Genomic DNA, 57,671 nt, shown 5'->3' on the forward strand with positions numbered 1-57,671 from the left:
GACTTAAAAAGCCGCCTACGCACGCTTTACGCCCAGTAAATCCGATTAACGCTCGCACCCTCTGTATTACCGCGGCTGCTGGCACAGAGTTAGCCGGTGCTTATTCTGCGAGTAACGTCCACTATCTCTAGGTATTAACCAAAGTAGCCTCCTCCTCGCTTAAAGTGCTTTACAACCAAAAGGCCTTCTTCACACACGCGGCATGGCTGGATCAGGGTTCCCCCCATTGTCCAATATTCCCCACTGCTGCCTCCCGTAGGAGTCTGGGCCGTGTCTCAGTCCCAGTGTGGCGGATCATCCTCTCAGACCCGCTACAGATCGTCGCCTTGGTAGGCCTTTACCCCACCAACTAGCTAATCCGACTTAGGCTCATCTATTAGCGCAAGGTCCGAAGATCCCCTGCTTTCTCCCGTAGGACGTATGCGGTATTAGCATCCCTTTCGAAATGTTGTCCCCCACTAATAGGCAGATTCCTAAGCATTACTCACCCGTCCGCCGCTAGGTCCAGTAGCAAGCTACCTTCCCCCGCTCGACTTGCATGTGTTAAGCCTGCCGCCAGCGTTCAATCTGAGCCATGATCAAACTCTTCAGTTTAAAATCAATAGTACATATAGTGTACCAATCTTGGCTCATCAATTACTGACAAAAAATTTGCTCAAATAAACTTCGAGTAATTTCTACCATCAATCAATGAAAATAATTTCGATCAATCAATCAGTAAAAATCCACACAAGTTGTTCTTCATAATCTCTTAATGATCTTCTTGTTGGTTCGTCACCAGCAAGCTAGGTCGGCTATATTACTCTTTATTTCTAAAGAGTCAACCGGTAATTCAAATTATTTTTAAACTCTCTTTCTAAAACCCAACTTAATTAATTCAACCAAGCTACTGTTTTATCAGAAGTTTTAATCTTCATCACCGCCGATGGATGTGCATTCTACAGCATTTCTGATCCAACGCAACACCTTTTTTTAAATAATTATTTTGAGCGCACATTTTTCACTCAAATTACATTTTTTTATTCATATTTTGATCAAATTTGGTTTAATAGTAATAAATCAGGATTATTTGAACGTTTTTACTTATTATACGGCAAACATTTTGCCGCGCTAAAAGCGTCAGGACTATATATGCGCCAAACTTCTTTTTTATATGCAGGATTATTGTCACTTGTCGTAACAACACCTGTATTTGCAAATGACGAGGCTTCAGCACCTGTTGCTCAAGACTCAGAAGCTGCCAATAAATCAAAAACGCAACAACTTGCGCATGCTGCGATGGTCAAGTCATCTGAAGTTGCAAAAAAATTATCTGTAAATGCCAATGCAGCACAATCAGAAGAAGATAAAGACCCTTTCCAACCGATCAACCGGAAAGTTTACGCATTTAATGATTATTTAGATGTCCATATTGCTCGCCCTGCTGCTGTGCAATATGTAGCGAAAACTCCTAAGGATATACGTGAATCGTATCGTTTATTCCGTAAAAATTTGGGCGAACCGTGGAATGCGTTTAACCAACTCATCCAAGGACGACCGACACGTGCCGCAAAAAGTCTGGGGCGTTTTACTGTTAATACACTGACAACTTTAGGCTTTGCTGACCCTGCAAGCCGTCTAGGTCTAGAAACAGAAGATGAAAACTTTGGCACGACTTTAGGTTATTACGGTATTCCTTCTGGTCCTTATATTGTTCTACCAGTGCTTGGTCCAAGCACATTGCGCCAAACCGTCGGTCTAGCAGTAGATAGTCAAGGACGTCCACAGAAATATATACTTGATGGTCATGATGTAGCTTACTGGTCTGAGCAAACTTTACGTGGAATCGATACTCGCGCTCAATTACTGGATATCGAAGGTGTATTGCAAGGCGATAAATACGCTCAAATTCGTGATATCTATTTGCAACGCCTGAACTATTCTATTGCCGAGAAAAAAGGGATTGCTGAAGAAAACTTATTTATTGATGAAGAAGATGACGATATTGATGAATCTGAAGATAATTCAACTGATGTTTCATCTGATGATTCTAGCGATTTCATTGATGACACAAGTTCAGATGAAACTGACACAGCAACAACTGAATAAATAAAATTTTTCAATTGGCTGGTGTGGTTTTTCCCTCCAGCCATCATTAGCTTGCTATAGTACACTTATTATCTATTCGAAGGATTCATCTAATTCTTTATGTATTTCATTCAACCTACTCGTGATATTCCATATTTAGATCAGGTACTTGATGCGCTTCCTAGCGTACAAATGATTAACATTGAAGATCTAGACTTGTATGATCCAACGATCATTGCAATTGCTGATGTTGCCGACTTTTTAAATCACCAATGGACACTTCCTACTATTGTGCTCGCTTTTGAGCATGAAGGTGCTGCATTGGCTCAAGCTTGGCAACAAGGCGCTTTAGCAGGATGGGTTTGGGATCATATCCCAACTAATCTTCAGGTGGCACTTACTAAAATTGATGCGCAATACAAACGCAATCAAGACAGCCGTGATCTCCCTTCTGCTGCAGATTTGCAAAAACGTTTACTGCCCAACCCGATTGAACTCCACAACTATAAAGTTGAAACATTCTTCCAACCATCTGCTTATTTATCGGGTGATTGGTACGATTACTGGAAAATCAGCGATAAAGAAATCATGTTTTATCTCGCAGATGTGTCCGGTCATGGCGTAACGAGTAGTTTACTGACTTCGTGGATGGCAGCTTTCCACGGTCGTTCAAAAACCCCAAGAGAGTTGATCAAAAAACTCAATGGCATGTTGGTTCAAGAAAATATTGAAAAGCACATTACCATGATTGCGGGAATACTCAATCTCGATACGCATGTCTTGAAATGGTCTAGTGCAGGCCATTATCCGCCGGCCATTTTATTTGAACCCGGTCTTCCCGCACGAATTTTAAATACCAGCAGCTTCCCACTCGGCTTAACTGAAGATCTAGAAGTTGAAGAGTTTGAATTTACCTTAAATCGTTATTCTCGCTTTGTAATTTGCTCGGATGGCGCACTTGAACCTTTTGACGGTGGATTGAATGAACAGCTAGGTCAATTGGTTTATCACTTGCAAAATCAATCATTTCAAGCACCAGACCATGTTGCTGACGATATTGCCATCCTAAGTTTACGTCGAATCAATTAGTCACGAAATCAACCACTTAAACTGAATACGACTTTCTGATCATGCTCGGCTACTTGAGTAAGCTGTGCCCCTATGGGATAATTTACTATCCTTCTCTGCAAATGGCATTTATATGTCAACAGGTCATGTTGAATATGCAAGCTTGAACGGAACGCATATTTTTAAGCTTATTGGCGAAGTGCGTGCCCAATCTTGTATTAGTCTAGACAAGTTATTAAACAAAATTGAACAGCAACAAAATGTCGTCGGTGCAATCGTTGATTTAACCCAAACGACATTTATCGATAGTACTGTCCTTGGCATTTTGGCTAAACTGGGTTTGAAGCTCAAACAAGTTCACCATATCCAAGCGGTAATGTTGTCTACAAACTCTGATATCACAACGCTTGCCAATAGCATGGGTTTAGGTCAGGTGTTTGTTATTTTGAATTATTGTGGTGATCCAAGTGTATGCACTCGCGCACTTATGGAAGAACACATTACCCATAGCAATATGCTGAATACGGTTTTAGATGCACACAAAACGCTGATGAAACTAAATGATAGCAACCAAAATATGTTTGAGCCTTTGGTCAAACAACTGCAAAAAGAGCAGGACAATCTAGAGCAACCCAAGCAGCAAAATGTCTAATTTAGGTTAATCACAGCAGAGACCCTCTTCGCATGACTTTACTTTCCGTTGCACAAATGAATTCTCAAAATGACATTGAAGATAACTTCAAAGTGATCGAATCATTGATGCAACAAAGTCAGGCTCAAGGTGCGAGTCTCATTGTATTTCCTGAAAATTTTGTCTGCTTTGCCGCAGGTAAACAACGTGAAACCGCGGCGCAATTTGAAAGTATTCAGCAGCGACTAGAACAACTCGCACATCGTTATCAACTTTGGATTGTTGCGGGCACACTCCCATGCCCTTATCGTCCAGATGGTTCAATCATTCAAGATGGCCGTGTCCGTACTGTCAGCCTGTGTATCAGCCCTGAACGTACCGAAGCACGTTATGACAAAATTCATTTATTTGATGTGCAAGTTGGTGACGCTGTCGGTGGCTATCAAGAATCAAAATTCTTTGAACCTGGTACTGAAACCGTAGTTGCAACAACACCTTTTGGCAATATTGGCCTGATGGTGTGCTACGACTTGCGCTTTCCTGAACTGGCTTTGAAACTTCGTAGCCAAGGTGCAAACATTTTAACGGCGCCTGCAGCTTTTACTTATACCACGGGTGAAATGCACTGGCAGTTGTTACTGCAAGCTCGTGCCATGGATAGCCAATGTGCTGTACTGGGTGCCGCACAACAAGGTTGGCATGGTGAAAAGCGTCAAACTTGGGGGCATGCTGGAGCAAGCAACAGCCGCGGTCAAATTTTAGCAATCACCGCAGAAGAAGGCGCTCAACTACTCACAGTTCCTTTTGACTTAGACGAGCAGCAACAGATTCGCGCATCAATGCCACTGATGCAGCACCGTGTTTTGGTTCAATATTGATTTTCACTCTGTATAAAATTACAAAAAAACTGAATATTATTTAAACAAAATCCCCCACGATATGATTTTGAACCATCATCTGAGGGATTAGAAAAATGACTTTAGAAAAAGCAGTTTATACAGCCCATGCAAAAGCCACTGGTGGTCGTGATGGTCGTGCAACGACGTCCGATGGTCATTTAGATGTTCAATTGGCGGTGCCGAAAATTATGGGGGGTACAGGTAATGGTACGAATCCTGAACAACTCTTCGCCGCTGGTTATTCAGCCTGTTTTTTAGGTGCAATGAAATTTGTGTCTAACCGAGATAAAATTTCGATTGCCCCTGCTGCCTATGTTGAAGGTGATGTTGGTATCGGCCCTATTCCAACAGGATTTGGTATTGAAGTGACGCTTAATATTCATCTTGAGGGTATGGATGCAAGCGAGGCACAGAAACTGGTCGATGCTGCACATATTGTCTGCCCTTATTCCAATGCAACACGTGGCAATATCAATGTAACGTTAAATGCGATTACCTGATGAACTCCTACCCTAAAACAAAATGTTTTAGGGTAGCTTCCTAAATTATCAAAATAAATTTTATAAAAAATATAGCCTTATATTTCAAACATAAATAAGATAAGACGAATAATTAAAACCGAGTTTATAAGAAATGTCTGCGTTATTTTATGTATGGGATGCTGAACAGCATCATTTTCAAACAACAATTTCTACATTAGAACAGGCAGAATATTTTGCAACCAATCCTCAAGATTTAGGTTTTACAGAAAATCTGAAAAATTGGCTCATTGAAGTTGAAAGTATTGTGACTAATCCTGAACTTGCAGAAAATTTCGATGAAGAAATTATCCAGTTCTTTAGTAATGTAAAGGGCTTCTTTAACTTTTCTACGAATGTTTTTGTGATTGAATATTTGCAGGAAAAAAGTAAATACCTTTATAAAATATTGGTCGAAACATTGCGCAAGCATAATCTCGTTGCTTTTGATGCAAAGCATTATGTGTTTTTCAGTCGGGATGTTATTTTTCCTGACCAAAAAAGCATTGAGCAAATGTTGAATGCCGTTCAAGCAGTGACTAAAGAACAGTTATTACAATTTAAAGCAGTTCCATCAAATAGTGATAAATTGAGTAGATTCGCTTACCAATGGTTAGAGTCAAATTATAATAAATTAAAATTTACAAAAATAGAAAAAAAGCATCAATATCCTACTTCAGATAATCTCTATAGGGATATAAATTCAAATATATATGAAAGTATTTTTATTCTATGTTCAAGAAAAAAAAATGTTCTTGCTTATAGTGAATTAAGTTTGGCAAGTTACGTACAAGTTACACTAGATAAAGCAATCAAAATATTTAGAACACACCACATAAATGATAAAACCCTACAATATTTTCCAAATATTCATGGTATTGAGGGCGAGGCTAGCCATTTTAATAATCCCAAAGAACTACAACATATATTAAATCAGCTCTATGACTTTTTAATTTATGATGCAGAAAAACATAAAGATATAGAAACATTAAACCAATGGCTGAATCATGGAGATGAAAAAGAATATATTACAGGGCTAGGTGCTATCTCTCGTTTAGTCTTGGCGAAGCATGTTAATGATCCTTTATATAATCAATTGGTACAGGAAGCTTTACCCTATGTAAATAGAAATAAATTTTATAAGAATATGACTTTAGATCAATTCTATGAAAGATTAGAAATGGAAATAAAAGAGATTTTAGAAAAATAAGCTAATTTCATACCTACCAAAATATAAGATGCACTTTATAAGTACATCTTATATTTAAAAATTACAGAAAAACTCTCTACTCCGCCGCTTCATTGGTGACTCGAAGCACTTCTTCCAATGTGGTTTTACCGGCCAACACTTTGCGCAAACCATCATCCCGAATAGAACCCGACTGTTTACGCGCATAGGTTTCAATTTCATATTCCGCAGCATTGCCATGCACTAGACGGCGCATTTGATCATCGACCGGGACGATTTCATAAATTGCGGTACGCCCTGTAAATCCAGTATGCGAGCATTGTTCACATCCTTTGGGTTGCGGTAACTTCAGTTCAGTGCCGACATCTAAATGGCGGAAAATTTCTGTTTCAAAAGCATCCGCTTCATGCCATGTTGCACAACGTGGACATAAGGTACGAACCAAGCGCTGGGCAATCACACCGATCAATGAGCTTGAAAGTAGAAATGGTTCAATCCCCATGTCTTTAAGACGGGTCACCGCACCGATTGCTGTATTGGTATGCAGCGTTGAAAGTACCAAGTGGCCTGTTAATGACGCTTGTACTGCAATTTCAGCAGTTTCTAAATCACGAATCTCCCCGACCATCACCACATCTGGGTCTTGTCGAAGCATGGCTTTTAATGCACGAGCAAAGGTCATATCCACTTTGGTATTGACCTGCGTCTGCCCGATCCCTTCAAGTTGATACTCAATTGGATCTTCCGCAGTCAATATATTTTTTGAACCATCATTTAGATCAGACAATGCCGCATATAAGGTTGTGGTTTTACCCGAACCCGTTGGTCCCGTAACTAAAATAATGCCATGCGGACGATGTACCAGTTGTTTCAATCGATCATAGTCATGCTGCATCAAGCCCAAATGGGTCATGTTTAAACGCCCAGCTTGTTTATCGAGTAAACGCATCACCACACGTTCACCATAGGAAGATGGTAAGGTTGATACACGAACATCGACTTCTCGGCCCGCCAAACGTAGTGAAATACGACCATCTTGTGGAATTCGCTTTTCTGCAATATCGAGTTTGGCCATGACTTTGATACGTGACACCAACAGTGGTGCTAGTTCACGACGTGGCTGCACAATTTCACGTAACTGACCATCGACACGTAAGCGGACAGACAGCTTTTTTTCAAAAGATTCGATATGAATATCGGAGGCTCCAACACGAATTGCTTCCGACAATAAGGCATTGATTAACCGTACAATCGGTGCATCATCTTCCTGATCCATCAGATCTTCAGCTTCTGGCACAGAGTCTGCAAGGCTGAGTAAATCAGGATGATCTTCCAGACCCGCTGCAACTTGTTGAGACTCACCGGTGTCTCCGGCAAAGCTTGCACTGAGTAATTGATTAAACTCTTGCTCACTACATAATTGATATTGTGCAGGATGCCCTAAATAGCGACGTGCTTCCTGTAAAGCCAACAGTGGCGTGCTGTCACGACGTACAATAAAAGCTTGATCACCCTCATATCGAAGCAATACGCCATGACGTTTGGCAAAACTATATGGTATTTGTAATTGTTTAAGTACTTGCATCACGCATTATAATGATGAAAAAAGTTGTTTTGAGTGTACTCTAAGCATCTGACAGCGTGAAGTCTGTTTTTAGGATTTATCAGGACAAGGGATATACGCATTGCCATTAGAAAATGATTTGACTGAAAAGGAATCCCCAAAACGTAAATGGTGGGGGGAATATCAATTTGAACTGAATCACCCGCGCAGTTGGCAGTTTGGGTCTTTATTGTTTCGTGTAACGCGCGGCATGCAAGAGTGGCGTATGGAATATCATCGCCCGACCTTTCAGTTTGACTATGAGCAGCAATGGCATCCGATTCAAGACCCTGAATTTGGTTTTCCACAACCCATTAAAATGGAACGCTATATGTTCCGCCAAACACATGACAAAATTCAAATCATGCCACGTTTGGCAGATCGGTCTGTGGTGATTAAACCGGTCGATCCGATTTATATTCCAGCCGGACAGCGCGGAACGCTATATATCAGCACACCGCTGTGGATTGCTGGTTTTGTCGAAGGTCTTAGAGAACCCTTGTTTGATATACCAGTGATTTTACCTAAAGACACTTGGTTTGGTCCGAATCATCGAATGGGTGAAATATGCTATGCCACAGCAGTTGATGGTCGTACAGAACTTAAACAACTCAAACCTCGTGCATTTCGTGCAGTAACCCCTATTGAGTTTCATAACGTGAGTAATCAACAGATTCGTTTTGACCGTATGAATGTCCCTGTACCGGCTTTGCCATTATTTTATAGTGAAAGTACGGGACGTTTATGGACTTCACAAATTCGGGTCGTGCATGAAGGTCATGACAAACCGCCGCGGGTCAAAATTGAAAACCGTACACCGCCACAAGCAGGTGACGTGGTTTATCTACATCCGCCACGCGAGTCAGCCAATGTGCTGTTCAATATGTTTGATTCATTTTTCTAACGGTGAGCCATGGCAGATTTAAATATTTCGACAGAAATTACCAGCAGCCTAAAAGGAATGGTCGCCAATCTCAATACTGATCGGCTGACGGAATTATTGGTGGCTGTATTATTGGCAGTCATCGGCTTTCTGATTGCCCGTTTTATCTCGAATACCTTTATTCGTACTGTAGGTATGCGTTTCAATGCCCATCAGCAGTTGGTTTGGCGTCGCGGGATTTTCTATTTCATCTTTTTAATCTTTGTGATGGCCAGTTTAAAAGAAGCCGGCTTTAAACTCAGCGTGTTCTTGGGTGCAGCGGGTATTTTAACGGTCGCACTGGGTTTTGCCTCGCAAACGTCCGCATCCAACCTGATCAGCGGGATGTTCTTGATCGGTGAAGGTTCTTTTGAAGTCGGTGATACCATTCAATTAACACTGATTCGTGGGCATACCATTGAAGGTGAAGTGATCTCGATTGATTTACTGTCGGTCAAATTACTCACGCAGGACAATGTCTATGTCCGTTTGCCGAATGAACAACTGATTCGGGCACCTGTACATAACCTGTCTAAGTTTCCAATACGGCGAATTCCAATTACCCTTGCAATTAACTTTCATGAAGACATCATCAAAGTCCGTGAAGTTTTATTAGATGCCGTTAGTAAATATCCATTGGTCTTGGCCGATCCTAAACCTGCCGTGACCGTCACTGCCTTTCGAGAGTCATCCATTGAATTGCTTTTTGCCATTTGGTGTCAAAGAGAGAATTTCCTAAAAGTCCGTGATGAGATGCAAGAACGGATTCGAAATGCCTTTGTAGAAAATAAAATTGAAATCCCTGTCCCGAAAATGGGTTTTGTTGACCACCCACTTTCTACACAAGCAAGCGATGCTAACGTCGATCAATATGCCAATGCGCAAGAAATTCAACGAGAGCCTCAACTCAAATAATGGTCTATCGACTTGATATGAAAGGCCCTGCATATCTTCAAATGTGCAGGGTTTTTTTATCATGTACTTTTATAGCCATCGACCTGTACAGCTTAGTGATCTCGTACCTTTAAGAATTTCATCATGGTTCAACCTTGTCATTCGGCATGGGGGCAATATAGGCAATCAAAAGCATGGCAAAACCTGCCGCCATAAATGAAATCACTCGCATGAGTGTGCCGACATGAGATAAATCCAGCAAGACCAATTTCAAAGTGACCAAGACCAAAATACTGCCGCCGAGCAGCCAAACTGAACGTAATTGGCGCTGAGTGGCAAAGCGCATACTCACCAAAGCCAATAACACCCACAGCACAGTAAAACTCAGTTGAACGGTCGCATCGCTCCAAATGTCTAAACTGTTATAAGGCGTATCCAGATACCTATGTAAGGCACGAAGCACGACATAGCTACTTAACCAAAGTAGCCCAAGGACACTCAACACGGCAGCCAAGCTACGATCTAAACCAGCTTTTAACTGTTGATTCAACATCCATAAAAAAGCCGCTAACAACAGCAAACTCACTGCATCAAAAGGATTCAGTATCGGCAAGATATATCCCACAAAGGCCTGCTGACTAAATAATTGCGAACTAATGATCCAACTTAAAGCCAAAAACAAGCTGCTACGCGCTTGCCAAAACATTTTCCAGGCCGGTTGCTGCGCTTGCCAATAACACCATGCACAAAATAATAGCGGCAAAATCACCACACTGATATATGGCATACTAGGTATCAGCGTCAGACTGATCCACGCCAAGCTGCTCAAAATTCCGAGACTGACCCATTCTTTTTCTTCACGCACACCAAGTAATGGTCGTAGCCAAAGCAGCGTCAAGCTCAGCCCAGCGAATGCAAAATAAATCTGCTCCATCGTTGAATGCCAAATTAATTGACCGTTCTCACTCACTGAAATAACTTGGTACAGCCCCATCACATAAACAGGCACTAGACCCGTCCACTTAATGATGGACCAACTCCACGAAGCGTTTCGCTTTAACAAGCCTTCATTCACCACCAGATAGGCCACACTGACGATCAATAGACTCAAGGCCAATTGATGGCTAGTCTGCAGCCAATCTAAGAGCAACATGATGAACATGGTGGTTGCTGAGAGCATTTGCACACATTGAAAGGCAATACTCGAACTTGAAAGCTGTTTATGAAATGCAGGAACAGCATGCGTCACGATAATGGCCGCCAAATAGCTCAAACACACGCCCCAATACATCTGTGCAGGGAAATGTGGCAGTTGAACCAAATAATACAGACTTGAACAACCCGCCATCACCAAGAGCGCCATGCCTAAATAACGGCTGATATTGGACTGCTTGTATAGGGCATATATAAATATCAATGCACCTTCAACTGCCCAACCGACCACACTCCACTGCTCTTTCAATACTATCGGTGGAATCAATGCCAAGAAAATTAAGGTCAAACTCAAATAACTTTGTGCAATCAGTGGGATCACAGCACTACGTTTACTGATGCTATACAGTGCGGCAAAAAGCGCTGCAAATAGCAAGCTATACCCCGCCTGCCATACGGTTTCCTCAAAATACATCAAATACAATGCCAGATAAGCAAGCACTGGCGAAGCAAATATCAGTGCAATATCCAAGGCAGGTTTGAGCTGAAAATGCGCAAGATCCTGTTTTGCCAATAACTGACTAAAACGAAAACCCAGCCAGATAAAAATCGCGGCATGGGCTAAAACTAGCACGCTCATCATCTGCCGTTCGGTGGTGTATCCGTGGTAAAAAGTATATCCACCCCCCATGATCACCGTCATCAAAAATGCGATTTGATTCAGATATTTCCACGGTCTTAAAGTACTCATGACCGCAACAGCAATATTAATCACAAGATAATAGGCGATGAATTCCGTTGCAGTTGCATCACGAACAGGCAAGGTAAATGGCGCAAGATAGGCGATCAGCATTGCCATGATTGCCAGTTCTACCGACTGTTGTTTCAAACTGAGCCAAATCGTCAATGCCATAAGCACTGCATACAGTACACAGGCCATGCCAAAGCCCGCAATCACGGCATTGTAATAGGCAAAAAATAAGGTCAAAAACAGCGCTGCAAGCCCCAAACCTTCTAGCGCCAAGGCAAAACTTCGATTTTTGGCTTGCAGCCAATATCCTAGTCCGACAACACCAGCACTGATCAAACTCACAATCAACAGCTTCATGGCCAAGCTTAGTTGCCAATGCTCTGTGGCAAATCTAAGTAATAGCACCACGCCAATCACCAAGACCAGTACAGCCACTTTTAACACGGGATTGCCTTGGAAAAGCCATTGCTGAATTTGACTAGATAGATTTGGCGCAGACTTGGATGGTGTATTAGTAGACGATGAATTGACTACTGCCTGATGTCTAGCTGTACCAATTGCCGTCGCGGGATGTACAGATGGTGTATTGTCAGAATCAAAAATTTCAGGACGGTCTATTGTAGGCGCTGATATTGAAGTAGCTGCATGACTCGATTGCGACTGAAGCGCACGTCCTTGCAATAGATGCAGCTGACGTTCTAATCGTTTCAGCCAACGCAGAAAAAAATAGACCCACAGGCTTATCCCAATCGCAACTAAATATCCCAATTCTGTTAACAGTCCAACGACCGTTAATAACGATGCAATATATAACGGAACCTTTGATGTCACTTGAAATGGTTGTTTGGATGAGCTCAGTGCATCAGCGCCGTGCTGCAAATCATCGACATAATTCATCACACTGAGCATAAAACCGATGCCGCTGATATAACTCAGGATTCGGACATCTAAGTACCATGCCCCGATCCCCACCATGATCAGCATCATCAACCAAATCATCTTGATTTCATTATTCTGTTTCAGCATACCTGCTTCGTCATTTTCCTGAATGTTTTGATGATACATGAGCCTGACCGATGGATTAAAACTATTCATCAGTGATTCGGTAAGTTACATATACAATCTAGACTCTGCGTGCGGGCAAAAAATCACGTACAATAAAACCGTTTTCAGGATTAGGAAATTATCCATGCCACCATTTGTCTTGGTCGATGGCTCATACTTTTTATTTCGTGCCTACCATGCACTGCCACCATTAACCACTTCAACCGGTTTGCATACCAATGCAATCCGAGGTGCCATTTCTGCCATCCAAAAATTAATGCGTCGTATTCAACCGACGCATATGGCCGTTATTTTCGATACACCTGAACCAACCTTCCGTCATGAATTGTCCCCGATTTATAAGGGTGACCGTCCAAGCATGCCTGAAGAGTTATCACAACAAATTCCATATCTTCATGCATTAATTCGTGCTCTAGGGATTCCGCTGCATATGTTGCCGGGTGCTGAAGCCGATGACATTATCGGAACTTTAGCCAAACGCGCTGAAGCAGCCGGTCATCAAGTTTTGATCTCCACCGGTGACAAAGACATGGCGCAGCTCGTTACTGAGCGTGTCACTTTAGAAGACAGCTTCAAAGACAAACCGATGGATGTTCAAGGCGTTTTTGAAAAATTTGGGGTGTGGCCGAATCAAATCATTGACTACCTCACGCTGATGGGCGACGCCTCTGACGGCATTCGTGGTGTACCTGGTGTTGGCGCAAAAACGGCAGCGAAACTTTTAACCGAGTACGGCTCGATTGGCGGCATTTTAGAAAATGTTGACAGTATTAAAGGTAAAGTCGGTCAAAACATTAAAGACAATGTCGAAGGGATTACTCTTGACCACCAACTGGCGAGCATCGTTTGTGACCTCGACATGGGCCTTAAATACGAAGATTTGAAACTTGCCGACCCAAATATTCCAGCACTGCGTGATTTATATACGGAACTAGAATTCCGTAACCAACTGCAGTCTTTAGATCATCCGAACAACCCCAATGGCGCAACCTACAAACAAGCAGCCAAAGCCATCAACACCACGGCGACTGTAGCCAATGCACCTGAAGTAGAAGATCAAGCGGACAAAACCAGTGTTGATGATTTACTTGGCGAAGCTCGGTATCACACGGTATTGACCCAAGAAGATTGGGATGTGTTATTTAAACGTCTGAGCACTGAAAAGCGTTTTGCCTTTGATACCGAAACCACCAGCCTCGACTACCGCGTGGCGCAGATTGTAGGTTTCTCGGTGGCTTTAGATGCACATGATGCCTATTACGTGCCGCTTGCGCATAATTATGAAGGTGCACCGCAACAACTTGATCGCGACACGATCCTGAATCAACTCAAACCTTTACTTGAAGATAATGACGTAAAAAAAATTGGTCATCATCTCAAATATGATGCACATGTCTTAGAAAATCATGGCATTCATTTGGCAGGTTGGTATTTCGATACCATGTTGGCCTCTTATGTCCTTAACTCTGTGGCTACACGTCATGGGATGGATGACGTCGCGCGTTTGTATTTAAGTCATCTCACAACGACGTTCGAACAAGTGGCGGGCAAAGGTGCAAAACAAAAGACCTTTAACCAAATTGAGCTCGAAACGGCAGCCCATTATGCCGCAGAAGATGCCCATGTGACCTATCGTCTGTATGAAGTACTCGATAAAAAGTTACAAGCCCATCCGGAACTGATCAATATTTTGCACAATATTGAAATGCCTGTTGCCCGTGTTCTAACCTCTATGGAAGAAAACGGCATTGAGCTAGATATGGACTTCCTCGACCAACTCGGTGTGGAATTTGCCAATACCATTCAAAATTTAGAAACAGAAATTACCGATCTTGCGGGTCAAAGCTTCAATGTCAGCTCACCAAAACAAGTCGGCGAGATTCTGTTTGATAAATTAGGTTTAAAAGGCGGTAAGAAAACTTCTACAGGTCAGTACAGTACCAGTGAAAGTGTGTTAGAAAAAATCGATCATCCGATTACTGATTTAATTTTGGAATATCGTGGTCTCTCTAAACTGAAAAGCACTTATACCGATGGTCTGTTAAAACAAGTGAATAATGACACACATCGTGTGCATACCAGTTACCACCAAGCTTTAACGGCTACAGGTCGTCTGTCATCTACCGATCCAAACTTACAGAACATTCCTGTCCGTGAAGATATTGGACGTCAAATCCGTAAAGCCTTTATTGCACCTGAAGGTCGCATTTTACTGGCAGCCGATTACTCGCAAATCGAATTACGTTTAATGGCGCATTTCTCGCAAGATCATGCATTGGTCGATGCTTTTAATCATGGACAAGACGTACATAAACGTACTGCGGCAGAAGTTTTGGGCATTCCACTCGATGAAGTGACCAGCAACCAACGTCGTCAAGCCAAAGCGGTGAACTTCGGCCTGCTCTATGGTATGTCTGAATTTGGTTTGACCCGTCAGTTGGGTTTCACTCGAGAAGAGTCGCGTAACTATATTGGTAAATACTTCCAACGCTACCCTGGTGTTTTGGAATATATGGAACGTACTCGCCAAGTTGCACGTGAACAAGGTTTTGTGGAAACCATTTTAGGTCGTCGTCTGTATACACCAGACATTATGGCGAGCAACAAAATGGTGAAACAAGGCGCTGAACGTGCAGCGATCAATGCACCACTACAAGGTTCTGCAGCGGATATTATTAAATTGGCCATGATTGCAGTCGATAAAATCTTACCGAAAGATCAAGCCAAAATGTTACTGCAAGTACACGATGAATTGGTGTTTGAAGTTGATGCTGCAATTGCCGATGAACTGTCTGCCCAACTGACTGAAGTGATGCAATCTGTGTTGAAAATTTCCGTTCCACTGATTGTGGAAGTCGGTCAAGGCAATAACTGGGACGAAGCACACTAATTCATTCACGTTCATTCACACCTTTCTCCTTATAGGAGGAAGGTAAGGATGGAGGTGAAATATTCACGAATAGAAATATTTCGATTTACATCTCATTATGAAGCCATAAAAAAGGACGCCGAGGCGTCCTTTTTAATTTAACTCGTCTTAGCTCAGATTAAAGACCAGTCAATAATGCAATTGCGACTTGCTTCATAATGGTTTCCGCAACCAACAATGCCAAAATCGCAAAAATTGGTGATAAGTCAATCATCCCCATATTTGGAAGGATACGACGGAATGGTGCAAGTAGCGGTTCTGCCAATTCTTGAACCACTTCAATATAAGGCGAACGTGACTGACTAAACATCACGACCCAACTCAAAATAATCGATGCAAAAATTAAGTAACGACAGAAACGGATTAAATCCTGAATCATGGTCACAAAGGTCATAATGATCAGATGGAATGGACTATTCACTGCCACGCCAGACAAATACATCAAACCAAACATTTTTAACAAATACAGAATCACCACCAACACCAAAGCTGCGGTATTGACTCGACCTTTGGCCAAAGTTGGGAAGATTCGGCTAAAGATATCGACAATTTTTGTTGCTTTTGCTGTTGCCAAAACCACAGGGTTATATGGACTCACGGCAGCAAGCTGCATTAAAAAACGGAAAAATACGAGCAAAATTGCAACGTTAATAATGATTCCAAAAATTTGAGCAGAGCCCATACTTGAACTTTCCTAAATCAAATCGAATTATTTGGTGCTTTCGCTTAACTCTTGTGCCAACTCTTGGCTACGCTTTTGCGCTGCGGCTAAAGCGGCCTGAATATTTTGTGAAATTTGAGCACGATCAAATACTTCAATCGCAGCTTGTGTGGTACCGTTTGGAGAGGTTACATTTTTACGTAACTCCGCAGGACTGTTGGCACTGGTAATCGCCATTTGTGCAGCGCCCAATGCAGTTTGCAAGGTTAGTGCTGTAGCCACTTTTTCATCCAAACCCATGTTTTTACCTGCACGGATCATACTTTCCATCATATAGAAAAAGTATGCAGGACCTGAGCCAGAAACAGCTGTAACTGCATCAATCTGAGCTTCTGAGTTTACCCAAAGTGTTAAACCCGTTGAAGCCAAAACTTGACTTGCAAGATCACGATCTTCAGCCGAAACCGCTTCACCTGCATACAAACCATGCGCACCGGTTTGAACTAAAGCAGGTGTGTTTGGCATGACACGAACAATACGCTCTGTGCCTAATAGTTTTGAAATCGTTGCAATTTCTGCACCTGCAACAATTGAAATCACTAACTTCCCTTCTAGCAACCCTTGTAATGGTGCCAAAACTTTTGCCAACACCTGAGGTTTAACGGCAAAAAGAACAATGTCAGCTTCTCGAATTGCTGCAACATTATCATCGGTCACATGCAAATCTTTTTCAGCCAAAAGCTCACGTACTTTTTCTACGGGATCTGAAACTGTAATACGTGTAGTCGGGACACCACGTGCAATCAGGCCACCAATTAAAGCCTGTGCCATGTTGCCGCCACCAATGAAACTAATATTACAATTTAGAATTGCGCTCATGATTGAAGATCCGATATTGCAGATTTAGCGTTAAGAGATAATGTTGGTTGCCAGCCAGCTTGAGTACAAAATTCAGACTGCGCCAACCAAAAGCCCTGAGGCGTAAAGACGCCTAGCATAACATTATCTCGGCTTAATATTTGAATAGTATGACGCTGCCACGGAAAAATTTGCGCCTGTTGAATGGCTTTTTTCAACGGCCAACTTCCGACACGACCATATAAATGAATTTTTTCGCCGCCAAGACGTGGGCGAATCTGCAGTTGCTGCCCCAATAAATCAGGTGATAAACCAACCTTTGAGGGTTGAATCACAAAATGGCCGGCAGGCAACTTGAGGCACTGACCTGCAACACAAGTTACAACCTCAACCTCTTGAATAGATTCTGCTAGCAGATAATCCGCTTTGGCAATCCGATGAAGTTGCTGTTGAAAGCGCAGATAATAAAATCCATTCCAGTGCAATGCCGCTTGCGAGTCTTCGCGTGAGCCAATCACTTCTGAAAACAATCGCTGTACCATTTCAAAGCTTGGACGATATTGCCCCTCACCTTTCATCCAGTGCGATAACAACTGACGCTGACGTGCCAGACTGAGCTGTTGTAGAGCCACCAAAGATAACGCTTGCGATGAGCCGCAGACTGCTAAATCTTGTTGTAATACCTCGTTTAAAATTTCATCGGCATCTTGCATCAAGTAACTGGTTCGACTCAGAGCTTGCTGCATTTTAGGAAATCGCTCACTGAGTAGCGGCCACAAAATTTCACGACTCCACGCACGGTCATAGTCGGTATCAAAATTGGTGAGGTCTTGAATATTTTGCACATGCAGCTGTGCTGCCCATTGGCAAATTTGCTCACGTGAAAGATCTAATAGCGGACGCCATAATGTAAAATCTTCACGTACATCGAATTTTTTCATCGCAGCAAGGCCATGGACACCAGCACCTGAAAGTAGCCGCAACATCAATGTCTCCGCCTGATCTTGCTGATGATGCGCGAGTACCAATATTTCATCTGCTTGTAAATGTTGGGCAAAGGCTTGATAGCGGGCCGAGCGTGCTTGATTTTCAAGGTTACCTTGCGCAACCTGAACTTTTTGTATGATGAATGGAAGATTCAGCGCTGCACACTGAGCACGTACAAACTCCCCCCAAGCGTGACTACTCTCTTGTAGTTGGTGATCAATATAAATTACCCGTATTTTTTCAGGGCACAAAAACGGCATAAGATGCAGCAGCAACATGGAATCCATGCCACCACTACATCCTATTAAAAATCGGCTTTGTTCAGGCAGCGCCTGAATTTGACTTAAGCAGTCAGCCCTAAATTGTCGCTGCCAAACTTCATTAAACGCTGATAACGCGCTTCGCATCGTTCGTTTGCATCCATTGGTTGCAGTTCTTCTAGAGCTTGCTTCAAGACCACTTTCAAATCCTGCATGACTTTTTCAGGGTTTAAATGTGCGCCTTCCGCTTCGTCCACCACGTATTCCACAATGCCCATCTTCTGCAATTTATCTGCCGTCAATGCCAATGCTTCACTTGCTTGTTCTGCTTTCTCTGCAGTTTTCCACAAAATAGATGCACAGCCTTCAGGTGAAATCACTGAATAAATACTGTGAGATAGCATAATCACACGGTCAGCCACGCCAATACCGAGCGCACCACCCGAACCACCTTCACCCAATACCGTTGCCACTACAGGCACTTTAAGTGAAGAAAGCTGAGCCAAACTGGTTGCAATCGCTTCAGCCTGACCACGTTCTTCTGCACCTACGCCAGGGTAGGCACCCATGGTATCAATAAAAGTAAAGACAGGCAGATTAAAACGCTCCGCCATATCCAATAAACGCTGTGCTTTACGGTAACCTTCTGGGTTACTCATACCAAAATTATGCTGTAATTTTTCACGTGTACTACGACCACGGTGCTGACCTACGATCATCACAGGCTGACCATCTAAACGAGCCAAACCACCAATCATCGCGCCGTCATCACCAAATAGGCGGTCACCGTGCAAAGCATCGAACTCTGTAAAAATTTCGCCAACATAATCCAAAAACTGCGGACGTTCAGGATGACGTGCGATCTGAACCGTAGTCCAGGCTTTAGATTGAGCTGCTTTATTTTTCATAGGTCGATCATTATCCCTAACTTAACTGGTCTGTTAATTGATAAATTGTTCCGACTGGATATTTAGTTCAATATCCCAATGCTTAAATTGCACTTGCTCATCATGCAAGTCTGCAACCAACAAAGGCCACTGTTTGGCATCACCAGAAACACTAAGTTGCCATTGTTGCGCATTGTCCACGCTTAATTCAATGGCAGGAAGCATCTCATCGCTGCGACTATGATTTAATAAAACTGCTAAACGAAGCAATAGACATAAGTAAACAAGTTTGTTACCACCGACTTTCATCACATCGACACGTGCATCACTGCGCAACTTACGACGATGATGCGCCACTAAATGTGACAAATGGTTTTGATCAATTTGCGAGAAACCCGGAATATCCGAATGTTGCAACAAATAGGCACCATGACGATGGTAACCACTATGACTAATCGCTAAACCAATTTCATGCAAATACGCTGCACGACGCAGTAAATCACTGTCATCACTGGTCAAATTCAGTGCGGTCGCCACACCATTAAACAGTTGTTGCGCGGTATTGACTACACGCTCAGCTTGTTTCACATCTGCGTTGTAGCGACCCATCAACGCATGTACAGAACGATCTCGAACATCTTCATGTTGGAAACGACCCAAGAGGTCATACATCACGCCTTCACGTAATGCGCCATCCGAATAGACCAATTTATCGATATTCAGCACATCAAAGACGGCATATAAAATGGCAATACCGGCTGGCAAAACTGCTCGACGGTCTTCTTTTAGACCATCAAATTCCATTTCATTGACATGCTTATATTTAAGCAATTTATCTTTGAGTTTAAATAGACCGTCACGTGTCAGTTCTTCCTGATCGTTACTCCAGCCCATATTGACACAAATCTGACGACACGCTTTGATCGTACCGCTTGAACCGACAACAGTATCCCAGCCCGCAGCTTTATAAGTGTTAGCAATACCTGCAATTTCCTTACGAGCAGCATTTACAGCTTTATCAAAACTTTTCAGGTTAATTTCACCATCGGCAAAAAACGCTTTGGTAAAAGCGACACAGCCCATTTGCACGGATTCAGTATGAATCGGTTCAAACTCTTCACCAATAATCAGCTCTGTAGAACCCCCACCAATATCAATCACTAGACGACGACCACTGTTTGCCATGGTATGTGAAACTCCCAAATAAATGAGACGGGCTTCTTCACGACCAGCAATGATTTCAATCGGCTTAGGTAAAATTTCAGCGGCTTTTTGAATAAATTCATGACCATTTTTTGCTTGGCGCAAGGCATTGGTCGCCACAATACGTAAACGGTTGGCTTGGACAGGATTTAAACGCCCTACAAAACGTGCTAGGCAGGCTAAACCTCGTTGCTGTGCGGCTTCAGTCAAATTTTTATTTTCGTCTAGACCTGCGGCAAGCTGTACTTTTTCTGACATTGATGCAACTTTTTTCACTTCGCCATGGTCTACACGTGCGATAGCCAAGTGGAAGCTGTTCGATCCCATATCGATAGCAGCAAGTAATTCTTCATCAATCAAAAAATCAGACATTATTCAAAAAAACCTGTTCAGAATTGTGCTTAGATTAATTCACATACATGCAATTTAAAAGCCATTTATGAGCAGTTCGAACGGAACTTATCGTTTTTTTATCTGAAGCAATGATAGTCATACACGATCATCGGCATCGTGATCATCCATTAGACAAACTGACCATTCAGGTCGAAAATTTACATAACCCCCTACATTGTTATAGTTGGCTATGTAATACTTATAAGCATAGAGTCAACTTAAAAATTAAATCCGGAGCAAAATCCATGTCTGGCAATATCGTAAATACAACTGATGCAAACTTCCAAGCTGACGTACTAGAGTCTGATACTCCTGTACTTGTAGATTTCTGGGCAGGTTGGTGTGCTCCTTGTAAAGCCATTGCACCTGTACTTGAAGTACTTTCAACTGAGTTTGAAGGCAAAGTTAAAATCGTTAAAGTAGACGTAACTTCTTGCGAACAAACAGCTGTAAACTACAACATCCGTAACATTCCTGCATTATTAATGTTTAAAAACGGCGAAGTTGTAGCAACCCAAGTCGGTGCCGCACCAAAATCTAAATTGACAGCTTTCATCGAAGAAAACATCTAATATTTTTTCGATAAAAACACTCGAAAATACGCTGTTTTACACAGCGTATTTTTTTGGTTGATAAATTGACAAATGCTGTGTTCTCTCTTATATTGTTTACTCAAGAAATTAAGGATCTCAAATCCTCTCATTTTCTTACAACACAACACATAAAATGCCGCTCGGCAACAGAATTGTTTTTCACATCTCTCTTCATATAACGAATCAGATCTCTGAATTGTTTTGTGCAAACCAATTGCTATCGTTTCTTGCATGATCGCGGCACATTTGTTGCTCCCTTTTCCAACCTGTACCTCAGAATTTTAGATTCTATCTGACCACCTATGAACTTAACCGAACTCAAGAAAAAACCGATTGGCGAACTCATCAAGATTGCCGAGTTTATGGGCCTCGAAGGAATGGCTCGTAACCGTAAGCAAGATATTATTTTTGCCATCTTAAAGCGCCACGCAATGAACGGCGAAGAGATTTTTGGTGATGGCGTTCTAGAAATTCTGTCGGACGGCTTTGGTTTCTTACGCTCTGCAGCGGGTTCTTACCTAGCCGGCCCTGACGATATCTATGTGAGCCCATCACAAATCCGTCGCTTCAACCTTCGTACTGGTGACACTATTACAGGTACGATTCGTCCACCTAAAGAAGGCGAACGTTACTTTGCATTATTAAAAGTTAATCAAATTAACTACGACACACCCGAAAACTCACGTAATAAGATTCTTTTCGAAAACTTAACACCTTTATTTCCAACCGAACAATTGGTAATGGAATTAGGTAATGGTACAACAGAAGACTTAACTGCGCGTGTCGTTGACTTGGTTGCTCCGATTGGTAAAGGTCAACGTTCAATTATCGTTGCACCGCCAAAAGCGGGTAAAACCATGTTGTTACAAAACATCGCTCAGTCGATTGTTCGTAACAATCCTGAATGTTTCTTGATTGTCCTTCTGATTGACGAACGTCCTGAAGAAGTAACAGAAATGGAACGTACTGTTCGTGGTGAAGTGGTTGCTTCAACATTCGATGAATCACCAGCTCGTCACGTACAAGTTGCAGAGATGGTGATTGAAAAAGCGAAACGTCTTGTAGAACACAAAAAAGATGTAGTGATTTTGCTTGACTCAATTACTCGTTTAGCCCGTGCTTACAACACCGTGATTCCGTCATCTGGTAAAGTTCTTACTGGTGGTGTGGATGCCCATGCTTTAGAACGTCCAAAACGTTTCTTCGGTGCAGCACGTAATATCGAAGAAGGTGGTTCACTGACAATTATCTCAACTGCGTTGATTGAAACTGGCAGTAAGATGGATGAAGTGATCTACGAAGAATTCAAAGGTACAGGTAACCAAGAAATTACCCTAGACCGTCGTATTGCTGAAAAACGCGTGTTCCCTGCGATGAACATCAAAAAATCAGGTACACGTCGTGAAGAGCGTTTGATGTCTGAAGATAACCTACGTAAAGTTTGGATTTTACGTAAATTGCTTCATACACAAGACGAACTTGCAGCGATGGAATTCTTGCTTGATCGCATGAAAGAAACCAAAACCAATGATGATTTCTTCGATCAAATGAAACGTAAAGCATCCAACTAAGTTGAATGTTTGACTGAAAAGGCCATCTATAACGATGGCCTTTTTATTTGGTTGACTTTAGTTACACAAAGAAACATTTGATAGATCTCCATGTAAACTTATTTTCAAGTTTATGATTATAAAAAATATATGTTAAAAAACCCTATTCTTTTTAGTAGTTTATTTGCTATTTCGCCAATATAAAACTTTCTCTTAATTGTTATTTTCTGTTAAAAAATGGCCGTTTTTCACCTATTTTTAACGGTTTTTTCAAAGTCACTAGTAGCATTTCAAAATACTCAGTGATAGCATACACGCAGACCAGTTAGACTGCTCTATGCATTTTTAATACCTATTCAAATTAGGCATAATAAAAGCACACAACAGACTAACGCAGGTTATTTTTTAATCTCATATTTTAGAGAGTGATGCCATGTTATTCAAAAAAATCGCTATTGCTGCTGCAGTTGCTACTACTTTAGCTTTCGTTGGTTGTGCTAAAAAAACTGAAGAAGCTGCTCCTGCTGCTGCATCTGAAGCTGCTGCTTCTGAAGTAGTTGCTGCGTCTGACGCTGCTGCTGTTGAAGCTTCTGCTGCTGCTTCTGAAGCTACTGCTGCTGCTTCTGAAGCTACTGCTGCTGCATCTGAAGCTACTGCTGCTGCTTCTGAAGCTCAATAATCTAACCGATTATTCAGCACAAAAAGAGAGCCCTATGGCTCTCTTTTTTATTGCCTCAAACTTTAAACCCTAGTTCATAAAAAGAGCTAAAATTCAAAATACTAAGCCTATGCTTATTGAAAAATAAAAACTGACAATTTAGCTAAAGGAAAGCCACAATCAACCTCTACGACAACTCAACTCAACTCAACTCAACTCAACTCAACTCAACTCAACTCAACTCAACTCAACTCAAGTATATCGTCTCACTTTAAAACGAATATTCTTCAACATGAATTGTGCGATAGATGATGAGCACTGCGCCTCCTAAATCAAAGGAAAAAAAAGCAGATCAATCGATCTGCTCATTTCCAACACGTTGACGGAATTTTTGTCCCGCACGGAAGGTCACTACACGACGGGCAGAAATCGGAATTTCTTCACCCGTTTTCGGGTTACGGCCTGGGCGTTGACGTTTATCACGCAACTCGAAGTTACCGAAACCTGAGAGTTTAACTTGTTCCCCAGAGATTAGCGCTTGGCTAATCTCATCGAAGAATAACTCGACCATTTGTTTTGCTTCACGACGGTTTAAACTCGTGAGCTCACTTAAATGATCAGCCATTTCTGCTTTTGTTAATGCTGTCATGAAGCCCTCAATGTCGCCTGGTAAGTGTTTTCCAACACCTGAAGTATGTTATCCATACCGGTTTTGATTTCAGCATCTTCTAATGTACGTGTTGGATGTTGCCATTGAATTGCAAATGCCAATGAGCGCTTGCCTTCTTCGACACCTTGACCAGTGTACACATCGAATAACCAAACTGCGTCTAAAAGCTCACCGCCGGTTTTTTCGATAAGTTGCTGAATTTCACTAACATTAATCTTATCACTAATTAAAAGCGCAATATCACGTCGAACCGACGGAAAACGTGATAATTCTGTAAAATTAGATACATAAGTTTGCAAAACAGCCGATTGATCCAATTCAGCGACCCAAGTAGTCGCCAAATCCAACTCATCTTCTAAAGATGGGTGTAAACGACCGAAGTAACCAATTGATTGACCATTGACTAAGATTTCAGCAGATTGACCTGGATGCAACCAGGTACGCTCTGAACGTACATATTCAACATTTAAACGTGCAGAATTTAAAATCTCTTCTACATCGCCTTTAAAGTCAAAGAAATCCATTGGCTGTGCTTTACCATGCCAAGATTCAGTCGTACGTGAACCTGTTGCAACCAGTGCAAATGTTGGGATCTGTTTAAGATCATGAATGCTGTTCGCACCTTGATAATCAAAACGTAGACCAAGCTCATAGAAACGCACACGGTTTTGCTGACGGTTCACGTTGTATTGCACACATGGGATCAAACTTGATAATAAGGTTGAACGCATCACTGCAAGGTCGCTAGAAATCGGGTTTGCAAGCGCTAGTGGTTGAACCTGTGGATTCAATTGTTTCTCTAGTTTCGCATCTGCAAAGCTAAAGCTAATTGCTTCTTGATAACCCAAAGCCACTGCAGTTTGACGTAACTGAACCAATTCAAATTGGTCTTGGTATTTCGCCAGTTTGACATCAATCACCGGCAAGCTAATTTGAATATTGTCGTAACCGTGAATACGTGCCACTTCTTCGATGAGGTCTTGATAAATCGCCATGTCAAAACGGTGTGATGGCGGTACAACTGTCCACTCACCTTCTGCTTTCACAGTGACATTGCAACCCAAACGCGTTAAAGCATCGGTAATAAATGCAGATTCAACTTTATAACCGAGCAGTTGATCAACTTGCGCTTGGTTCAGTTCAATGGCTTCACGTTTTGGTAATAACTCTACTTTTTCAGCAACAGCAATTGGACCAAACTCACCACCAGCTAAATCAGCAATAAGCTGTGAAGCACGATGCATTGCCGTCATCGGCAATTCAAAGTCTACACCGCGCTCATAACGCTGAGAGGCATCAGTATGCAAACCAAAACTACGTGCACGACCTGCGATATAGAGTTGATCAAAGAACGCCGACTCAAGGAAAATTTCAGTGGTATCGTCAGAAACGGCTGAACTTAGACCGCCCATGATCCCTGCAATCGCCAAGGCTTTTTGATCATCCGCAATCACCATCACGTTTTCAGATAATTCAACTTCTTGTTCATTCAACAACGTTAATTTTTCTGCTGCTGTTGCTTGGCGTACACGAACTGACCCTTCAACTTTACCGCCATCGAATGCATGTAAAGGTTGACCCAATTCCATTAAAACGTAGTTGGTAATATCGACCAAAATACTGTGCTGACGAATGCCCGCACGAGCCAATGCACGTTCCATCCACTCAGGAGTTGGTGCTTTGGTATTGACGTTTTTGATTACACGGCCTAAATAGCGTGGGCAACCATCCGTAGCAATAACGACATTTTTTTCATCGCTAATGGTTGCAGCAACTTCTGTAATCACTGGTGCAGTCACAGGGAGTTGGTTAATCACACCAATTTCACGTGCAATACCACGAATACTGAAGCAGTCACCACGGTTTGGCGTGATGCTGATATCAATCACATTGTCATCAAGATCTAAATATTCACGCACATTTACACCAACAGGTGCATCGGCAGGAAGCTCTAATAGACCGTCGATTTTATCTTCAAGATCAATTTCAGACGCACCGCACAGCATGCCTTGTGATTCAACACCACGAAGCTTGCCTTTTTTAATTTTGAAATCGCCCGGAAGTACTGCACCAATGGTTGCTACAGGAGCTTTCATGCCTACACGTACGTTTGGAGCTCCACAAACGATTTGTAACGGCTCACCTGAACCGATGTTTACAGTAGTGACACGTAAACGGTCAGCATCGGGATGTTGAACCACTGTTAAAACTTCACCGATTACTACACCAGTAAATGGTTTTGCAGCAGGAGATAAATCATCAACTTCTAAACCTAACATGGTCAGTTGATCAGAAAGTGTATCGCTATCAATGGCTGGGTTAACCCATGTACGCAACCAATTTTCGCTAATTTTCATTGTATAAAAACCTATTAATTCTAAATTTCTAATCCCCTCTAGCGTCCCTTTAAAGAAAGAGGACGAACCCTAAGTCATGATGGACAACCCCTCTCCTTTTAGGAGAGGTTAGGGAGAGGTATAAAACTGTTTAAGCAAATTGGCGTAAGAAACGCACATCATTTTGGTAGAACATACGCAGGTCATTAATGCCATAACGCAACATTGCAAAACGTTCTACACCTAAACCGAAGGCAAAGCCTTTGTATTTTTCTGGGTCAATGCCAGCGGCTTGTAAAACGTTTGGATGCACCATACCGCAGCCCAAAACTTCCAACCATTTACCACGTTCATCCATGATATCCACTTCCGCACTTGGCTCTGTAAATGGGAAATAAGATGGACGGAAACGTACTTTCAAATCTTTTTCAAAGAATTCATTTAACAAGTTCACCAACAAACCTTTAAGTTCTGCAAAGCTAGTGTTTTCAGCCACATACAGACCTTCGATTTGATGGAACATTGGAGAATGCGTTTGGTCCGAGTCACAGCGATAAACACGACCAGGACACACAATACGGATTGGTGGCTGACTCGTTTCCATGGTACGAATTTGCACGCCTGAGGTATGCGTACGAAGTAAATGATTCGCATCAAAATAGAAAGTGTCGTGCATCGCACGTGCAGGGTGATGACCCGGAATGTTCAATGCTTCAAAGTTGTGATAATCATCTTCAACTTCTGGACCAGTCGCAACAGTAAAGCCAGCTTTGGTAAAAAATTGGCAAATACGTTCTTGAACTTGGGTCACAGGGTGAATACTACCCACCGTTTGACCACGGCCGGGTAAAGTAATATCAATCGTTTCGCTAGCAAGCTTTTGTTCTAATGCAGCTTTTTGTAATTCAGCTTGACGAGCAGTCAGTGCGCCAGTAATCGATTCACGAACGGCATGAATTTGAGCACCAAAAACTTTACGTTCTTCTGGGTCCATTTTACCGAGCGACTTCGATTGTTCCGCGAGCTGGCTTTTCTTCCCTGTAAATTGCACTCGCACTTGGTCGAGTGTAGCAAGGTCCTCTGCTGCTGCAATCGCAGCGAGCGCTTCAGTGGTCAGGGCTTCCAGTGACATAGTAACTCTCAAAGCAACAATTTAAAAAAAATAATATAAACCCCTTATTCTAACAGTTTTTAGCCGTTATGATGAAGCGCATTCACAAGTTAAAATTGCATTAGCATCAAGTTTTAAAAAAAGTATAAGATAAACACAATATCAATGGGATCCAATCTTTATGGCACTCGATCCAATCTGGAAACAACAGCTCACACTCGTCACTTATGGCAATGAATTTCTCAACCAAGGTTTAAGTTTTCAACGTTGGTTAAATCACCACATTTTTGATCAGCACAGTTTCCATTTTCGTGATTTGCTATCACAGCATTTATTGGCTCAACATTTCCAAATTTGGCTAGAAGGCTTAAAAAAACAAGGGGTACAACGCTTAAGTTTACATAGCTCCAGCTTACTGAATGATGAACAAAATCCGAATGCTAACGTTGAACTTCTTCCCTTTGCCCATTTTATTGTGAGCCACGAAAAAAATAAAAAGCAGGCATGGATTTTTGGTAAAGAACTTGCCGAGTGGTATAACGCAGAAAATGACTATGACGCACCTGCATCCCAACAACTGCAAATTCGTCGAGAAACCTTTTGGCGCTATGAGCTGAACCATAAACTCATTAAACGCATCGAAGCGGATATGCAGTTACCAAGATGGGATGATATTCATAACTTCACTGAAGCAGAATTATTTTTACAAAAACCTGCGGAAGGTTTTATTGAGCCGGAGGTGTTAGGCACACCTTATTATGGTACGCAGCCTGATCTAAGCAGCGAATCAAATGAATCCGCAAAACTTGCACTCTTGCCAACGGATGCACAAGCGGATTTCGCACATGACAGCTTACATCGCCTAGAAGCATTAAACCGCCATATTCAGTCTAAAATTCAGCATCCCTATCACGCAGATGGCAGCATCTATACACCTGAAGAACAGTTAAATTTGCGACATTTTGCTCAAAAAACTGAAGATTTAACGGCAAAATTTATTGTGAAAGTCGCCAATCACTATAAAACTGCACGCTTAACTCCTGTTGTTGAAAGCTCTCCTCTGGATGGTTTTAAAACTGAACAAAGAAAATCAAATCCTCAGCATGCACACCCGGCTAACTCGCCTCATAAACCCGGTGCAGGTGGAGTGATTACCTTAATTATTATTACGGTAGTGATTTGCTTATTGGCTTATTACTTCGGACTTTAACTGTATAAATGTGATCAACACTAAAAAGCCCTTCTCATGGAAGGGCTTTTTTATGAACATGCTTATGTATGAAAGACCTCAAAATTATGAGGTCGTTAAATAATTAAACGGACGAATTTCTAATCGAACGCGATGCTGATCGGCATGTTGATTAATATAATGACTGACAGAGACTACTTCCCCCTCAAGCTCTGCGTCTGCACCATACATGATTTTGACCGCCTCACCTTTGCGGGGAATCATTTCGAGCTCTACAGTAATGCTACCTTGACCCATTCCAACAATTTCAGCCAACATTTTATTTTCCTTTTGTTTTTTCTATCCATACATTAGGCATGGCGCAAAGCTTGGTATAAAGATTATTTCTGTAACTTGGCTGCACTTTTTATTGATAAACATCAAAACTTAAACATCAAAAACATAAGAGTCCAATTGTTCTAAAAACGCATCCACTGCAGTTGGTGACTCTAATCGAATCCATTGAATATGTTGATATTCAGGTGCATTCATCATCTGTAGATATTTTTCACGATTTTTTTTATGGGTCTTAATCATCCACCAAATAATTGAATCTCGACCAAACATTCGCCACAGACTTTCCTGATTATTTGAATCAGGCCAAAGATCTTGTTTGGACTTAGCCCGAGAAATCGCGCGCTTTACTGAGCGGTATAAATTGACTGGAAACGGTAGATCGAGCCAAATCACCGTATCTATTTCCGACCATTTCACCGGAATCGCCCGAGTATAGTTGCCATCAATAACATAACCATTTTTTGCTTTGGCAATTTCAGCTTCGATACGTGCAAAAAAGATTTCGTCAGGACACTCCTGCCAATCATCCAGCCAAAATAGGTTATCCAGTTCAATATAATGTAACCCTAATTTTTCCGCCAAAGCTCTGGAAAAGGTTGATTTTCCAGTGGCTGATGTACCGACTACGTTTATTCTTTTCATTGTCATGATGATCTACTTGAGTCTGGTGAATCTACTTCAAGATAACAGTATTAGATAAGATAGGTTAACTTTTATTCTTTACGATAATCCAAAAGATCTGCATCGATATTGATAAAGTCAATTTCAATTGCAGTATAAAAACACACTTTTCACAGACTATATTGATCCAATAATTTTTCAGTTGGTATTTATCCATTCATTTATGGCCGTCCCCCCCCCCTATCTGCACGCCTTATAAAAAAAACAGATTCTAGCTGTCCCCAGATGAATGAATTAATTCTGCCCACAATTATGATGAACATGCGCAATATAAATACCTTCCCGTTCTGAGCGAAAAGCGCCGTGTGCATGTGCGGGCCTTCAACTGAGCATTAAACAAACCGGCCAGGCAACAAGATCGATGCTAAACATTGAAATCCTGACATAATACGCACAAACCGTGGCTCGGGGCGCAGCACCTACCTAGCCTATTCATTTTCAGATATAATTTAGCGCTAAGCATCGATCAAATATTCAAAATTTAAATATAGTAACCAAACACTTAAATATAAAATTTCAACATAATTATTATGAGACTTTATGAAAACAGAATTTGACATTTATGCTAAAAAACCGCTGATTTCATGGCCAACAATTTTAATGCTTATTTTACTAGGCATTGCGATGGTCTTTATTATACCTTTTTTCAAATGGTTTAGAGATCAAGCTCAACCGCTTAACGTCAGCATAGTGATTGAATACCTGCAATTCACCCTAAAAAATTTCCCGATTTACAAGCTGCAAGCCGATCATGCCCAGCTGATCCTGCTCTACATCGTATCTATAATTGTCATTGATTACTTAAAAACGCAGATTAAACTGGTCATTACGCCTGATAAAATTTATTACCGCTTGTGGAAAATACCTCTCAGCACATTCATTCAGCGGCAGGAGGTAGAATACTGTCAATTTGCCATTCTTGGTATAAAACGCCCAAAACGGATCTCATGGCTGCAGCGTCCCATTTATCAGACTGCCAACAAAGAAAATCCACAGCTTTTATTCTTCCCCCTTAAAAATGTTCAATCTCAATTGCACCTTGCATGCTTAAGTGAACATGAAAAAGGGCAGCTGATTCAAATACTCAAACAATATTATAATTTTCAGGATGAGATTGCGGCGCTGACGCTTTCTCAAGAAGATCTGCAAAATTTAATTCTGCAAACCAAGATCAGCCCGCGGATCGCCTACCTGATTATCGGCAGCGTTCCTATTGGTATTTTGGGCTTATATTTAAACGCGCAAGCGCAGTTCTTTTACATTTCCAATTATCCGGTTTTGCTGTGTTTGGCCATTATTTTTCTGCTGATTTTCATTCCAAGCGTATTGTGGATACAAAAAGATATTCCCCAAATGGCGTTTACAGGAAGCGTGCTGTCCAGTACATTTTTAACGCTGAGCCTGAGCTTTTTTCTAATGCCGGTATTGCATAGTTATTATGCTTTGCATTTTGGCACTCATAAAATGACCGATGCGCAATTAATCTCAATGGATGCAGATGGTCAGAAATGGTTGTTATTAGACAACCAGCAAACTTTTCATATTTTACCCAAAACACCTTTCTACAACACGCACTTTAAAATAAATGCAATTTATGAATTTCCCATTTATTATCATTGGCATAACTATCATTTTCAGCACCGAGACCTTGCTTATGTCCAGCTTAAAACAAAAACCGATTAATATTGGTTAAGCTTACATAAGAATTTAAAGCCCAAAAAAAGACCGCTAAAAGCGGTCCCTTTTTAAGTCATAAAGACTTATGCAGCTAATGCATCTTTAGCTTTAGAAGCTAAAGCAGCAAACGCAACTGCGTCATGCATAGCGATGTCAGCAAGTACGCGACGGTCGATAATCACTTGAGCTTTTTTCAAGCCAGCGATCATACGGCTGTACGACAAACCATTTTGACGAGCACCGGCATTGATACGCGCAATCCATAGAGCACGGAATTGACGTTTCTTTTGACGACGGTCACGGTAAGCATATTGACCTGCTTTGATTACTGCTTGGAACGCTACGCGATATACGCGTGAACGAGCGCCGTAGTAACCTTTAGCACGAGCAAGAATTTTTTTATGACGGCGATGAGCCTGTACACCACGTTTAACACGAGCCATTTATAATCTCCTTAGATGTATGGGCACATACGGCGAACTGAAGCAACGTCACTTACGTGAACCATTACACAGCCGCGTAATTGACGGATACGCTTAGCAGATTTTTTGGTCAAAATGTGTCGTTTGAACGCTTGGTGACGTTTAAAACCGTTTGCAGTTGGCTTGAAGCGTTTAGCTGCACCACGGCGAGTTTTCATCTTAGGCATAAGAACCTCTTTTGAACACCTGTTCGGCACGTCTGCACCATTGCAAAGACGCCCTGCAGGTAAGGGAGCGAGTATTCTAAAGCATCTTTGCTCAAAACAAAAGCGAATCTTTCTACCGAATATCGAACTTAATTAATTTTCTGATATAGATTTTCCGATGATTTTAGAAGCGATGCCCAATAAGGCTTATATAATGTCGGCACGCCAACTATTAATGTCCATTATGAAACCTGCACAGGATGCTTTTGCAGCCCTACGTTATCGGGATTTCTCGATTGTTACGCTTAATCAATTTTGTTTGACCTTAGCCATTTTGATTCAAGAAATTATTGTTGCTTACTCACTGTATCAAATCACTAAAGACCCGCTAACACTGGGCTTAATTGGTTTAGCCGAAGCAATTCCTTTTATTGCTCTCTCTTTGTGGGGAGGATACTTTGCAGATCGTTTCAATAAACAGACCATTATGAAAATTTGTCTGTTTTTTTCTGTACCGATGCCACTGATTCTTTGGGGGTTATTTCACCAATATGGTCTCGGCCAAATTGATGTCACCCAACTGTCTTGGGGGATTTATGCGGTCATTTTTGGGCTTGGAACGATCCGTGGTTTCTATAATCCCTCGGCAACGTCGCTTAAACCTTTTTTAATCCCGCGGGAGCTCTATGCCAATGGTGCAACATGGACAACGATTGGTTGGCAAAGTGGGGTGATTATTGGGCCAATGCTTGGCGGTTTTATGTTGGCATTTTTAGGCCGTGAAACCAGCTTACTCAGTGTTGCGGCGCTACTAACGGTCTGCTTCGTTCTCATTAACCTACTCAATAAACGCAGTTTTCCTAAAATTGAATCTGACAATTTAAAAGATAGTTTAAGTGAAGGTTTTCGATTTATCTGGAAAACCAAAATTGTCCTTTGGGCGATTTCACTCGATTTAGTTTCTGTGCTTTTTGGTGGCGTGATTGCCCTCTTACCGATTTTTGCCGAAGATATTTTAAAAGTGGGGCCTGAAGGTTTAGGCTACTTACGGGCAGCACCGTCTATTGGCGCCCTGATCACTATGATTGCATTGACCAAATTCCCTCCAACTCATCATGCATGGCGTAATATGTTATTGGCTGTAGCGGGTTTTGGTGTATTTACCATTTTATTCGCATTTTCAAGCAATCTTTGGTTATCACTCTTTGCACTGGCAATGACTGGGGCATGTGACAGCGTGTCTGTGGTGGTTCGTCAGACCATTTTGCAACTTTATCCACCTGAAAATATGCGGGGTCGTGTTGCTGCGGTGAATGGCATGTTTGTTTCTAGCAGTAATGAACTTGGAGCTTTTGAATCGGGACTTGCAGCAAAATACATGGGCACGATTATGGCGACACTTTTTGGTGGCTGTATGACCATGGCTGTAGTTGCGATCAGTTGGGCAAAAACTCGTGATTTGTTTGGGATCGACATTACCCATCAGTCAAAAAAATAATGGCATATTTTCCATTTAAACCTTGCCAGTATTTCCAATACAGGAAATACTGCGCAGCAATATCGACGCATTCATCACTCACATTGTGATCTTAGAATAGACTTATGAAACAATATCTGTGCTTAACCCTTTTGGCCTGCGCTCCATTTTCTACAGCGTTTAGTGCTTCTACCAAAACCCACCAACTTCCGGCACAGAATATTGAAGTTGCTCCTGCGCATTTAACTACACGCTTAAATTGGTCGGTTTTTCCAAAACCGGTATATGCCAATGAAGACCTCAAGCAACGTGACCGCGCGGCCATTATTCGTGTTACAGCAAATGCAAAAGGCACCATTACCGATGCAAGTGTTGAAGAAAGTACAGGGGTCGATCAACTCGACCGAATCTTAATTGCTGCTGTCAAAAAAGCTAAAGTCAAGCCACATTTAGAAAATGGTGAAGCCAAAGCCATTATTGGCTATCAAGCGTTTAATTTGAGAGTTAAAGGCAATACGCCTGAATGTGATTTCAACTTTGATTCAAAAGTTTGGAATGCACAAAGTGCAAATAAGAAAACGCCATTCCAATATGTATCTCAACCAAAATTAGATCTCACTAGTCATGAGTTGAAACAGCACGATCGTAAAGTCAAATTTAACTTTAAAGTGGACAAACACGGACAAGTGAAAAAGGTGAAGATCAAGCAAGGCTCTGGCATTTATGCACTCGATCAGAAAGTCGTTGAAGCACTAAGAAATAGTCAGATCTCGGTTAAACGTACTGCGAGCACCCTTTGGATCTACAAAAAGTCGAACTTTAAAGATGAAATTCAGTTTCAAGTAAATGGCTGTAAATAAGTAATAGATTCAACATTTCAAACAGGGATTGAATGTTTCAATGCCCTGTTTTATCTCAGAAGAAACCTAAAAATATAAGATAAATACAGAGATAACGCCCGGTTTTCGCTACGGTCACCATGAACACAAAGCGCCAGAAGTTTTCTTTCATTAAACCCGCAATTAAAGTAATAGGGTCTCCAATCATCGGCAGCCAACTCAGTAGCAAAGACCAATAACCATATTTGTGATAAATACCCTGTGCCTGCTGCATTTTCAGCTCTGACACGGGAAACCATGTTTTATTTTTATAATGTTCTACTTTTAAACCGAGCCACCAATTCACACAAGAACCGAGAATATTACCAATACTGGCCACCACAATCAGCAGCCATGGATTATGTTGACCATAGCTCAACAAGCCGAGCAATACGGCTTCGGACTGTAAAGGAAGTAAGGTCGCAGCCCCAAATGCCGCGAAGAATAAAACTAAAAACGACCACATCGAAACGAATGCTTAGAGACCTAATTTTTTCTTCGACTTCAAATATTCAAAATTTGACCAAAGCACTGCTGCAACAATTACAACGATTCTCGACCATTTATATTGTGAAGAAATCGGTTCAATCGCAGCTCGCATCAAGTTTTGATCTTTGGTATGTAAATCTGCAAGAATATTTTGCACATGCACAATTTCAGCGACAAATAGCACTAAGCAGCCTGCAATACCAAAAATAATACTCCAATAGATTCTTGGGTTATTTTCAACAATACGGGTAAAATTTAAGAAAAAGTCTTTCATCGCAAAATCGTCCAACTAAGCCGTCAACAACGCGTTCTTTTCGGCAGCGCCGCATTCTAACACAGCGTTAGAATTTTCTTCCGTCCTATCTAAAATCTTAAGGTGAGTCTTTCCGCACTTTACTTTTATACATGAGACTTCTAATCTGCCACGCAAATATTGAATAATTTTAACTCACTTTATGAAAAAAATTCTTTGCTTAAGTTTTATCGTGTTATTACAAATTTTGACCGCTTTATATGCACAAAGTCCTTCTGAAGTTGCCAAACAACACCTGATTACACAAGATCAAATGATTTGGCAAAAGCGACCTATCTTTAACTTCAACAATGACGATCTGGGCAATCAAAATCGTGACCTTAGTTTTAAATTGTATGTTTTAGCCACCGGCGAAGTTCAAAAAGCTGAATTAATCAAAAGCTCTGGACTTACACACATTGATAAGCGGGTTGAGCAGTCACTTTTACGTGCCAAGTTCAAACCTTTTATCGAAAATGGTGTAGCTTACCCCTTTGTTGCCCTACAGCCCTTCTCACTCAAGACCCTGAAAGAAAACCAAAGACCTTGGTGGAAAAAGCTTCTATTCATTTCATAAAAAAAAGAGCATGTTTCCATGCTCTTTTTTTAAACGTGTATTGCTAAGGCTTTTTGTACCGCTGGACGGGCCGTCAGTCGATCGATATAGTCTTTCACGTATGGATAATCTTCCAGCTGAATTTGCTGCCATTCATGACGCAGTGCCCAAGGCAGAATAGCCATATCTGCAATCGAATACTCTCCAGCCACAAATTTTTGACCAATCAACTGATGGTTCAAAACTTTATATAAGCGTTTAGATTCATTTACATAACGTTCAGTTGCATACGGAATACGTTCAGGTGCAAAACGACTAAAATGATGATTTTGTCCTAACATGGGCCCAAAACCACCCATTTGCCACATCAACCATTGTTCAACTTCAACGCGCTCAAACTCATCTTCTGGATAAAACAAACCTGTTTTACGTCCAAGATATTGCAGAATCGCACCAGACTCAAAAACTGAAATTGACTCTCCTCGTGGGCCATTCTGATCCACGATTGCAGGGATTTTATTGTTCGGAGAAATTCTCAAAAAGTCTGGCTGAAATTGATCATTTTCCAAGATATTAATCGGAAAAATTTGGTATTCCAACCCCATTTCTTCTAAAGCGATGGTAATTTTATGTCCATTGGGTGTACCCCAATAGTAGAGATCAATCATCTATATTCCTTTTTAATTTTCAGTAAGGCAATCTTATTTTGCTTTATGTATAACATGTTTAATCCAGTGAAAGCTTGTCAATTTTTCTGCAAAGTAACGTTAAAATGTGAATTATCACTTTGCTTTTAAAATCACTTAAGGTACAAAAATTCAAAAAATATAATTTTTTTATAAATTCCCTTGAAAAAAATCAGCACAGACCGATATTGATACATGTACAAGGATCAAACGATCTTGTTAGTGAACAGTGGATGCCAAGCATCACTGAACATTTCTTATTGTTACAACTTTGCTTATTAAAGAGAGTTCTAATTATGAGTAGTTTAAATCTTAACCCACTTTTCCGTCGTAGCATTGGTTTTGATCGTTTCAACGATTTATTTGATTATGCCATGCAAAGCGACACACCAAATTACCCGCCATACAATATTGAAAAAACGGCTGAAAATAGCTATCGCATTGTGGTGGCAACCGCAGGTTTTACAGAAGATGAACTTTCGCTAAACTTAGAAAATCAAGTGCTAAGCATTTCAGGTAAACCAACTGAAGCGCAAGATACAACTGTGGAATTCCTGCATAAAGGCATTGCTCGTCGTACATTTAAACTGTCTTTACGCTTAGATGAACATATAGAAGTGCAACAAGCCCTATATGAAAATGGTTTATTGACAGTGGACTTACAGCGTATTATTCCTGAAGAAAAACTACCACGCCAAATTCCAATTGGCAAAAAGGCATTGATAGAAAGTCCTGTCCAAGAAAATATCGCTGAGTAAACTCTCATAAAAAAAAAGACCCTTCGGGGTCTTTTTTATATTAAGAAAATTAGTTAGATTCAAAACATGACAAACAAGAATAAAAAATCATGCCATCTCAAGAATATAGTGTCTCGATTCCAATTTATATGTTTCGTTTTTTATCTATTCTCAACTTAATCTTACCCATAGGTGTTTTTAATGAATCCTTGGTGGGTCTGGCTTACAAGCTGCTCATCTACTCTTTTTAAATTTTGGCGTATCTTGCAAAAAATAATCCTACTCTGTATTACTATCTATTTATATGAAATGTACTTTGTTCTGATTGCTTTTATGACATGGAATATACGACCTAATATTACCAAGATGAAAATCTATTGGAGGGTACTGAAAACCCCTATTTCACGGCCTGTTTTATGTAAATAGATCTCACATAGTTAGCTCAATAAAAAGCTTTGCTCACTTTATACCTACATTAAAACTAAATTAAAGCATTTCAAAACGTCTGAATCGAAACAACGATTGAATATCAATTAAAATATAATCAAATTTGTCTTTCTTAAAGAAACTTACTTAATACTCTCAGACATAAGTTCGCATTCATGAATTTTGCTCTATTTTCCAATCAATACGCAGCAAAAATTATTTGTGCCCTTGAACATCATTGAGATTAAAAAACCAAAATATAGGCAAAAAAAAGCACTGCAAATGCAGTGCTTTTTTAATGGATACTTACTTTTTCTTTTTAGGACCAAGTAGCATACCCATTTGACGGCCTTCCATTTTTGGTGTTTGTTCAACAACACCATAGTCAACCACGTCAGCTTCAATTTTTTGCAATTGAGCCAAACCTAACTGTTGGTGTGCCATTTCACGACCACGGAAACGAAGCGTGATTTTTACCTTATTGCCTTCTTCAAGGAACTTGATAATGGCACGTAGTTTAACGTTGTAGTCACCAACATCAGTACCAGGGCGTAGCTTGATTTCTTTCACCTGTACTTGATGTTGTTTTTTCTTCGCTTCTTTTTGCTTTTGTTTTAGATCAAACAAATGCTTGTTGAAATCCATGATTTTGCAGACTGGTGGCTCAGCATTGGCAACGATCTCAACAAGGTCAAGATCTACTGCTTCTGCAGCACGCAAAGCGTCAGCAAGAGATACAATCCCTTTTTGCTCGCCATTTTCGTCTACTAGACGGACTTCTTTTGCACGAATTTCATCATTCAAGGCAGGACGGTTTGACTTTCCGCCCTGTTGATTACGGTCAGGCTGTTTAATCGCTTTTACTCCACAATGTACCGGCCGCGTTCGGCTACGGCTGCTTTTACTAGGTCAACGAATGCATCAATTGACATAGTACCCAAATTTTTTCCAGAGCGAGTACGGACGTTTACAGTACCTTCCTCAACTTCACGGTCCCCAAGAACCAATAAGTAAGGAATACGCTCTAAAGTACGTTCACGAATCTTAAAGCCGATTTTCTCATTTCTCAAGTCTGAAATCGCGCGGATACCGCTTTCTTTAAGTTTAGCGACGACTGACTCACATGCTTCAGCTTGTGAATCGGTAATGTTCATCACACATGCTTGAATTGGAGACAACCAAGGTGGCATGAAACCAGCATAGTGTTCAATAAGTATACCAATAAAACGCTCGAAACTGCCAAGTATTGCGCGGTGCAACATTACAGGCTGATCACGGTCGTTATCTTCAGTCACATAAGATGCGTCAAGACGTTCTGGTAAGTTAAAGTCACATTGAATTGTACCGCACTGCCATACACGACCTAAGCAGTCTTTCAATGAGAATTCAATTTTCGGACCGTAGAATGCACCTTCACCCGGTTGAAGTTCCCACTCTAGGCCTGCAGCATCTAAAGCATCTGCTAAAGATTTTTCTGCCATGTCCCAAAGTTTGTCATCACCTACACGTTTTTCTGGACGTGTCGACAATTTCATTTGAACTTCTTCAAAACCAAAGTCTTTATAAACATCTAAAGTCAATTTAATGAAGTCTGCAACTTCAGTACCGATTTGTTCTTTCGTACAGAAGATATGCGCATCATCTTGTGTAAAGCCACGTACACGCATAATACCGTGTAATGAACCTGATGGTTCGTTACGGTGACATGAACCAAACTCAGCCAAACGAATTGGAAGATCACGGTAAGATTTCAAACCTTGGTTGAAGACTTGCACGTGACATGGGCAGTTCATTGGTTTTACTGCATAGTTACGGTTCTCTGAGTGAGTCGTAAACATGTTTTCAGCATAGTTTGCTGCGTGACCTGATTTTTCCCAAAGCGTGAAATCAACCACTTGCGGTGTACGGATTTCTTGGTAACCGTTGGCTTGTTGAACTTTACGCATGTATTGTTCAAGCACTTGGTAAATCGTCCAGCCGTTTGGATGCCAGAACACCATACCCGGCGCTTCTTCTTGCATATGGAACAAGTCTAACGCTTTACCAATTTTACGGTGATCGCGTTTTTCAGCTTCTTCAATACGTTTAATGTAGGCAGCTAACTGTTTTTTGTCAGCCCAAGCTGTACCGTAAATACGTTGCAGCTGTTCGTTTTTCGCATCACCGCGCCAGTAAGCACCAGAGATTTTAGTCAACTTGAACGATTTTAAGAATTTAGTATTTGGAACGTGCGGACCACGACACATATCCAAGTAGTCTTGATGGTAATACAAGCCCATTTCAGTTTCTTCAGGCATGTCTTCGATCAGACGCAGTTTGTATTCTTCGCCGCGTGCAGTGAACTCTTTGATCACTTCATCACGTGGAGTCATTTTTTTGATGACATCATAGTCTTGGTCGATGAGCTTTTTCATGCGCTCTTCGATTGCTGCCATGTCGTCTAAAGTAAACGGACGTGGCATCCAGATGTCATAGTAGAAACCTTCTTCAATGACAGGACCAATGACCATCTTTGCTTCTGGGAACAATTGCTTAACGGCATGACCCACCAAGTGCGCACAAGAGTGACGAATGATGTGAATACCATCTTCATCTTTAGGCGTGATGATTTGTAGGCTAGCATCTTCTGTAATTAAATCAGACGCATCAACTAAACGATCGTTTACACGACCCGCAACTGTATTTTTTGCTAGACCAGGACCGATGCTTTGAGCAACTTCCATCACAGACACGGCATGATCAAATTCTTTTTGATCGCCATTTGGCAAAGTGATAATTGGCATATAAAAATCCTTAAGGAGTGATGCCCCGTACAATGGAGCATGTCACCGCGAGATTATGATCGAGGGAGACCCCCCAAAAGATAAAAACGGTGGATAAATAAAATTCGACCTAAATTTTACACGCCCTGCCAACTTTAATAAACCTCTAATCCCATGGAAGTTGATTTTTCTGCCTCCTTTTACAAGACTCCTGATAATTCAAGCAGATTTCAACTGAAATGCGCTTTATGCTGTCAACATAATAATCACGTTCTCATTCATAACTGATGTTACGCACGTAAAAAAAAATTGCGAAACAATTGAACCAAAGAACGTAAGGACGCTTTTTTATTCTCTGAAGGTTTCAAAGGCCATGAATTGAGCGGCTTGGTACAACCAAAGCTGTGCAAATTGAGGGATGATCATTTCACTCTGGGTAGGGCGTAAAAAAATATAATCATCTACGTCTATGCTGCTTGTCTGTGGAATTTGCACAAGTTCCTGATTACTACTTCGACCATATAATGCATGGGGCTGACTGCCTTGAGGATAAACATAGTCCCCTCGCCAATAGCCTCCATAAATAAACACAGCCTGAGATTTTGCCCAACGACTGAGCCATTCTAACTGTGGTAATTCAGTCCGCGGCAACACTTTTAACACGGGTGTGGCGAGCCACAAGGCACTTTGGAAAGCTTGTAAATTTTTCAGTTCAAAATCTGCGGGTTTTAATAACATCGAGCCAAACGAGACTTCGTTACAGACGCTCTGCTGATAATGAAAACTAAAACTAGGACTACCACCACCATTCCAACAGGTGTATTCATCACATAAGGTTGGGTAGCGCTGTTGTACATAAGCTTTGAATTGTTGATAACTTTGCTGGGACTGTTGATAAGTCTGTTCAGCAGATTGGATCAGCCGTGGAATCTTCGCCACATGTGCGTCATAGCCCATTAATCCTGAAAATTTTAAATGTTGAGGATGTTGAACGATTACATCCAAAATAGCCTTTAGCTCATCGATCGTTTTCAGACCACCGCGGTGTAAACCCACATCGATTTCAATATTGATGCGTAGACACAGTTGATGCTGCTCAGCAAATTTGAGGTATTGGGCTAAACGCTGTTCACTATCAATCAGCCATTGCACTTGCGATTGCGTGGCCTGCAAAACTGCCTTGTCTGCATGCTTCAAGGCCTGAATTGGCATCGGTTTTCCAAACAACACATCGGCTTGTGGCATCGACTCGAAAAGTGTTTTCAGATGTGCAAAATGAAATAGCATGAAACGCTGTGTCTTGAGCTGTGTAGCACAGTGTTGAAGCAATGCCATGCACGCCAAGGATTTCACTACCAAGCGCGGATGCAGACTATGTGGTATTTGCTGCTGAGTGATCACCAAGTTGTGATTTAATGCATCAACATCCACGATTAACTGGGGCATCCCCGTCCCGTTTTGCTTTAACAGCGTATTCAACTGTTGAAAATATGCATCCATGCCATCCCCTTTTTCATATCGTTCAATTGGTCTTCAGTGTTTAACCTTCCACGACGCTTATTCAATTAGTAATTGCTGTAGCTCTGGACTGAGCCACTTTTGCTGAGGATCTAATTCTTGTCGAATATTCAAAAAATCTTGCCACTTGGGGTACACATTTTGAAGCTGCCGCGCATTTAGGCTATGCAATTTCCCCCAATGCGGACGCCCGCCATATTTTAAAAAAATCGGCTCCACGAGCTTAAAGATGACTTGATAATCTTGCTTATAGAACTGATGCACCGAAATTGAGGCCGAATCTTGCTGATAAAACGGACTGAGCCAAATATCATCCCCACGTACAAGTCGATATTCTAGCGGGAAAAACATCGGAACCTTATGTCGTCGAAGGGTATGCAAAATTTCTTCTAAACAATTCATCCCGTGTTGCAGCGGAATCTGGTATTCCATCTCATTAAATTTGGTACTTCGAGCAGAAGGAAAAATTCGACTTGACCAGTCTACGTTGATCGAAGGTTTGACAAAAACACCTAATAATTTTTGTAGCCATGGATTCAGTGGTGGAAAAATTCGCGTCAATTCTGCACAAAGTTTGAGTAATACGTCGTCATCTAACCACTGTTCTTTTCGAGGTTGAAGGTTATCTTCCGTCTCATCTAAGGTTTTTAAAATAACCTGATCGGCATGACTAAATGCCCAAAACTCAATATGTCGATGTTCATATTGCCATTGCTGCATATTCTGCATGACATCGTTCAGTGGACATAATCGCGTCTGTTCTTTGAGTTTATACATCGGTCGATTTTGCAGCTGTACATGCGTCAGCACGCCTAAACTCCCGAGTGAAACACGCCCTGCTTGGAAAATTTCGCTGTTCTGTTCAGCACTGCATTGTAGTAACTCGCCCTGCGCGGTTAATAACTCAAACCCCTTAACCAGTGCCGATAAACACGGCAATTCGAGTCCTGTGCCATGTGTCCCTGTTGCGATAGCTCCAGCCAAACTTTGACGATCAATATCTCCTTGATTGATCAGTGCCTGATCAAAAGACGCGAGCTTCTCGCCCAAATCAAATAATCGTGTGCCAGCTTGGACGGTACTTTGGCAGCGTTCAGCATCGATATCTAGAATACCTTTGAGATGATCTAAACTTACTAAGGTATCTGTGGTTTTTGCCAAAGGGCTAAATGAGTGCCCTGCGCCAACCATACGAATCTTAGGTTGGGATTGAACCACCTCCATTAACTGCTCAAGATTTTTCGGTTGTATAAATGACTTCGGGATCGACTTCTGAGCACCTGACCAATTTTCCCATGCAATGTCGTGTTGAATTGTCATATTCATCCTTGTCGCCATACTTTTTATTGTATTCAGCTGTATTGTTTTATTTTTGATTTCCGCTTTTGCAATGTTAATGCACAAGCCATCTTGATTTTTTACTTAGATTATACGAAGTTAAGCATCTTCTCAAATTTAAGTTTATTGTTATAAAACAGCAAATAAGCAACGATCAATTAAAAAAAATATCATTCGTTTATACTCCCACAAAGACTATTCAAGGCGCTCTACATTATTCGTTAAGCATCATTCAAACCTGATCAATAAAAAGGATCACGCACGAAAACATCGGTAAAATCAGCATAAAAAACCAACAACTATTGTATATTTTTCAGCTAAATTATTTATGCTAAAAAATCAATTTTGAGAACCATAGGGTTCATTTTTGTCACTTTACTGTTTTTATTTTATTAAATTTCAATAACTTAAAAATTTAGTGTAAATACTCGACTAAAGCATAAATGCAGAGAAGCTACGGACTGAATTATTGTTAAGTCAGATTTAAAACAAATATACATGGACTTGGAGTACCACGATGGTTAGCGCATACGATGAATTGCCACGGACCCCGGCAAATTTTGTGGCACTTTCGCCTCTACGTTATTTAGAGCGTGCAGCCTATATTTATCCTGATCAGGATGCCATTATCCACGGCAATCGTCATATTTCATGGCGCCAAACGTATAACCGCTGTCGTCAATTTGCGCATCAGTTGCAACAATTAGGCATTGGCAAAAACGACACCGTGTCTGTGTTATTACCAAACGTTCCTGCTATGGTTGAAGCACACTTTGCCGTACCAATGGCGGGTGCGGTACTGAATACGCTAAATACACGCCTTGATGCGAAAACTATTGCCTTCATGCTGGAACATGCAGAAACCAAAGTCCTGTTGGTTGATCCTGAATTCACTCAAGTAGCCACAGAAGCTTTAGCTTTGATCGATCAAGAGATTTATGTCATTGATGTTGCAGATGCAGAGTTTGAAGGCACAGCACAACCGATTGGACAAATCGAATTTGAAGACTGGTTGGCGCAAGGCGATGCGAACTTTGAATGGCACTTACCTCAAGATGAATGGGATGCGATTAGTTTAAGCTATACCTCGGGTACCACAGGGAATCCAAAAGGCGTGGTGTATCATCACCGCGGCGCATATATCAATGCAGCGAGTAACATCATTGCTTGCGGCATGACGCCACGTGCAACGTATCTGTGGACGCTTCCTCTATTCCACTGTAATGGCTGGTGCTTTGCTTGGACAATGGCAGCCAATGGCGGAACCAATATTTGTCTACGTAAAATTGACCCTGAACTGATTTTCAAACTGATCGCAGAACACAAAGTAGATTATTTCTGCGGTGCGCCAATCGTACTTTCAATGATGATCAATACGCCTGAAGAGAAAAAAGCGCAATTTGACCATCGCGTTGAAGTGATGGTTGCTGGTGCAGCGCCACCTGCTGCGATTATTGAAGGGATGCGTAATATTGGTATCAATGTCACACATGTTTACGGTTTGACTGAAACCTATGGTCCATCGGCACTCTGCGCATCGCAAGCAGGCTGGTCTGATCTTTCCATTCAAGAACAAGCACAGTTGCATTCTCGCCAAGGTGTGCCATACCCGCTTCAAGATGGCATGAAAGTCATTGATCCTGAAACCATGTTACCTGTTCCGCATGATGGCCAGACCATGGGTGAAATCATGTTCCGTGGCAACATCGTAATGAAAGGTTATTTGAAAAACCCAGAAGCAACGGCTGAAGCTTTTGCCGGTGGCTGGTTCCATACCGGCGACTTAGCCGTCTGCCAACCCGACGGTTATGCCAAAATTACTGACCGCTCTAAAGATGTGATCATTTCAGGTGGTGAAAACATTTCATCACTCGAAGTGGAAGAAATTCTGTATCAACACCCTGCTGTACTGACAGCTGCAGTGGTTGCAAAACCTGACCCTCGTTGGCAAGAAGTGCCTTGTGCCTTTATTGAATTAAAAGCAGGTAAAGAAGCAACGCCTGAAGAACTGATCGAATTCTGTAAGCAGCACCTTGCACGTTTCAAAGTGCCAAAAGATGTGGTGATTACCGAAATTCCAAAAACCTCGACAGGTAAACTTCAAAAGTTTGTTTTACGTGAATGGGCTAAAGAGCGCTCTGTTGGTGAATTTGGTTAATATTAAAACTCAAAGCCAAGCTTGAATTTTTCAACATTCAAGCAAAAAAGCGACCTGATCAGGTCGCTTTTTTGATGTGAAGTCTATAACTTCACGTTTTGCTTTAATGATCAGATCATGTTGAATTATCTGATCATTGAGCTATCTAAGCACTTGGCTATCTAATCATGCATTAGTTATCAGATAATAAAGCCACTTGTTGAATGTAGTTAAACAATTTCAGCTTCGATGCAGTCAATTCTTCTTCGCTTACATTTTTTGCCATATCACGTTGAATACGCAAAATATGCTGACGAATAGGATGATGTTCAGCAGCATTATGTGCTTTCATGAACTCTTTAATGACGGGATCACCTTGGGCAATCATACGTTCAGTCCAGCGTTGAAGCTGCGCTGTTTTTTTCGCACCTTGCTGCGGGGTTAAGTAAGATAAAATCATGGTTTCATCTTCATTACGCAGTAATTTACCTACACGTTGAAACTGACGGCGTCGCGCTTCATGTGAAGTAATTGTTTGTGCATCTAGTAGTGCTTCGATCAGACGCTCTTCAACAGGAAGATTTTTAATCTGTTTAGGATTCAGTTTTGCAAGTTCCTCGCCCAAAGCAGCCATACGTTGTACAGCTTTCTTTTGCTCAGTTTTACTTGCACGTCCTTCTAAGGATTCAAAGTCTTCTTCGGTATAGCGGTTCGGTCGACGTGCCACGTTTAATCTGCCTCGTAAAATTTTGCCGCAAACAGTGCTTGAATTTCAGATAAAGCTTTTTCTTCATCTGCACCTTCAATCACTAAGCGTAAAGTTGTGCCCTTGCCTGCGCCAAGCATCAGCAAAGACATAATATTTTTGGCATCTACTAATTTTCCACCCTTACCAATTTGAATCGACGAGCGAAATTTGGTCGTGACTTCGATTAGCTTGCCAGATGCACGCGCATGTAAACCCAGTTTATTAATTACGTCAACAGTTGTGTCGATCATGACCAGTGCTTCATTTCTCTATGTAGAACCTGAATAGACCATTTTGCCTCAAGTGCTTTTTTTAGTCTATCTACGATATATACCGAACGGTGTTGCCCACCTGTACAACCGATCGACACCGTCATGTAATGACGATGCCCTTCGGCAAATGCCGGCAGCCATTTATCCAAGAAATGATAAATATCTTGGAACATTTCATTGGTTTGTTCACTTTGCTGTAAAAATTGACGAACTGGCTCATCCAATCCTGAATACTTACGCAATTCCATATCCCAGTGTGGATTGGGCAAATGACGGACGTCAAAAACATAATCTGCATCGAGTGGAATACCATGCTTATAGCCAAAAGACTGTAAGATCAAAATTAAATTATCTGCCTGTCCAAGTTTAGACAGCAAGGTATGTTTTAAATCATGTACGCTCTTATCTGTAGTATCAATATGTACTGTCGAGCGTAATTGAATCGGCAACAGTAAAGATTTTTCTTCCTGTATGCACTCATTTAAACTTTTGAAACGACTTGCCAACGGATGGGGACGTCGAGATGAACTGAATCGCGCAATCAATTCCTGATCACGTGTGGTCAAATAAATAATATCGACTGAGCCATGGCGTTGTAGCTGTTGAAAAACCAAATCGAACTCTTGTAAATCTGCACGTGTACTGCGGACATCCACACCCAGTGCCAATTGTTCAAGATTATTTTCTGAATCAAGTTTTTCAACAATTTCGGGGAGTAAGGCCAATGGCAAATTATCGATACAGTAATAGCCTAAATCCTCAAGTATCTGTAATGCAGATGACTTTCCAGATCCAGATTGTCCTGTAACAATTAAAATGCGCTTCATCGCTTGCTACCCCATAGCCGTTTTAAACTGCAGTATATTTAACCTGCATATTATCAATAAGACGTGTTGCGCCTAATTTAGCCGCAATAAACAACACCACGTCTTGATCAAATTCTTCAATTTTCTGTAATTCAGGTGTACGTGCTTCAACATAGTCCACAACAAAACCCGCTGCTGTCAATGTTGCTTTAATATTCGCTAACACATCTGCAAGTTGAGTTCCAGCATGTAATTCTGCCTCAGCCGTTTTCAAGCTTTGGTAAATCGTTGGTGCAATCGCACGATTTTCCGCACTTAAATAACCATTACGTGAGCTCAATGCCAAACCATCTTCAGCACGAGTAATCGGCACACCAATCACTTCTAGTGGAATATTTAAGTCACGTACAAACTGACGAATCACTGCAAGTTGCTGGTAATCTTTTTGCCCAAAGAATGCAAAATTCGGTTGAACAATATTAAAGAGTTTTGTCACAACAACAGCAACACCGTCAAAATGACCCGGACGCTGTTCGCCACACAAATCATTGGTAATGCCGCCCACGCTAATATTGGTTAAGCGCGGTTTGTTGCCATACATTTGTTCAACAGTCGGTGCAAACACGATGTCACAACCCACTTCAGCCAATAAGTGCTGATCTTGTTCCAAAGTACGTGGATAGTTGTCAAAGTCTTCATTTGGACCAAACTGAATTGGGTTAACGAAAATACTCACCACCACGACATCACACAGTTTGCGTGCTTCACGAACTAAATTGAGGTGACCTTCATGCAAGTTCCCCATCGTTGGTACAAAACCAATGATTTTGCGCGCAGCACGTGCTGGATTTAGCGATGCACTTAAACCTTGAATCGTTGTTTCAGTTTTCATGTCTTACAGCTCAATTTGGAATGTATGTTCTTTGGCAGGGAAACTACCATCAAGTACGGCAGCATGATACGCCTTAAACGCATCCACAATTGCTGTTTCCCCTGCTTGCTCTTTCATAAAATTGCGAACAAATTTCGCCACGTGACTAAACGTCAGTCCCAACATATCTTGTTGAACCAAGACTTGAGCATCCGTTTCTGCACCGGCACCGATCCCAATCACAGGTGTATTTGGGAACAATTCACTAATTTCTTTACCCACTTGGGCAGGAACACATTCCAAAAGTAAAATTGCTGCACCTGCATCAACCACAGCTTTACAATCTGCAATGAGTTGATCCGCGGTTTCACGTGTACGTGCTTGCACTTTATAACCGCCAAACACATGAACCGATTGCGGAGTTAACCCTAAATGCACACACACCGGAATACCATTACGGGTCAATACTTCAACTGTTTCTGACAACCATGCGCCACCTTCCAATTTGACCATCTGCGCGCCTGCTTGCATCACGATCTTTGAATTTACTAAAGCGTCATTCAAAGTGGCATAGGTCATAAAGGGCAAATCAGTCAAAATAAACGCATGTTTATTGCCACGACGCACTGCTGCAGTGTGATATACCATATCTTCAACAGTGACAGGTAAAGTCGAGTCATTCCCTTGAATGGTCATCCCCAATGAATCACCAATCAGAATACTATCGACTTCAGCAACTTCCATTGCTTTTGCCATGCTCGCATCATAGCAAGTCAGGCAGGAGAATTTGCGGCCTTCCGCTTTAAATTTTTTCAAGTCACTTAGACTAATCATTTCAATATTCCTCAGATGACGGCTTTCTCAAGTGGTCATACAAAAATTAAAGATGGGCCCAGTTTCCTGCATCCAATACAGTTAAATTTGGATTATTCAAAATAGGTAAATCTTTTAATGGTTGTCCTTTAATCTGTAGATTCTCATCTAAATCCAACAAAGGTTTCAACACAAAATCACGTTCTAAAACACCAACATGAGGCACCGTCAAACGTTCATTTTGAATGTGCTGTTCACCATAAATCAGTAAATCTAAATCCAGTGTACGCTCCCCCCAATGACGTAGGCGTACACGCCCCGACTCTTGTTCAAAGCGTTGCAATTCATCTAACAAAGCCAAAGGTGCTAGATCCGTTTCTAATGCAACCGCTGCATTTAAATAATTCGGCTGATCTTGTGGACCCATTGGCGGACTTTGGTACAGTTGTGAGACTTTCACTGTACCGAGTGTCGCAAGTTTATGCACCGCTTCACTGAGGATCTGTAGAGAATCACCTAAATTACTGCCTAAACCAATATATGTCAGCGTCATTGTGTTGGCCCAAAAATAACCTGAGTCAGATCTCGTTTCACACGTTTACGTTTTAAAATCGGATGATCTGCACCAATTTCACCACTGGCTGACGCTGCAACAATTGATACTGTCGCTGGACTGTTGGCATGTGATTTAGGCTTACGTTGACGGCGACTTCTGCTTTCTAGTTCATTCACAAGTGGTTCAATTTCAACTTGCTGATGTGCAGAAGTTTTCGTTTCCACATCTTCATGCGCCGCTTTACGACGACTCTTGGCACGTTGACGATTGTATTGGCTAATTGCCCGTTCTTTTTCGTCAGTGCTCATCTGCTGATAAGCATCCCACCACTGGCCCATACCTTGCGTGCTTGTATCACCCGATTTTTCACGCAGCAGCAAGAAGTCAAAGCCTGCACGGAAACGTGCATGACCTGAAAGTGCTTCAATTTGCTGTGGTTTTGGATTCAGCAAACGGGTTTGCATTTCCCAAACCTCACGAATAAACGTTTCGGCAAAGCGTGGAATAATGGTTCGTGTAGCTTGACGTTTCAATACATCTAAGCCCGCTTGAGCACGTGCTTCAGCTGGAACAACACCTTTATTCAGATAGAACGTACAACGTTCTTGGAACGGAATCCACAATAATACGGCATAGAAAAATGCAGGGTTAATGGTTTTCCCAATCGAAATACGTTGATCGGTATTTTTTGCTGCCAACTCAATAAATGGCGTTACGACCGGTTTGATATCTGCAAATAATTGATACCAGATACCAAAATCGATTAGCATCGGTAAGACGCGATTGAGATGCCCCATGGTAAAGAGTTTTTGTGACTCATCGTATAAACGATGTGGAGACACATCACGCAGCAATTGAGTAAGTTCTGGAGTAAAGACATCCAGAATTTTTTCATCAATATTAAAGTTTAATTTGGCTGCAAAACGTAAAGTCCGAAGCATCCGCACAGGATCTTCTTCAAAACGTAATTGTGGATCACCCAATAAACGCAACGTTTTATGCTTAATGTCATCTACTGCATGACAAAAATCTAGCACTTCACCTTTGCGTGGTTGGTAATACATTGCATTGATCGAGAAGTCACGACGTGCAAAGTCTTGCTCAATCGTACCCCAATTATTATCACGTAAAATCATGCCCGCAGCAGAAGTCACGGCTTTTTTAGGTGGCGCACGGAAGGTCGCAACTTCGATCAGTTCACGTCCTGAGTAGACATGCGCTAGCTCAAAACGACGACCAATAATTCGGCAACGTCGCCCGAAGACTTCTTTCACCTGAGCTGGTGTCGCATTAGTTACGGCATCAAAATCTTTAGGTGCATGACCCAACATTAGGTCACGGACACCGCCACCCACGATATAAGCTTCATAGCCTGCCTTAGTTAAGGCATCAATCACATCTAAAATGGAAGAAGGTAATTGTGTGGTTGATAAACCACATTTGGACGCGCGCAAAGTTTGCAAAAGACGCTGTCTCCTACGTCTGAACGTAAAATTCTTAAGATGTCGCTAATGATATCTCTAACACAATCAAAGGGCAATTTGATTATCTCGATGCTCAAGCTGAGCTTAACCTAATTCTTTTTTTTACACTTCACTTAAAGTGCCAATTTTGCTTTATTTTTAGCAAACAGCGCAGGACCGATTCCCTTAACCTGTTGAATATCATCAATGCTTTTAAATAAGCCATTACTTTTGCGATATTGCACAATGGCTTCTGCTTTTTTCTGACCAATTCCATGCAATGTCTGCAGTTCATCAACTGAGGCTGTATTTAAACGTACCTGATCTGTTCGACTATTTTGTTGGGTGCTGGGTCGTGACAAATAATAGTTGGCATTGCTCGGTGCAGTTGTCGCTTTGGACTTCGAGGCCTCAGATTGCTTTTTTAATTGTTGATCTTGAGCTTGCTGCATGGCTTTCCATTCCGCGTAGCCCGAAGGGCTTTGAGCATAAGTCAAATCTGCCATTAAACTCAAAACCAAGACAAGTAGTTGTGTAAAGCATTTATTCTTTAGGATGTAGTGCATATTCAGCCTGTTGTTTTAATTGTTGTTTTGCCTGTTCCCATAACTGATCCATTTCAGTCAGGGACAAGTCTTCTACATGTTTTTGTAGTAATGTGGCCTGTGCTTCAATATAAGCAAAACGGCTTCTAAATTTATGAATGGTACTTAACAGTGCCATCTCACTTGAGATGCCAATCTTACGTCCAACATTCACCAGAGAAAATAAGCAATCACCAAATTCATCAAATATTTCGTCGGATTTTTTGCCTGCCAAGGCCTCTTTTAACTCCCCTAGCTCTTCCTCAAGCTTGCCATAAGCCCCTTCAATATCTGGAAAATCAAAGCCAATTTTCGCCACATTTTTTTGGATTTCATCTGCTTGGCTTAATGCAGGAGCATGTTTAACTTCATCTAATCTAGATACTGATTTCCCTGCTTTTTCTTGTTGTTTAATCTGTTTCCATAGTGTTGCCACATCATCCGCATTGAGTGCTGAGAATTGCTCTGCCTGAAACACATGGGGATGACGGCGAATTAATTTATCTGTAATGGCTTGCACCACATCTTGAAAATCAAATGCGCCTTGTTCGCTATACATCTGCGACTGAAAAACCACTTGTAGTAATAAATCCCCCAGTTCATCTCGTACATCATCACTCTGACCTGAACGAACTGCCGCTTCCACTTCATAGGCTTCTTCGATGGCATAACGAGTCAGACTTTCTGGGGTTTGCTTTTGATCCCATGGACATTTTTCACGTAATTCTTTCATCACTGCTAATAATTGTTCCATGTGAACTCCAGCTATTTACTCATCAGTACATTGTTTCGATTACAGAATTTGATATGCTCAAAATTTACTCAGGGAATGAGCAACTCAATTTAAGGAAGCATAACATGCAAAGTATTTTTATTAGCGGTGCAGGACAAGGGATTGGCGCAGCAATTGCACGACTGTTCATACAACAAGGCTATAAAGTTGGGCTTTACGACATTAACCAATCTCAAGTCACCTCCTTAGCTGCTGAACTCGGTAGCCATGCCAAAGCTGGGCTTTTAGATGTGACACAACCAGAGCAATGGCAAAGCGCTTTAGCTGAATTTGTTGCTTGGGCAGGTCAGCTGAATATCTTAGTCAATAATGCCGGAATTCTGTATTCAGGCAGCTTTGAACATACGGAACTGTCTGCACACCACCGAACGATTGATATCAATGTCAAAGGGGTGATAAACGGTTGCTATGCGGCATTCCCCTATTTACAACAAAGCAATTTTGCTCGTGTGATTAACCTCTCTTCGGCTTCAGCTATTTATGGACAAGCAGATTTAGCCAGCTATGCCACATCTAAATTTGCTGTACGTGGGCTCACTGAAAGCTTAGATATTGAATGGCAAAAATACAATATTCGCGTTTTAGATGTGATGCCTTTATTTGTTCAAACCGCGATGGTGCAAGACATGGATGCCCAAAGCATTAAGAAAATGGGCGTCAATCTTCAACCGAGCGATGTCGCTCAGCAAATTTATACCTTGGTACAAAAAAAGGATACGGTCTTAATGGCCACACATACACCTGTGGGGATGAAAGCTAAATTTTTATTTAATTTATCGAAGTTTAGCCCGCAATTTGTCAACCGCTTAAGTAATATTTGGATTGCACAAAAACCCAAATAGCAACGTGTTACTAATCATTTAATTTTGCAATCATATTTGTACGCAAATTACACAAAGTTACACAATTGTCACATTTTAACAGGACAAAATTCCTTTTTTTGAATAATATTCACCCGCCCATTACTTTCGGGCGTTTATTTTCTAACAATAAAAGTGAATTATTTCATGAAAAAATTACTTGTTCTTGCAACTGTTACTTCTATTTCAATTTCTGCTTTTGCTACAACTCAATTCGCATCTTCAGAATTAAAAGCGATGGATTGTGCAACTCTTGCTGTTGAAAAAGCGAATGCTAAGCGCTCTTTAGAAGCTGCTGACAAAAACATTGCAAACATCCAAGCATCTGCTCAAGCGCCAGGCAAATCATTGAGCAAATTTGCTGGTTTAGCGGGTGGCGCTCTTGCTGCTTTCGGTGGTAACTCTGAAAAAGCTGCTCGTGCAGGCAACATTGCAAACAGCTTGGCTGGTGAGCAAGATACTTCTGATGCAGGCAACCTTGAACTTCAACAAGCGAACAAATCTGCTGCTCAAGCAAACATCGACAACATTGGTATCTACCAAGGTTCTAAAAAATGCAAAATCTAATCTAAAGCCAGTTTAGATTGATTTAAAAAAAGCCCTGTTCAGCCAGAACAGGGCTTTTTTCATGGTGATTTATATGTCATACCGATTTATAAGACATTCAACTCAATATTAGGCAAATGAAAGCCTCGGCAAGATTGTTCACTTTCCCATGCCACCGTCAACATCACATGCGGTAGTTGAATATTCTGATAAGCAAAAGTGCCAATTGCGGGATGGCTACACATCCCACCATTCTGCTCAGGATGACACTGTGTATTCAGTTCATTCAGGTTCACTCGAATCCCTAAACCTGACGCTTTAAGTACCGCCTCTTTGGTGGTCCAAACTTTAAACCAATAATCAGGATTATGCTCACAACTGTCCCAATTGAGCAATTCTTCGGGATGAAAGCTGTGTTGAGCCATCGCATCAAAACGAACTTTTCGATTTAAATCTTCAATATCCACACCAATATTGGCGATTTTTTCACTGCTGGCCAATACATAATGCTGCTGACTATGACTATGATTAAAATGAAAATGTGGCAAATCCGGAAGAAAAGGCTTACCAAACGCAGACTTTGAAAAATCTGAATTTTCAACTGACCTATTTAGCCGCTGCCCGAGTAATTGATTTCGATATTGGTAAATGGCTTGTTTACGCACGGCAATTACCTCTTGACGACTCAAGCCATGCGGCTCCACAAAGAAGTCAGTAATTGCACTATATTCAAGCTGAATTTTCGCCATAAGTTATTGATCCAACATCTTTTACACTACGTCCATGACGCTATATTTTATGCGACTCTCCGACACAAAATACACCACAATACAGATGAGCGCATCGGTCCTTTGACTTATCGAGATTTTAAAACTCAGTTTAAAAATATTTCAAACCACTTAAGAAATACTTAATATTATAAATATATTCAAATACTTAAGTATAATAAATATTTTAAATACATCTTCAATTAGATAAAATACTCTAGATTCTTATAACTTTAATTTAAAACTCGGGGTAAATCAGATGCTAAGAAAAATCACGTTAATCAGTTCACTTTGTGTCCTACCATGTTTCGCTCAAGCAGGCTTATTGGATGCAGCTGTTGCAGTAATGGGTGCCAAAAATGGCGCGATTATGGACCAAGCTGAAGCGCGTATGAATCAAAGCCGTCAAGAAGCTGCCAATGCTGTAGCTCAAGCAGACCGTGGCTATGCCTCAAATTTCAATCAAGCTAACCAAACCAACAATAGTGTTTATAGCACCAGTTATTTAAAAACCTTAGATTGCACTGATCTGAGCGTTGAACGTAAAACTTTCGAACGCACATTGGAAGCATCGCAACTGGCATTAAGCCAAGCGTCTGCACAGCAAAATAATCAAGTTTCAAAATGGGCTGGTCTTGCTGGCAACGCGCTATCCGCATTTTCAGGTCAATCTGAAACAGCCGCGCGTATGGGACAATTTGCGACAGCTTTTTCTGGCAATAAAAATACACAACAGGATAGCAGCAACGCACAGCAAGCCATGGAAATTGCTCAAGCTAATCTGGATAATATTGATATTTACCGCCAAGCTAAAAAGTGTAAAAACTAATTTCTACATCTTTTTAGATAAATAAAGTGAAATAAAAAAGCCTGCATATCTGCAGGCTTTTTTGTTCATCTAAACTTAGCGTTTGAATTTCTTTTCCGCCTTTTTGAACTTCTGAACATAACGACGTTTACGTGCCGCCGTACGCTCATCGATTTGCGACTTACGACCTTCAAATGGGTTATCAGAGGTTTTAAATTCAATTTTGACTGGCGTACCTTCAAGTTTATAAACTTTACGGAACACGTTTTCTAGGTAACGACGATAGTCATTTGGCGTTTTATCGACCTTGTTACCATGAATTACAATCGTCGGTGGATTTTGTCCGCCCATATGCGCATAACGCATTTTGATACGACGACCTTGAACCATTGGTGGTTGGTGCGCATCAGTTGCATCATTCAAGATCTGAGTGATTTTCGCAGGTGATACTTTCAAATGCGAAGAATCATAAGCACGGTGGATCGATGGATAAAGATCACCAACACCTGTACCGTGAAGTGCAGAAATTAAGTGAATTTTTGCCCATGGAATAAAGTCAAAACGACGTTCAACATCTAATTTACATTGTTTACGGTCGTAGTCAGACATGTTGTCCCATTTGTTGATGGCAATCACCATCGCACGGCCTGCTTCAAGCGCATAACCGATCAAATGCAAGTCTTGCTCAACGATCCCTTCACGTGCATCGACAACAATAACCACAACATGCGCATCTTTCATCGCTTGTAAAGTTTTCACAATCGAGAATTTCTCGATCATTTCGTCCACTTTACCTTTACGACGTACACCCGCAGTATCGATTAATGTGTATTTACGGCCATCACGTTCAAATGGGATATAAATCGAGTCACGTGTAGTACCTGGTTGGTCAAATGCAACCACACGGTCTTCACCCAACAAACGGTTCACTAGAGTCGATTTACCCACGTTTGGACGACCAATAATCGCTAAACGTAAGCCTGTGTCTTTATCGTGTTGTTCTTCACTTTCATCTTCAGGCACTTCAGCTAACACTTCTTCAAGCATTTGCTGAACACCACGACCATGGCTGGCAGCCACTTGAAGTGGTTCACCCATACCCAATTTGAAGAATTCAACTAAAGCTGCTTCGGCATGAACACCATCAACTTTGTTGGCAACAAGATAAACTTTTTTACCTAGCGTACGTAAGTCACGTGCAATTTGCTCATCAGATGCCAATAGGCCTGCGCGCGCATCGACCACGAAGACAATAATATCTGCTTCATTAATGGCAGTTTTTGACTGTTCTGCCATGTACGAATCGATACCACCTTCAGTTTCGCCAATACCCCCAGTATCAACGACAATGAAAGATTTATTTTGATAAGTCGCGTCACCATATTTACGGTCACGAGTCAGACCGGCAAAGTCAGCAACGAGAGCATCACGGCTCTTGGTTATCTGGTTAAACAACGTTGATTTTCCGACGTTCGGACGACCAATGAGCGCAATTACGGGTTTCATAGATTAACCTTTATTCCAGATCAGCCAGTTTGGTCTGGTCTGAACATCAGAAAGCTTAGGAAGAATGGAAATAGGATAAATGCCTAAAATAAATAAAAACACGGGGCATTGATGATTCAATCCCCCGCATTAAAAATACGGTTTGGCTTATTTTAACATAAGCCGCAGAAAAATTAACGGTTCTGCCAAATGCTTAATGCACCCTTACGTGTCGACACATATAATTGATTGTCAATTACACGTAGTGAACGTACTTCACCACTGGTTTTAGAACGACCAACCAACTCACCTGTCGCTGGGTTGATTAAGTGAAGTACACCATCCAGATCACCAACCACAAGGTCTTGACCTAACATCACTGGGTTACTCAAATTACGATTAAGCAATTGGTCATTTTCCCACAATGTTTGACCAGTGGTAATTTCGTAAGCCACAATTTTACCATCAGTTTGTGTCACAAAGACACCATTGCCTGCAACTTCAGGACGCTGAATACTGCTCGCATCATTACTCCAGATCACTTGTTGTGAGGCAAGATCAAGTGCTGTCACTTGGCCTTGGTAACTGGTGGTAATTAAAAATTGACCTGCTACAGTCGGTTCACCGTCAATATCAA

55 protein-coding genes and 1 rRNA gene (1 of these 56 running past the window's edge) are annotated in these 57,671 nt (G+C 41.4%); 22 read left to right on the forward strand and 34 right to left on the reverse strand.

Annotated features, from left to right (window positions below; all coding sequences use genetic code 11):
* Positions 1–594: ribosomal RNA gene (locus FTU12_RS00005) — 16S ribosomal RNA — on the reverse strand; the annotation flags it as partial.
* Positions 595–1,131: 537 nt separating this feature from the next.
* On the opposite strand from FTU12_RS00005, the gene FTU12_RS00010 reads away from it, so the two are divergent.
* The 6 genes from FTU12_RS00010 to FTU12_RS00035 all read left to right on the forward strand — a co-directional run bounded on the left by FTU12_RS00010 (position 1,132) and on the right by FTU12_RS00035 (position 6,393).
* On the forward strand, positions 1,132–2,088 hold the full coding sequence (locus tag FTU12_RS00010; RefSeq protein WP_180113496.1) for a VacJ family lipoprotein: 957 nt from the start codon (positions 1,132–1,134) through the stop codon (positions 2,086–2,088).
* Between the two features lie 99 nt (positions 2,089–2,187).
* Positions 2,188–3,156, forward strand: a complete 969-nt coding sequence (gene gigA, locus FTU12_RS00015; RefSeq protein WP_078189557.1) for an RsbU family protein phosphatase GigA — start codon at positions 2,188–2,190, stop codon at positions 3,154–3,156.
* Positions 3,157–3,268: 112 nt separating this feature from the next.
* Entirely contained in the window at positions 3,269–3,787 is a 519-nt protein-coding gene (gene gigB / locus FTU12_RS00020) for an anti-anti-sigma factor GigB (RefSeq protein ID WP_078189558.1), read from the forward strand.
* Between the two features lie 32 nt (positions 3,788–3,819).
* Positions 3,820–4,644: a carbon-nitrogen hydrolase family protein gene (locus tag FTU12_RS00025; RefSeq protein WP_180011795.1), complete on the forward strand. Its 825-nt coding sequence runs from the start codon at positions 3,820–3,822 to the stop codon at positions 4,642–4,644.
* A gap of 95 nt (positions 4,645–4,739) precedes the next feature.
* On the forward strand, positions 4,740–5,165 hold the full coding sequence (locus FTU12_RS00030) for an organic hydroperoxide resistance protein (RefSeq protein ID WP_104852447.1): 426 nt from the start codon (positions 4,740–4,742) through the stop codon (positions 5,163–5,165).
* Positions 5,166–5,298: 133 nt separating this feature from the next.
* The gene (locus tag FTU12_RS00035; protein ID WP_180059699.1) at positions 5,299–6,393 is read left to right on the forward strand and encodes a hypothetical protein; all 1,095 of its coding nucleotides are present in this window, start codon (positions 5,299–5,301) and stop codon (positions 6,391–6,393) included.
* A 76-nt stretch (positions 6,394–6,469) separates the two neighbouring features.
* Here the strand turns inward: FTU12_RS00035 and gspE are convergent, their stop codons facing one another.
* Positions 6,470–7,957, reverse strand: coding sequence for a type II secretion system ATPase GspE (gspE, locus tag FTU12_RS00040; protein ID WP_180113497.1), 1,488 nt, complete (start codon positions 7,955–7,957; stop codon positions 6,470–6,472).
* 100 nt (positions 7,958–8,057) lie between these two features.
* On the opposite strand from gspE, the gene FTU12_RS00045 reads away from it, so the two are divergent.
* Entirely contained in the window at positions 8,058–8,879 is an 822-nt protein-coding gene (locus tag FTU12_RS00045) for a hypothetical protein (RefSeq protein ID WP_111884712.1), read from the forward strand.
* Positions 8,880–8,888: 9 nt separating this feature from the next.
* Complete coding sequence (locus FTU12_RS00050; RefSeq protein WP_180007243.1) at positions 8,889–9,812, forward strand: mechanosensitive ion channel family protein; 924 nt, start codon at positions 8,889–8,891, stop codon at positions 9,810–9,812.
* 121 nt (positions 9,813–9,933) lie between these two features.
* Here FTU12_RS00050 and FTU12_RS00055 read toward each other — a convergent pair whose 3' ends face one another.
* Positions 9,934–12,720 (reverse strand): DUF2339 domain-containing protein, encoded by a 2,787-nt coding sequence (locus FTU12_RS00055; protein ID WP_180113696.1) that lies wholly within the window; start codon positions 12,718–12,720, stop codon positions 9,934–9,936.
* A gap of 163 nt (positions 12,721–12,883) precedes the next feature.
* Between FTU12_RS00055 and polA the strand changes: the two genes are divergently transcribed.
* Entirely contained in the window at positions 12,884–15,649 is a 2,766-nt protein-coding gene (gene polA / locus FTU12_RS00060) for a DNA polymerase I (protein ID WP_180113498.1), read from the forward strand.
* Between the two features lie 157 nt (positions 15,650–15,806).
* Here the strand turns inward: polA and FTU12_RS00065 are convergent, their stop codons facing one another.
* From FTU12_RS00065 to ppx, 5 genes are read right to left on the reverse strand one after another with little or no spacing between them, the layout of a single operon-like run.
* Positions 15,807–16,370 (reverse strand): YggT family protein, encoded by a 564-nt coding sequence (locus tag FTU12_RS00065; protein ID WP_078189567.1) that lies wholly within the window; start codon positions 16,368–16,370, stop codon positions 15,807–15,809.
* 27 nt (positions 16,371–16,397) lie between these two features.
* The gene (gene proC, locus FTU12_RS00070) at positions 16,398–17,228 is read right to left on the reverse strand and encodes a pyrroline-5-carboxylate reductase (protein WP_180050196.1); all 831 of its coding nucleotides are present in this window, start codon (positions 17,226–17,228) and stop codon (positions 16,398–16,400) included.
* The gene (gene tilS, locus FTU12_RS00075; RefSeq protein WP_180113499.1) at positions 17,225–18,601 is read right to left on the reverse strand and encodes a tRNA lysidine(34) synthetase TilS; all 1,377 of its coding nucleotides are present in this window, start codon (positions 18,599–18,601) and stop codon (positions 17,225–17,227) included. Before tilS ends, proC begins: the two co-directional genes overlap by 4 nt.
* Positions 18,538–19,362 carry an acetyl-CoA carboxylase carboxyltransferase subunit alpha gene (locus FTU12_RS00080; protein WP_078189570.1) on the reverse strand — a complete coding sequence of 275 codons (825 nt, stop codon included), beginning with the start codon at positions 19,360–19,362 and terminating at the stop codon, positions 18,538–18,540. Before FTU12_RS00080 ends, tilS begins: the two co-directional genes overlap by 64 nt.
* Positions 19,363–19,395: 33 nt before the next feature.
* Positions 19,396–20,916, reverse strand: coding sequence for an exopolyphosphatase (gene ppx, locus FTU12_RS00085; protein WP_078189571.1), 1,521 nt, complete (start codon positions 20,914–20,916; stop codon positions 19,396–19,398).
* A 266-nt stretch (positions 20,917–21,182) separates the two neighbouring features.
* On the opposite strand from ppx, the gene trxA reads away from it, so the two are divergent.
* From trxA to FTU12_RS00100, 3 genes are all read left to right on the forward strand, one after another.
* Positions 21,183–21,509 carry a thioredoxin gene (gene trxA, locus FTU12_RS00090; RefSeq protein ID WP_078189572.1) on the forward strand — a complete coding sequence of 109 codons (327 nt, stop codon included), beginning with the start codon at positions 21,183–21,185 and terminating at the stop codon, positions 21,507–21,509.
* 323 nt (positions 21,510–21,832) lie between these two features.
* Entirely contained in the window at positions 21,833–23,101 is a 1,269-nt protein-coding gene (rho, locus tag FTU12_RS00095) for a transcription termination factor Rho (protein ID WP_067731074.1), read from the forward strand.
* Positions 23,102–23,513: 412 nt separating this feature from the next.
* Positions 23,514–23,759 (forward strand): hypothetical protein, encoded by a 246-nt coding sequence (locus FTU12_RS00100; RefSeq protein WP_078192631.1) that lies wholly within the window; start codon positions 23,514–23,516, stop codon positions 23,757–23,759.
* A gap of 331 nt (positions 23,760–24,090) precedes the next feature.
* On the opposite strand, the gene FTU12_RS00105 is transcribed toward FTU12_RS00100, so the two are convergent.
* The 3 genes from FTU12_RS00105 to pheS all read right to left on the reverse strand — a co-directional run bounded on the left by FTU12_RS00105 (position 24,091) and on the right by pheS (position 27,876).
* A complete protein-coding gene (locus FTU12_RS00105) occupies positions 24,091–24,387 on the reverse strand; it encodes an integration host factor subunit alpha (protein WP_004649746.1) in 297 nt (98 codons plus the stop codon).
* The gene (gene pheT / locus FTU12_RS00110; RefSeq protein ID WP_180113500.1) at positions 24,384–26,765 is read right to left on the reverse strand and encodes a phenylalanine--tRNA ligase subunit beta; all 2,382 of its coding nucleotides are present in this window, start codon (positions 26,763–26,765) and stop codon (positions 24,384–24,386) included. The genes FTU12_RS00105 and pheT overlap by 4 nt, the downstream gene beginning before the upstream one ends.
* Before the next feature lie 130 nt (positions 26,766–26,895).
* The gene (gene pheS / locus FTU12_RS00115; protein ID WP_078189575.1) at positions 26,896–27,876 is read right to left on the reverse strand and encodes a phenylalanine--tRNA ligase subunit alpha; all 981 of its coding nucleotides are present in this window, start codon (positions 27,874–27,876) and stop codon (positions 26,896–26,898) included.
* 160 nt (positions 27,877–28,036) lie between these two features.
* On the opposite strand from pheS, the gene FTU12_RS00120 reads away from it, so the two are divergent.
* Positions 28,037–29,065 (forward strand): hypothetical protein, encoded by a 1,029-nt coding sequence (locus FTU12_RS00120; RefSeq protein ID WP_180113501.1) that lies wholly within the window; start codon positions 28,037–28,039, stop codon positions 29,063–29,065.
* Between the two features lie 84 nt (positions 29,066–29,149).
* Here the strand turns inward: FTU12_RS00120 and FTU12_RS00125 are convergent, their stop codons facing one another.
* A complete protein-coding gene (locus FTU12_RS00125) occupies positions 29,150–29,362 on the reverse strand; it encodes a hypothetical protein (protein WP_111884721.1) in 213 nt (70 codons plus the stop codon).
* Positions 29,363–29,470: 108 nt separating this feature from the next.
* Positions 29,471–30,022, reverse strand: coding sequence for an AAA family ATPase (locus FTU12_RS00130; protein WP_180113502.1), 552 nt, complete (start codon positions 30,020–30,022; stop codon positions 29,471–29,473).
* 579 nt (positions 30,023–30,601) lie between these two features.
* On the opposite strand from FTU12_RS00130, the gene FTU12_RS00135 reads away from it, so the two are divergent.
* On the forward strand, positions 30,602–31,744 hold the full coding sequence (locus tag FTU12_RS00135) for a hypothetical protein (protein ID WP_180113503.1): 1,143 nt from the start codon (positions 30,602–30,604) through the stop codon (positions 31,742–31,744).
* A 77-nt stretch (positions 31,745–31,821) separates the two neighbouring features.
* Here FTU12_RS00135 and rplT read toward each other — a convergent pair whose 3' ends face one another.
* Both rplT and rpmI read right to left on the reverse strand, forming a co-directional pair.
* Positions 31,822–32,181, reverse strand: a complete 360-nt coding sequence (gene rplT / locus FTU12_RS00140; RefSeq protein ID WP_004647525.1) for a 50S ribosomal protein L20 — start codon at positions 32,179–32,181, stop codon at positions 31,822–31,824.
* 11 nt (positions 32,182–32,192) lie between these two features.
* On the reverse strand, positions 32,193–32,387 hold the full coding sequence (gene rpmI / locus FTU12_RS00145; RefSeq protein WP_065994397.1) for a 50S ribosomal protein L35: 195 nt from the start codon (positions 32,385–32,387) through the stop codon (positions 32,193–32,195).
* A gap of 223 nt (positions 32,388–32,610) precedes the next feature.
* Between rpmI and FTU12_RS00150 the strand changes: the two genes are divergently transcribed.
* Positions 32,611–33,864 carry an MFS transporter gene (locus tag FTU12_RS00150; protein ID WP_078192864.1) on the forward strand — a complete coding sequence of 418 codons (1,254 nt, stop codon included), beginning with the start codon at positions 32,611–32,613 and terminating at the stop codon, positions 33,862–33,864.
* A gap of 104 nt (positions 33,865–33,968) precedes the next feature.
* Positions 33,969–34,703 (forward strand): energy transducer TonB, encoded by a 735-nt coding sequence (locus tag FTU12_RS00155; protein WP_180113504.1) that lies wholly within the window; start codon positions 33,969–33,971, stop codon positions 34,701–34,703.
* Positions 34,704–34,758: 55 nt separating this feature from the next.
* Here the strand turns inward: FTU12_RS00155 and FTU12_RS00160 are convergent, their stop codons facing one another.
* Entirely contained in the window at positions 34,759–35,187 is a 429-nt protein-coding gene (locus FTU12_RS00160) for a YqaA family protein (RefSeq protein ID WP_078192638.1), read from the reverse strand.
* Between the two features lie 12 nt (positions 35,188–35,199).
* A complete protein-coding gene (locus tag FTU12_RS00165) occupies positions 35,200–35,484 on the reverse strand; it encodes a hypothetical protein (RefSeq protein WP_078192639.1) in 285 nt (94 codons plus the stop codon).
* Between the two features lie 181 nt (positions 35,485–35,665).
* Between FTU12_RS00165 and FTU12_RS00170 the strand changes: the two genes are divergently transcribed.
* Positions 35,666–36,079: an energy transducer TonB gene (locus FTU12_RS00170; protein WP_180113505.1), complete on the forward strand. Its 414-nt coding sequence runs from the start codon at positions 35,666–35,668 to the stop codon at positions 36,077–36,079.
* A 29-nt stretch (positions 36,080–36,108) separates the two neighbouring features.
* Here the strand turns inward: FTU12_RS00170 and FTU12_RS00175 are convergent, their stop codons facing one another.
* Positions 36,109–36,726, reverse strand: a complete 618-nt coding sequence (locus FTU12_RS00175; protein ID WP_168378472.1) for a glutathione S-transferase N-terminal domain-containing protein — start codon at positions 36,724–36,726, stop codon at positions 36,109–36,111.
* A gap of 314 nt (positions 36,727–37,040) precedes the next feature.
* On the opposite strand from FTU12_RS00175, the gene FTU12_RS00180 reads away from it, so the two are divergent.
* Positions 37,041–37,502: an Hsp20 family protein gene (locus FTU12_RS00180; RefSeq protein WP_078192642.1), complete on the forward strand. Its 462-nt coding sequence runs from the start codon at positions 37,041–37,043 to the stop codon at positions 37,500–37,502.
* Positions 37,503–38,213: 711 nt separating this feature from the next.
* Here the strand turns inward: FTU12_RS00180 and infC are convergent.
* The 4 genes from infC to FTU12_RS00200 all read right to left on the reverse strand — a co-directional run bounded on the left by infC (position 38,214) and on the right by FTU12_RS00200 (position 43,507).
* A complete protein-coding gene (infC, locus tag FTU12_RS00185; RefSeq protein WP_078192643.1) occupies positions 38,214–38,762 on the reverse strand; it encodes a translation initiation factor IF-3 in 549 nt (182 codons plus the stop codon).
* A gap of 5 nt (positions 38,763–38,767) precedes the next feature.
* Entirely contained in the window at positions 38,768–40,690 is a 1,923-nt protein-coding gene (thrS, locus tag FTU12_RS00190; protein WP_078189589.1) for a threonine--tRNA ligase, read from the reverse strand.
* A gap of 327 nt (positions 40,691–41,017) precedes the next feature.
* Entirely contained in the window at positions 41,018–42,169 is a 1,152-nt protein-coding gene (locus FTU12_RS00195; protein WP_180113506.1) for an alanine racemase, read from the reverse strand.
* 57 nt (positions 42,170–42,226) lie between these two features.
* Positions 42,227–43,507, reverse strand: a complete 1,281-nt coding sequence (locus tag FTU12_RS00200; protein ID WP_180113697.1) for a D-arabinono-1,4-lactone oxidase — start codon at positions 43,505–43,507, stop codon at positions 42,227–42,229.
* A gap of 535 nt (positions 43,508–44,042) precedes the next feature.
* On the opposite strand from FTU12_RS00200, the gene FTU12_RS00205 reads away from it, so the two are divergent.
* Positions 44,043–45,683 carry an acyl-CoA synthetase gene (locus tag FTU12_RS00205; RefSeq protein ID WP_180113507.1) on the forward strand — a complete coding sequence of 547 codons (1,641 nt, stop codon included), beginning with the start codon at positions 44,043–44,045 and terminating at the stop codon, positions 45,681–45,683.
* A gap of 172 nt (positions 45,684–45,855) precedes the next feature.
* Here the strand turns inward: FTU12_RS00205 and yjgA are convergent, their stop codons facing one another.
* The 9 genes from yjgA to mazG all read right to left on the reverse strand — a co-directional run bounded on the left by yjgA (position 45,856) and on the right by mazG (position 52,529).
* On the reverse strand, positions 45,856–46,389 hold the full coding sequence (gene yjgA / locus FTU12_RS00210; protein WP_180065878.1) for a ribosome biogenesis factor YjgA: 534 nt from the start codon (positions 46,387–46,389) through the stop codon (positions 45,856–45,858).
* Positions 46,390–46,391: 2 nt separating this feature from the next.
* Positions 46,392–46,661, reverse strand: a complete 270-nt coding sequence (locus FTU12_RS00215) for an HPr family phosphocarrier protein (RefSeq protein ID WP_067763492.1) — start codon at positions 46,659–46,661, stop codon at positions 46,392–46,394.
* Positions 46,658–47,509 carry an RNase adapter RapZ gene (gene rapZ / locus FTU12_RS00220; RefSeq protein WP_180011688.1) on the reverse strand — a complete coding sequence of 284 codons (852 nt, stop codon included), beginning with the start codon at positions 47,507–47,509 and terminating at the stop codon, positions 46,658–46,660. Before rapZ ends, FTU12_RS00215 begins: the two co-directional genes overlap by 4 nt.
* 22 nt (positions 47,510–47,531) lie before the next feature.
* Entirely contained in the window at positions 47,532–48,380 is an 849-nt protein-coding gene (gene panC / locus FTU12_RS00225) for a pantoate--beta-alanine ligase (RefSeq protein ID WP_078192648.1), read from the reverse strand.
* 3 nt (positions 48,381–48,383) lie between these two features.
* Positions 48,384–49,193, reverse strand: coding sequence for a 3-methyl-2-oxobutanoate hydroxymethyltransferase (gene panB, locus FTU12_RS00230; protein ID WP_180005387.1), 810 nt, complete (start codon positions 49,191–49,193; stop codon positions 48,384–48,386).
* Positions 49,194–49,239: 46 nt separating this feature from the next.
* On the reverse strand, positions 49,240–49,725 hold the full coding sequence (folK, locus tag FTU12_RS00235) for a 2-amino-4-hydroxy-6-hydroxymethyldihydropteridine diphosphokinase (RefSeq protein ID WP_180005386.1): 486 nt from the start codon (positions 49,723–49,725) through the stop codon (positions 49,240–49,242).
* Entirely contained in the window at positions 49,722–51,191 is a 1,470-nt protein-coding gene (gene pcnB, locus FTU12_RS00240) for a polynucleotide adenylyltransferase PcnB (RefSeq protein ID WP_180113508.1), read from the reverse strand. Before pcnB ends, folK begins: the two co-directional genes overlap by 4 nt.
* Positions 51,192–51,325: 134 nt before the next feature.
* Positions 51,326–51,757, reverse strand: a complete 432-nt coding sequence (locus FTU12_RS00245) for a ComEA family DNA-binding protein (protein WP_180113509.1) — start codon at positions 51,755–51,757, stop codon at positions 51,326–51,328.
* Entirely contained in the window at positions 51,735–52,529 is a 795-nt protein-coding gene (gene mazG, locus FTU12_RS00250) for a nucleoside triphosphate pyrophosphohydrolase (RefSeq protein WP_180113510.1), read from the reverse strand. The genes FTU12_RS00245 and mazG overlap by 23 nt, the downstream gene beginning before the upstream one ends.
* Before the next feature lie 104 nt (positions 52,530–52,633).
* Here mazG and FTU12_RS00255 point away from each other — a divergent pair, with 104 nt between their 5' ends.
* Both FTU12_RS00255 and FTU12_RS00260 read left to right on the forward strand, forming a co-directional pair.
* Positions 52,634–53,410 (forward strand): SDR family oxidoreductase, encoded by a 777-nt coding sequence (locus FTU12_RS00255; protein WP_180005383.1) that lies wholly within the window; start codon positions 52,634–52,636, stop codon positions 53,408–53,410.
* A 165-nt stretch (positions 53,411–53,575) separates the two neighbouring features.
* Positions 53,576–53,995, forward strand: a complete 420-nt coding sequence (locus tag FTU12_RS00260; protein ID WP_078192655.1) for a hypothetical protein — start codon at positions 53,576–53,578, stop codon at positions 53,993–53,995.
* Between the two features lie 86 nt (positions 53,996–54,081).
* Here the strand turns inward: FTU12_RS00260 and FTU12_RS00265 are convergent, their stop codons facing one another.
* The gene (locus FTU12_RS00265) at positions 54,082–54,723 is read right to left on the reverse strand and encodes a 4'-phosphopantetheinyl transferase superfamily protein (protein ID WP_180005382.1); all 642 of its coding nucleotides are present in this window, start codon (positions 54,721–54,723) and stop codon (positions 54,082–54,084) included.
* Positions 54,724–55,000: 277 nt separating this feature from the next.
* On the opposite strand from FTU12_RS00265, the gene FTU12_RS00270 reads away from it, so the two are divergent.
* Positions 55,001–55,570, forward strand: a complete 570-nt coding sequence (locus tag FTU12_RS00270; RefSeq protein ID WP_180113511.1) for a hypothetical protein — start codon at positions 55,001–55,003, stop codon at positions 55,568–55,570.
* 75 nt (positions 55,571–55,645) lie between these two features.
* On the opposite strand, the gene der is transcribed toward FTU12_RS00270, so the two are convergent.
* Together der and bamB are read right to left on the reverse strand one after the other, a co-directional pair.
* Positions 55,646–57,055, reverse strand: a complete 1,410-nt coding sequence (gene der / locus FTU12_RS00275; protein ID WP_078189606.1) for a ribosome biogenesis GTPase Der — start codon at positions 57,053–57,055, stop codon at positions 55,646–55,648.
* Between the two features lie 173 nt (positions 57,056–57,228).
* A protein-coding gene (bamB, locus tag FTU12_RS00280; RefSeq protein WP_078189607.1) for an outer membrane protein assembly factor BamB crosses the window boundary here: on the reverse strand, positions 57,229–57,671 show its 3' end. 703 nt of this gene lie beyond the right edge of the window; only the last 443 of its 1,146 coding nucleotides appear in the window; its start codon lies off the right edge, out of view; its stop codon occupies positions 57,229–57,231.

Source organism: Acinetobacter sp. YH12063 (genome assembly GCF_013419715.1).
In the GTDB taxonomy this organism is placed as follows: domain Bacteria; phylum Pseudomonadota; class Gammaproteobacteria; order Pseudomonadales; family Moraxellaceae; genus Acinetobacter; species Acinetobacter amyesii.

Bases quoted from the DNA above. Each gene is read 5' to 3' on its own strand.
- FTU12_RS00010 (WP_180113496.1), top strand. From the start codon at position 1,132: ATGCGCCAAACTTCTTTTTTATATGCAGGATTATTGTCACTTGTCGTA.
- gigA (WP_078189557.1), top strand. From the start codon at position 2,188: ATGTATTTCATTCAACCTACTCGTGATATTCCATATTTAGATCAGGTA.
- gigB (WP_078189558.1), top strand. From the start codon at position 3,269: ATGTCAACAGGTCATGTTGAATATGCAAGCTTGAACGGAACGCATATT.
- FTU12_RS00025 (WP_180011795.1), top strand. From the start codon at position 3,820: ATGACTTTACTTTCCGTTGCACAAATGAATTCTCAAAATGACATTGAA.
- FTU12_RS00030 (WP_104852447.1), top strand. From the start codon at position 4,740: ATGACTTTAGAAAAAGCAGTTTATACAGCCCATGCAAAAGCCACTGGT.
- FTU12_RS00035 (WP_180059699.1), top strand. From the start codon at position 5,299: ATGTCTGCGTTATTTTATGTATGGGATGCTGAACAGCATCATTTTCAA.
- gspE (WP_180113497.1), bottom strand. From the start codon at position 7,957: ATGCAAGTACTTAAACAATTACAAATACCATATAGTTTTGCCAAACGT.
- FTU12_RS00050 (WP_180007243.1), top strand. From the start codon at position 8,889: ATGGCAGATTTAAATATTTCGACAGAAATTACCAGCAGCCTAAAAGGA.
- FTU12_RS00055 (WP_180113696.1), bottom strand. From the start codon at position 12,720: ATGCTGAAACAGAATAATGAAATCAAGATGATTTGGTTGATGATGCTG.
- polA (WP_180113498.1), top strand. From the start codon at position 12,884: ATGCCACCATTTGTCTTGGTCGATGGCTCATACTTTTTATTTCGTGCC.
- FTU12_RS00065 (WP_078189567.1), bottom strand. From the start codon at position 16,370: ATGGGCTCTGCTCAAATTTTTGGAATCATTATTAACGTTGCAATTTTG.
- proC (WP_180050196.1), bottom strand. From the start codon at position 17,228: ATGAGCGCAATTCTAAATTGTAATATTAGTTTCATTGGTGGCGGCAAC.
- tilS (WP_180113499.1), bottom strand. From the start codon at position 18,601: ATGCGAAGCGCGTTATCAGCGTTTAATGAAGTTTGGCAGCGACAATTT.
- FTU12_RS00080 (WP_078189570.1), bottom strand. From the start codon at position 19,362: ATGAAAAATAAAGCAGCTCAATCTAAAGCCTGGACTACGGTTCAGATC.
- ppx (WP_078189571.1), bottom strand. From the start codon at position 20,916: ATGTCTGATTTTTTGATTGATGAAGAATTACTTGCTGCTATCGATATG.
- trxA (WP_078189572.1), top strand. From the start codon at position 21,183: ATGTCTGGCAATATCGTAAATACAACTGATGCAAACTTCCAAGCTGAC.
- rho (WP_067731074.1), top strand. From the start codon at position 21,833: ATGAACTTAACCGAACTCAAGAAAAAACCGATTGGCGAACTCATCAAG.
- FTU12_RS00100 (WP_078192631.1), top strand. From the start codon at position 23,514: ATGTTATTCAAAAAAATCGCTATTGCTGCTGCAGTTGCTACTACTTTA.
- FTU12_RS00105 (WP_004649746.1), bottom strand. From the start codon at position 24,387: ATGACAGCATTAACAAAAGCAGAAATGGCTGATCATTTAAGTGAGCTC.
- pheT (WP_180113500.1), bottom strand. From the start codon at position 26,765: ATGAAAATTAGCGAAAATTGGTTGCGTACATGGGTTAACCCAGCCATT.
- pheS (WP_078189575.1), bottom strand. From the start codon at position 27,876: ATGTCACTGGAAGCCCTGACCACTGAAGCGCTCGCTGCGATTGCAGCA.
- FTU12_RS00120 (WP_180113501.1), top strand. From the start codon at position 28,037: ATGGCACTCGATCCAATCTGGAAACAACAGCTCACACTCGTCACTTAT.
- FTU12_RS00125 (WP_111884721.1), bottom strand. From the start codon at position 29,362: ATGTTGGCTGAAATTGTTGGAATGGGTCAAGGTAGCATTACTGTAGAG.
- FTU12_RS00130 (WP_180113502.1), bottom strand. From the start codon at position 30,022: ATGAAAAGAATAAACGTAGTCGGTACATCAGCCACTGGAAAATCAACC.
- FTU12_RS00135 (WP_180113503.1), top strand. From the start codon at position 30,602: ATGAAAACAGAATTTGACATTTATGCTAAAAAACCGCTGATTTCATGG.
- rplT (WP_004647525.1), bottom strand. From the start codon at position 32,181: ATGGCTCGTGTTAAACGTGGTGTACAGGCTCATCGCCGTCATAAAAAA.
- rpmI (WP_065994397.1), bottom strand. From the start codon at position 32,387: ATGCCTAAGATGAAAACTCGCCGTGGTGCAGCTAAACGCTTCAAGCCA.
- FTU12_RS00150 (WP_078192864.1), top strand. From the start codon at position 32,611: ATGAAACCTGCACAGGATGCTTTTGCAGCCCTACGTTATCGGGATTTC.
- FTU12_RS00155 (WP_180113504.1), top strand. From the start codon at position 33,969: ATGAAACAATATCTGTGCTTAACCCTTTTGGCCTGCGCTCCATTTTCT.
- FTU12_RS00160 (WP_078192638.1), bottom strand. From the start codon at position 35,187: ATGTGGTCGTTTTTAGTTTTATTCTTCGCGGCATTTGGGGCTGCGACC.
- FTU12_RS00165 (WP_078192639.1), bottom strand. From the start codon at position 35,484: ATGAAAGACTTTTTCTTAAATTTTACCCGTATTGTTGAAAATAACCCA.
- FTU12_RS00170 (WP_180113505.1), top strand. From the start codon at position 35,666: ATGAAAAAAATTCTTTGCTTAAGTTTTATCGTGTTATTACAAATTTTG.
- FTU12_RS00175 (WP_168378472.1), bottom strand. From the start codon at position 36,726: ATGATTGATCTCTACTATTGGGGTACACCCAATGGACATAAAATTACC.
- FTU12_RS00180 (WP_078192642.1), top strand. From the start codon at position 37,041: ATGAGTAGTTTAAATCTTAACCCACTTTTCCGTCGTAGCATTGGTTTT.
- thrS (WP_078189589.1), bottom strand. From the start codon at position 40,690: ATGCCAATTATCACTTTGCCAAATGGCGATCAAAAAGAATTTGATCAT.
- FTU12_RS00195 (WP_180113506.1), bottom strand. From the start codon at position 42,169: ATGGATGCATATTTTCAACAGTTGAATACGCTGTTAAAGCAAAACGGG.
- FTU12_RS00200 (WP_180113697.1), bottom strand. From the start codon at position 43,507: ATGACAATTCAACACGACATTGCATGGGAAAATTGGTCAGGTGCTCAG.
- FTU12_RS00205 (WP_180113507.1), top strand. From the start codon at position 44,043: ATGGTTAGCGCATACGATGAATTGCCACGGACCCCGGCAAATTTTGTG.
- FTU12_RS00215 (WP_067763492.1), bottom strand. From the start codon at position 46,661: ATGATCGACACAACTGTTGACGTAATTAATAAACTGGGTTTACATGCG.
- rapZ (WP_180011688.1), bottom strand. From the start codon at position 47,509: ATGAAGCGCATTTTAATTGTTACAGGACAATCTGGATCTGGAAAGTCA.
- panC (WP_078192648.1), bottom strand. From the start codon at position 48,380: ATGAAAACTGAAACAACGATTCAAGGTTTAAGTGCATCGCTAAATCCA.
- panB (WP_180005387.1), bottom strand. From the start codon at position 49,193: ATGATTAGTCTAAGTGACTTGAAAAAATTTAAAGCGGAAGGCCGCAAA.
- folK (WP_180005386.1), bottom strand. From the start codon at position 49,725: ATGACGCTGACATATATTGGTTTAGGCAGTAATTTAGGTGATTCTCTA.
- FTU12_RS00245 (WP_180113509.1), bottom strand. From the start codon at position 51,757: ATGCACTACATCCTAAAGAATAAATGCTTTACACAACTACTTGTCTTG.
- mazG (WP_180113510.1), bottom strand. From the start codon at position 52,529: ATGGAACAATTATTAGCAGTGATGAAAGAATTACGTGAAAAATGTCCA.
- FTU12_RS00255 (WP_180005383.1), top strand. From the start codon at position 52,634: ATGCAAAGTATTTTTATTAGCGGTGCAGGACAAGGGATTGGCGCAGCA.
- FTU12_RS00260 (WP_078192655.1), top strand. From the start codon at position 53,576: ATGAAAAAATTACTTGTTCTTGCAACTGTTACTTCTATTTCAATTTCT.
- FTU12_RS00265 (WP_180005382.1), bottom strand. From the start codon at position 54,723: ATGGCGAAAATTCAGCTTGAATATAGTGCAATTACTGACTTCTTTGTG.
- FTU12_RS00270 (WP_180113511.1), top strand. From the start codon at position 55,001: ATGCTAAGAAAAATCACGTTAATCAGTTCACTTTGTGTCCTACCATGT.
- der (WP_078189606.1), bottom strand. From the start codon at position 57,055: ATGAAACCCGTAATTGCGCTCATTGGTCGTCCGAACGTCGGAAAATCA.